At 64.9% G+C, this 53,788-nt stretch carries 59 protein-coding genes and 2 pseudogenes (2 of these 61 running past the window's edge); 33 read left to right on the forward strand and 28 right to left on the reverse strand.

Features of this window, described 5'->3' with window-relative positions; all coding sequences use genetic code 11:
* Nucleotides 1–557, reverse strand: the 5' portion of a protein-coding gene (locus LRS09_RS01980) for a cation diffusion facilitator family transporter (RefSeq protein ID WP_257803929.1). The gene continues 367 nt to the left of window position 1, outside the view; only the first 557 of its 924 coding nucleotides appear in the window; the start codon lies at nt 555–557; the stop codon falls past the left edge of the window.
* A gap of 167 nt (nt 558–724) precedes the next feature.
* On the opposite strand from LRS09_RS01980, the gene LRS09_RS01985 reads away from it, so the two are divergent.
* On the forward strand, nt 725–1,798 hold the full coding sequence (locus tag LRS09_RS01985; RefSeq protein ID WP_257803931.1) for a hypothetical protein: 1,074 nt from the start codon (nt 725–727) through the stop codon (nt 1,796–1,798).
* 29 nt (nt 1,799–1,827) lie between these two features.
* On the opposite strand, the gene LRS09_RS01990 is transcribed toward LRS09_RS01985, so the two are convergent.
* The 3 genes from LRS09_RS01990 to LRS09_RS02000 form a co-directional block, all read right to left on the reverse strand.
* Nucleotides 1,828–4,017, reverse strand: coding sequence for an anthranilate synthase (locus LRS09_RS01990; protein ID WP_257803932.1), 2,190 nt, complete (start codon nt 4,015–4,017; stop codon nt 1,828–1,830).
* A gap of 205 nt (nt 4,018–4,222) precedes the next feature.
* A complete protein-coding gene (locus tag LRS09_RS01995) occupies nt 4,223–4,597 on the reverse strand; it encodes a hypothetical protein (protein WP_257803934.1) in 375 nt (124 codons plus the stop codon).
* Between the two features lie 92 nt (nt 4,598–4,689).
* Complete coding sequence (locus LRS09_RS02000) at nt 4,690–5,406, reverse strand: phosphatase PAP2 family protein (RefSeq protein WP_257803937.1); 717 nt, start codon at nt 5,404–5,406, stop codon at nt 4,690–4,692.
* Nucleotides 5,407–5,590: 184 nt separating this feature from the next.
* Between LRS09_RS02000 and LRS09_RS02005 the strand changes: the two genes are divergently transcribed.
* The gene (locus LRS09_RS02005) at nt 5,591–5,953 is read left to right on the forward strand and encodes a YciI family protein (RefSeq protein ID WP_257803938.1); all 363 of its coding nucleotides are present in this window, start codon (nt 5,591–5,593) and stop codon (nt 5,951–5,953) included.
* Nucleotides 5,926–7,209: an RNA polymerase sigma factor gene (locus LRS09_RS02010; protein ID WP_257803940.1), complete on the forward strand. Its 1,284-nt coding sequence runs from the start codon at nt 5,926–5,928 to the stop codon at nt 7,207–7,209. Before LRS09_RS02005 ends, LRS09_RS02010 begins: the two co-directional genes overlap by 28 nt.
* 30 nt (nt 7,210–7,239) lie before the next feature.
* Here LRS09_RS02010 and LRS09_RS02015 read toward each other — a convergent pair whose 3' ends face one another.
* Entirely contained in the window at nt 7,240–8,112 is an 873-nt protein-coding gene (locus LRS09_RS02015) for a LysR substrate-binding domain-containing protein (RefSeq protein ID WP_257803941.1), read from the reverse strand.
* Nucleotides 8,113–8,209: 97 nt separating this feature from the next.
* On the opposite strand from LRS09_RS02015, the gene LRS09_RS02020 reads away from it, so the two are divergent.
* Nucleotides 8,210–8,446, forward strand: a complete 237-nt coding sequence (locus LRS09_RS02020) for a hypothetical protein (RefSeq protein ID WP_257803943.1) — start codon at nt 8,210–8,212, stop codon at nt 8,444–8,446.
* 10 nt (nt 8,447–8,456) lie between these two features.
* On the opposite strand, the gene LRS09_RS02025 is transcribed toward LRS09_RS02020, so the two are convergent.
* Nucleotides 8,457–8,996: a cytochrome b gene (locus LRS09_RS02025; RefSeq protein ID WP_257803944.1), complete on the reverse strand. Its 540-nt coding sequence runs from the start codon at nt 8,994–8,996 to the stop codon at nt 8,457–8,459.
* A gap of 100 nt (nt 8,997–9,096) precedes the next feature.
* On the opposite strand from LRS09_RS02025, the gene LRS09_RS02030 reads away from it, so the two are divergent.
* The gene (locus LRS09_RS02030) at nt 9,097–9,519 is read left to right on the forward strand and encodes a MarR family winged helix-turn-helix transcriptional regulator (RefSeq protein ID WP_257803946.1); all 423 of its coding nucleotides are present in this window, start codon (nt 9,097–9,099) and stop codon (nt 9,517–9,519) included.
* Between the two features lie 12 nt (nt 9,520–9,531).
* On the opposite strand, the gene LRS09_RS02035 is transcribed toward LRS09_RS02030, so the two are convergent.
* A complete protein-coding gene (locus tag LRS09_RS02035; protein ID WP_257803947.1) occupies nt 9,532–10,395 on the reverse strand; it encodes a LytTR family DNA-binding domain-containing protein in 864 nt (287 codons plus the stop codon).
* Nucleotides 10,396–10,556: 161 nt separating this feature from the next.
* Here LRS09_RS02035 and LRS09_RS02040 point away from each other — a divergent pair, with 161 nt between their 5' ends.
* Nucleotides 10,557–11,777 carry an acyltransferase family protein gene (locus LRS09_RS02040; RefSeq protein WP_257803949.1) on the forward strand — a complete coding sequence of 407 codons (1,221 nt, stop codon included), beginning with the start codon at nt 10,557–10,559 and terminating at the stop codon, nt 11,775–11,777.
* On the opposite strand, the gene LRS09_RS02045 is transcribed toward LRS09_RS02040, so the two are convergent.
* On the reverse strand, nt 11,774–13,453 hold the full coding sequence (locus LRS09_RS02045) for a formate--tetrahydrofolate ligase (RefSeq protein ID WP_257803950.1): 1,680 nt from the start codon (nt 13,451–13,453) through the stop codon (nt 11,774–11,776). The genes LRS09_RS02040 and LRS09_RS02045 overlap by 4 nt on opposite strands.
* Before the next feature lie 225 nt (nt 13,454–13,678).
* Here LRS09_RS02045 and LRS09_RS02050 point away from each other — a divergent pair, with 225 nt between their 5' ends.
* From LRS09_RS02050 to LRS09_RS02060, 3 genes are all read left to right on the forward strand, one after another.
* Nucleotides 13,679–14,032 (forward strand): DUF1428 domain-containing protein, encoded by a 354-nt coding sequence (locus LRS09_RS02050; protein ID WP_257803952.1) that lies wholly within the window; start codon nt 13,679–13,681, stop codon nt 14,030–14,032.
* A gap of 195 nt (nt 14,033–14,227) precedes the next feature.
* The gene (locus LRS09_RS02055) at nt 14,228–15,046 is read left to right on the forward strand and encodes an endonuclease/exonuclease/phosphatase family protein (RefSeq protein WP_257803954.1); all 819 of its coding nucleotides are present in this window, start codon (nt 14,228–14,230) and stop codon (nt 15,044–15,046) included.
* Between the two features lie 39 nt (nt 15,047–15,085).
* Nucleotides 15,086–16,471 (forward strand): phospholipase D family protein, encoded by a 1,386-nt coding sequence (locus LRS09_RS02060; RefSeq protein WP_257803956.1) that lies wholly within the window; start codon nt 15,086–15,088, stop codon nt 16,469–16,471.
* Between the two features lie 24 nt (nt 16,472–16,495).
* Here LRS09_RS02060 and LRS09_RS02065 read toward each other — a convergent pair whose 3' ends face one another.
* The 4 genes from LRS09_RS02065 to LRS09_RS02080 form a co-directional block, all read right to left on the reverse strand.
* Nucleotides 16,496–17,119 (reverse strand): TetR/AcrR family transcriptional regulator, encoded by a 624-nt coding sequence (locus tag LRS09_RS02065; protein WP_257803957.1) that lies wholly within the window; start codon nt 17,117–17,119, stop codon nt 16,496–16,498.
* 133 nt (nt 17,120–17,252) lie between these two features.
* The gene (locus LRS09_RS02070; protein WP_257803958.1) at nt 17,253–17,468 is read right to left on the reverse strand and encodes a hypothetical protein; all 216 of its coding nucleotides are present in this window, start codon (nt 17,466–17,468) and stop codon (nt 17,253–17,255) included.
* A 69-nt stretch (nt 17,469–17,537) separates the two neighbouring features.
* The gene (locus LRS09_RS02075) at nt 17,538–17,762 is read right to left on the reverse strand and encodes a hypothetical protein (RefSeq protein WP_257803959.1); all 225 of its coding nucleotides are present in this window, start codon (nt 17,760–17,762) and stop codon (nt 17,538–17,540) included.
* 67 nt (nt 17,763–17,829) lie between these two features.
* Entirely contained in the window at nt 17,830–18,051 is a 222-nt protein-coding gene (locus LRS09_RS02080) for a hypothetical protein (protein WP_257803962.1), read from the reverse strand.
* Nucleotides 18,052–18,375: 324 nt separating this feature from the next.
* Here LRS09_RS02080 and LRS09_RS02085 point away from each other — a divergent pair, with 324 nt between their 5' ends.
* A complete protein-coding gene (locus LRS09_RS02085) occupies nt 18,376–18,669 on the forward strand; it encodes a hypothetical protein (RefSeq protein WP_257803963.1) in 294 nt (97 codons plus the stop codon).
* 44 nt (nt 18,670–18,713) lie between these two features.
* Here the strand turns inward: LRS09_RS02085 and LRS09_RS02090 are convergent, their stop codons facing one another.
* Nucleotides 18,714–19,193 carry a VOC family protein gene (locus LRS09_RS02090; protein WP_257803964.1) on the reverse strand — a complete coding sequence of 160 codons (480 nt, stop codon included), beginning with the start codon at nt 19,191–19,193 and terminating at the stop codon, nt 18,714–18,716.
* A 250-nt stretch (nt 19,194–19,443) separates the two neighbouring features.
* On the opposite strand from LRS09_RS02090, the gene LRS09_RS02095 reads away from it, so the two are divergent.
* Entirely contained in the window at nt 19,444–20,271 is an 828-nt protein-coding gene (locus tag LRS09_RS02095; protein ID WP_257803967.1) for a right-handed parallel beta-helix repeat-containing protein, read from the forward strand.
* Between the two features lie 64 nt (nt 20,272–20,335).
* Here the strand turns inward: LRS09_RS02095 and choV are convergent, their stop codons facing one another.
* From choV to LRS09_RS02110, 3 genes are all read right to left on the reverse strand, one after another.
* Complete coding sequence (gene choV / locus LRS09_RS02100) at nt 20,336–21,517, reverse strand: choline ABC transporter ATP-binding protein (RefSeq protein ID WP_257803968.1); 1,182 nt, start codon at nt 21,515–21,517, stop codon at nt 20,336–20,338.
* The gene (choW, locus tag LRS09_RS02105) at nt 21,514–22,368 is read right to left on the reverse strand and encodes a choline ABC transporter permease subunit (RefSeq protein WP_257803969.1); all 855 of its coding nucleotides are present in this window, start codon (nt 22,366–22,368) and stop codon (nt 21,514–21,516) included. Before choW ends, choV begins: the two co-directional genes overlap by 4 nt.
* A 202-nt stretch (nt 22,369–22,570) precedes the next feature.
* Nucleotides 22,571–23,506 carry a choline ABC transporter substrate-binding protein gene (locus LRS09_RS02110; protein WP_257803970.1) on the reverse strand — a complete coding sequence of 312 codons (936 nt, stop codon included), beginning with the start codon at nt 23,504–23,506 and terminating at the stop codon, nt 22,571–22,573.
* Between the two features lie 212 nt (nt 23,507–23,718).
* Here LRS09_RS02110 and LRS09_RS02115 point away from each other — a divergent pair, with 212 nt between their 5' ends.
* The 12 genes and pseudogenes from LRS09_RS02115 to clpS all read left to right on the forward strand — a co-directional run bounded on the left by LRS09_RS02115 (nt 23,719) and on the right by clpS (nt 34,383).
* Nucleotides 23,719–24,330: a thymidine kinase gene (locus LRS09_RS02115; RefSeq protein WP_257803972.1), complete on the forward strand. Its 612-nt coding sequence runs from the start codon at nt 23,719–23,721 to the stop codon at nt 24,328–24,330.
* Nucleotides 24,331–24,645: 315 nt separating this feature from the next.
* Nucleotides 24,646–24,936, forward strand: coding sequence for a BA14K family protein (locus LRS09_RS02120; protein ID WP_374684802.1), 291 nt, complete (start codon nt 24,646–24,648; stop codon nt 24,934–24,936).
* 146 nt (nt 24,937–25,082) lie between these two features.
* On the forward strand, nt 25,083–26,171 hold the full coding sequence (locus LRS09_RS02125; RefSeq protein WP_257803973.1) for a hypothetical protein: 1,089 nt from the start codon (nt 25,083–25,085) through the stop codon (nt 26,169–26,171).
* A 79-nt stretch (nt 26,172–26,250) separates the two neighbouring features.
* Nucleotides 26,251–26,649: pseudogene (locus LRS09_RS02130) on the forward strand (endonuclease domain-containing protein); the annotation flags it as partial.
* Between the two features lie 140 nt (nt 26,650–26,789).
* The gene (locus LRS09_RS02135; protein ID WP_257803974.1) at nt 26,790–27,938 is read left to right on the forward strand and encodes a hypothetical protein; all 1,149 of its coding nucleotides are present in this window, start codon (nt 26,790–26,792) and stop codon (nt 27,936–27,938) included.
* Nucleotides 27,931–28,362 (forward strand): hypothetical protein, encoded by a 432-nt coding sequence (locus LRS09_RS02140; protein WP_257803975.1) that lies wholly within the window; start codon nt 27,931–27,933, stop codon nt 28,360–28,362. Before LRS09_RS02135 ends, LRS09_RS02140 begins: the two co-directional genes overlap by 8 nt.
* 14 nt (nt 28,363–28,376) lie before the next feature.
* A complete protein-coding gene (locus tag LRS09_RS02145) occupies nt 28,377–30,284 on the forward strand; it encodes an AAA family ATPase (RefSeq protein ID WP_257803976.1) in 1,908 nt (635 codons plus the stop codon).
* Between the two features lie 344 nt (nt 30,285–30,628).
* Complete coding sequence (locus tag LRS09_RS02150) at nt 30,629–30,880, forward strand: type II toxin-antitoxin system Phd/YefM family antitoxin (protein WP_257803978.1); 252 nt, start codon at nt 30,629–30,631, stop codon at nt 30,878–30,880.
* A gap of 5 nt (nt 30,881–30,885) precedes the next feature.
* Nucleotides 30,886–31,302 carry a type II toxin-antitoxin system VapC family toxin gene (locus LRS09_RS02155; RefSeq protein WP_257810103.1) on the forward strand — a complete coding sequence of 139 codons (417 nt, stop codon included), beginning with the start codon at nt 30,886–30,888 and terminating at the stop codon, nt 31,300–31,302.
* Between the two features lie 9 nt (nt 31,303–31,311).
* Nucleotides 31,312–32,598, forward strand: coding sequence for a DUF6638 family protein (locus LRS09_RS02160; RefSeq protein ID WP_257803979.1), 1,287 nt, complete (start codon nt 31,312–31,314; stop codon nt 32,596–32,598).
* Nucleotides 32,599–32,629: 31 nt separating this feature from the next.
* Nucleotides 32,630–33,856 carry a DUF2333 family protein gene (locus tag LRS09_RS02165; RefSeq protein ID WP_257803980.1) on the forward strand — a complete coding sequence of 409 codons (1,227 nt, stop codon included), beginning with the start codon at nt 32,630–32,632 and terminating at the stop codon, nt 33,854–33,856.
* A gap of 218 nt (nt 33,857–34,074) precedes the next feature.
* Complete coding sequence (clpS, locus tag LRS09_RS02170; protein ID WP_257803981.1) at nt 34,075–34,383, forward strand: ATP-dependent Clp protease adapter ClpS; 309 nt, start codon at nt 34,075–34,077, stop codon at nt 34,381–34,383.
* A 12-nt stretch (nt 34,384–34,395) separates the two neighbouring features.
* On the opposite strand, the gene LRS09_RS02175 is transcribed toward clpS, so the two are convergent.
* Together LRS09_RS02175 and LRS09_RS02180 are read right to left on the reverse strand one after the other, a co-directional pair.
* On the reverse strand, nt 34,396–34,914 hold the full coding sequence (locus LRS09_RS02175; protein ID WP_257803982.1) for a GNAT family N-acetyltransferase: 519 nt from the start codon (nt 34,912–34,914) through the stop codon (nt 34,396–34,398).
* Nucleotides 34,907–35,209 carry a DUF1778 domain-containing protein gene (locus tag LRS09_RS02180; protein WP_257803983.1) on the reverse strand — a complete coding sequence of 101 codons (303 nt, stop codon included), beginning with the start codon at nt 35,207–35,209 and terminating at the stop codon, nt 34,907–34,909. Before LRS09_RS02180 ends, LRS09_RS02175 begins: the two co-directional genes overlap by 8 nt.
* Nucleotides 35,210–35,342: 133 nt before the next feature.
* Here LRS09_RS02180 and LRS09_RS02185 point away from each other — a divergent pair, with 133 nt between their 5' ends.
* Nucleotides 35,343–36,677, forward strand: a complete 1,335-nt coding sequence (locus LRS09_RS02185; protein ID WP_257803984.1) for a dienelactone hydrolase family protein — start codon at nt 35,343–35,345, stop codon at nt 36,675–36,677.
* Nucleotides 36,678–36,690: 13 nt separating this feature from the next.
* On the opposite strand, the gene LRS09_RS02190 is transcribed toward LRS09_RS02185, so the two are convergent.
* Nucleotides 36,691–37,062 (reverse strand): nuclear transport factor 2 family protein, encoded by a 372-nt coding sequence (locus LRS09_RS02190; RefSeq protein WP_257803985.1) that lies wholly within the window; start codon nt 37,060–37,062, stop codon nt 36,691–36,693.
* Nucleotides 37,063–37,276: 214 nt separating this feature from the next.
* On the opposite strand from LRS09_RS02190, the gene LRS09_RS02195 reads away from it, so the two are divergent.
* A protein-coding gene (locus LRS09_RS02195) for an IS5 family transposase (protein WP_257803987.1) occupies nt 37,277–38,031 on the forward strand; the annotation gives its coding sequence in 2 pieces (ribosomal slippage) (nt 37,277–37,610 and nt 37,610–38,031; 756 coding nt in all).
* Between the two features lie 149 nt (nt 38,032–38,180).
* Nucleotides 38,181–40,226, forward strand: coding sequence for an elongation factor G (locus LRS09_RS02200; protein WP_257803989.1), 2,046 nt, complete (start codon nt 38,181–38,183; stop codon nt 40,224–40,226).
* Between the two features lie 278 nt (nt 40,227–40,504).
* On the opposite strand, the gene LRS09_RS02205 is transcribed toward LRS09_RS02200, so the two are convergent.
* The gene (locus LRS09_RS02205; protein ID WP_257803990.1) at nt 40,505–41,401 is read right to left on the reverse strand and encodes a LysR family transcriptional regulator; all 897 of its coding nucleotides are present in this window, start codon (nt 41,399–41,401) and stop codon (nt 40,505–40,507) included.
* 33 nt (nt 41,402–41,434) lie between these two features.
* Nucleotides 41,435–42,409, reverse strand: coding sequence for a thioredoxin-disulfide reductase (gene trxB / locus LRS09_RS02210; RefSeq protein WP_257803991.1), 975 nt, complete (start codon nt 42,407–42,409; stop codon nt 41,435–41,437).
* 223 nt (nt 42,410–42,632) lie between these two features.
* On the opposite strand from trxB, the gene LRS09_RS02215 reads away from it, so the two are divergent.
* Together LRS09_RS02215 and LRS09_RS02220 are read left to right on the forward strand one after the other, a co-directional pair.
* Nucleotides 42,633–43,106, forward strand: a complete 474-nt coding sequence (locus tag LRS09_RS02215) for an Lrp/AsnC family transcriptional regulator (protein WP_085466118.1) — start codon at nt 42,633–42,635, stop codon at nt 43,104–43,106.
* A gap of 98 nt (nt 43,107–43,204) precedes the next feature.
* Nucleotides 43,205–43,990: a glycosyltransferase family 2 protein gene (locus LRS09_RS02220; RefSeq protein WP_257803992.1), complete on the forward strand. Its 786-nt coding sequence runs from the start codon at nt 43,205–43,207 to the stop codon at nt 43,988–43,990.
* 182 nt (nt 43,991–44,172) lie between these two features.
* On the opposite strand, the gene LRS09_RS02225 is transcribed toward LRS09_RS02220, so the two are convergent.
* The 3 genes and pseudogenes from LRS09_RS02225 to rfaE1 all read right to left on the reverse strand — a co-directional run bounded on the left by LRS09_RS02225 (nt 44,173) and on the right by rfaE1 (nt 46,849).
* The gene (locus LRS09_RS02225) at nt 44,173–44,799 is read right to left on the reverse strand and encodes an HAD family hydrolase (RefSeq protein WP_257803993.1); all 627 of its coding nucleotides are present in this window, start codon (nt 44,797–44,799) and stop codon (nt 44,173–44,175) included.
* Nucleotides 44,792–45,364: an SIS domain-containing protein gene (locus LRS09_RS02230; protein WP_257803994.1), complete on the reverse strand. Its 573-nt coding sequence runs from the start codon at nt 45,362–45,364 to the stop codon at nt 44,792–44,794. Before LRS09_RS02230 ends, LRS09_RS02225 begins: the two co-directional genes overlap by 8 nt.
* Nucleotides 45,364–46,849: pseudogene (gene rfaE1, locus LRS09_RS02235) on the reverse strand (D-glycero-beta-D-manno-heptose-7-phosphate kinase). Before rfaE1 ends, LRS09_RS02230 begins: the two are co-directional and overlap by 1 nt.
* 353 nt (nt 46,850–47,202) lie before the next feature.
* Here rfaE1 and rfaD point away from each other — a divergent pair.
* Genes rfaD through waaC form a run of 3 tightly spaced genes read left to right on the forward strand, consistent with a single transcriptional unit; the run spans nt 47,203 to nt 50,103 of the window.
* Nucleotides 47,203–48,153: an ADP-glyceromanno-heptose 6-epimerase gene (gene rfaD / locus LRS09_RS02240; protein ID WP_257803995.1), complete on the forward strand. Its 951-nt coding sequence runs from the start codon at nt 47,203–47,205 to the stop codon at nt 48,151–48,153.
* The gene (gene waaF / locus LRS09_RS02245; protein WP_257803996.1) at nt 48,126–49,115 is read left to right on the forward strand and encodes a lipopolysaccharide heptosyltransferase II; all 990 of its coding nucleotides are present in this window, start codon (nt 48,126–48,128) and stop codon (nt 49,113–49,115) included. The genes rfaD and waaF overlap by 28 nt, the downstream gene beginning before the upstream one ends.
* A 10-nt stretch (nt 49,116–49,125) precedes the next feature.
* Nucleotides 49,126–50,103, forward strand: a complete 978-nt coding sequence (gene waaC / locus LRS09_RS02250; protein ID WP_257803998.1) for a lipopolysaccharide heptosyltransferase I — start codon at nt 49,126–49,128, stop codon at nt 50,101–50,103.
* 3 nt (nt 50,104–50,106) lie between these two features.
* Here waaC and greA read toward each other — a convergent pair whose 3' ends face one another.
* Nucleotides 50,107–50,580, reverse strand: a complete 474-nt coding sequence (gene greA, locus LRS09_RS02255) for a transcription elongation factor GreA (protein ID WP_085466126.1) — start codon at nt 50,578–50,580, stop codon at nt 50,107–50,109.
* Nucleotides 50,581–50,753: 173 nt separating this feature from the next.
* Nucleotides 50,754–51,287: a PH domain-containing protein gene (locus tag LRS09_RS02260; protein WP_257803999.1), complete on the reverse strand. Its 534-nt coding sequence runs from the start codon at nt 51,285–51,287 to the stop codon at nt 50,754–50,756.
* A 142-nt stretch (nt 51,288–51,429) separates the two neighbouring features.
* Between LRS09_RS02260 and LRS09_RS02265 the strand changes: the two genes are divergently transcribed.
* Complete coding sequence (locus LRS09_RS02265; RefSeq protein ID WP_308240267.1) at nt 51,430–52,242, forward strand: PQQ-dependent sugar dehydrogenase; 813 nt, start codon at nt 51,430–51,432, stop codon at nt 52,240–52,242.
* Entirely contained in the window at nt 52,124–52,567 is a 444-nt protein-coding gene (locus LRS09_RS29945) for a PQQ-dependent sugar dehydrogenase (protein ID WP_308240268.1), read from the forward strand. Before LRS09_RS02265 ends, LRS09_RS29945 begins: the two co-directional genes overlap by 119 nt.
* A gap of 178 nt (nt 52,568–52,745) precedes the next feature.
* Here the strand turns inward: LRS09_RS29945 and LRS09_RS02270 are convergent, their stop codons facing one another.
* Both LRS09_RS02270 and LRS09_RS02275 read right to left on the reverse strand, forming a co-directional pair.
* The gene (locus LRS09_RS02270) at nt 52,746–53,282 is read right to left on the reverse strand and encodes a tetratricopeptide repeat protein (protein WP_257804001.1); all 537 of its coding nucleotides are present in this window, start codon (nt 53,280–53,282) and stop codon (nt 52,746–52,748) included.
* A 132-nt stretch (nt 53,283–53,414) separates the two neighbouring features.
* Nucleotides 53,415–53,788 carry the 3' portion of a PaaI family thioesterase gene (locus LRS09_RS02275; protein ID WP_257804002.1) on the reverse strand. It continues 109 nt past the right edge of the window, so 374 of the gene's 483 nt are visible here — the last part of the coding sequence; its start codon lies beyond the right edge, outside the window; the stop codon is at nt 53,415–53,417.

Genomic DNA, 53,788 nt, shown 5'->3' on the forward strand with positions numbered 1-53,788 from the left:
AGCAGCGGATCGAGGAACACCCAGCCGGTGGCGATCGCGCCGAGCAGGCCTGCGAGCACGCCGATCGAGGTGACGACGTCGGTCATCACGTGCTTGCCGTCCGCGACCAGCGCCGGCGAGCGCTCCTGCCGGCCCGCACGGATCAGCAGCCACGCCCAGACTGCGTTCACCGCCGCCGCGGCCGCATTGATGCCGAGGCCCATGCCCGGCTCCTCGAGCGCGACAGGCGTCTGCCAGGCCCGGAACACCTCCGCCAGGATCAGCAGCGAGGCGACGACGATCAGCACGCCCTCCAGCACGGCGGAGAAGTATTCCGCCTTGTGGTGGCCGAACTGATGGTCCTGGTCGGCCGGTTTGTGGCTGACATTGATCGCCCAGAAGGCCGCGCCCGCCGCGATGACGTTGACGATCGATTCCAGCGCGTCCGAATAAAGCGCGACCGACCCGGTCAGCCACCAGGCCGCGAACTTCATGCCCATCACGGCGAAGGCAACGATGATCGACCAGAAGGCGAGACGGGCAACGCGCTCTTTTGCAGTTCTCGGTTGATGATCCAACTTTTTCGTCTTATGGTTGTATACTGTGATGAGGCTTGGATTCGGATCGTTTCACGCGGGGGGATATCATGAGGCACGTTCTAGCCATACTGGTTTTGCTCACATTTTGGTCGACGGCTTCACTGGCCCAATCTCCGCTGAACAATTCCGCGACGGTCGACAACAGATTGACCGACGCTTTGACAGATGTCGTGATTAGGAATTCTGAAGCGAGCAGCTTGCGAGAAAAAAACCGACTCGTTCGGGTGCGAAAGGATGCCCAGGAACGATTGAAACGACTTTCGGATTTCGAGAACGATGTCACATCTTATGACATGGCTTATGCGCGTCGAGTAGCAGGTGTCATCGGGGGGATTGCGGAACTAATCAAAGAGAATCCTCCGACAGAGAAAGAAAAGTACCAGGAAATACTAACAAAATATTCGATACGTAGTAATGACGATTTTTTGAGCATAAAAACGGGATATGTTAGCGAAGCGAATATTGTAGAACTCTCCGAAAAATATCCAGACGAATTCAGTATTAACGACGCTCTCGTCAATGAAATTAAAGAGCAAGGAAAAGACGATGGATTGAGTCTTCCTACGCTGACATATGCATGTCGAATCGAAACCGGAAGGGTGTTAGTGCAGCTAGGCGGAAACTCTGCAACAATCGATCCCTCTCAATTCCCCCGCATGCTGATGTATTGCGAAAGCTCCATAAAGAAATTTAGCAGAGAACTTGATAAATTTTCCAGGACCAGCGAAATTATTGTAAGCTACATCTCAAAAATAAAAGAATACATTAACACAGGTATAAGTGCAATTAACACAAGGATAGAGGATCTTGAAGAAGATATTTTGTCAATTTCAAAATTAAAGCGTGAAGACCCTGAATATCTTGAAAGAGATATAAGCAATCAAATGCTAATCGCGATAGCGATTACAATTAGTATATTCGCTGGCATTATGGCGTCTGTTATGTGGGCAATCATTAAATTGGCCACTGCAGAAAACAAAAATCAAGATGAAACGACCAGATTCACTTATCCCATCTTCCTTGAGCTTGTAACAGTATTTGTCCTGACTGTAACGATTCTTATACTCGGTCTGACGAACAAGCTCGAGAACGAAGCCTTGGCCGCCTTGATAGGCGGGATATCTGGGTATGTGCTTGGGCGGATCAAGCAGTCGAGCGAAAAGCAGGCGGTAGCGGCGACACCACCGCCTTCACCGGCTCCGCCTCAGCCGGTGGTCTGACGGGTTGCCCAAATTCCTTTCGGGTATCGTCACGCCGCCTTCACCTTCGCCCGGCGCGGCAGGTGCGCGACGACGTTCTCGATCATCCGCATGCCGGCATTCTGGCCGAGCGTCATGATCGATTCCGGATGGAACTGCACCGCCGCGATCGGCTCGTTGCGGTGTTCGAAGGCCATGATGACGCCGTCCTCCGTCTCCGCCGTCACCAGGAACTCGTCGGGCAGCCGCACCGGATCTGCAAAGATCGAGTGGTAGCGGCCAACGGTGACTTCTTTCGGAAGGCCCGAGAAGACGATGCCCTGCTTGTTGATGCGGATGCGCGACGGCTTGCCGTGCATCGGCACGTGAAGCTGGCGCAGCTCGCCGCCATAGGCCTCGGCCAGTGCTTGCAGGCCGAGGCACACGCCGAAGATCGGCAGCCCCCGCGCCCGCGAGCGCTTGATCGTCGCCTTGCAGTCGAAGTCGGCCGGCGTGCCGGGCCCCGGCGACAGGACGACGAGATCCGGGCTGAAGCGGTCGAACACCTCGTCCGGCACCGGCGTGCGCACGGTGGTCACGTTGGCGCCGGTCTGGCGGAAGTAGTTAGCGAGCGTATGAACGAACGAGTCCTCGTGGTCGACGAGCAGGATGTTGACCCCCTCGCCCACCCGCGCCGGCATGCGCTGCGTGACCGCGGCGTTGCCGGCCTTGGCCTCGCGGATCGCCGCCAGCATCGCCGACGCCTTCAGCTCGGTCTCGGCCTCTTCCTCGGCCGGGTCGGAATCGTAGAGCAGCGTCGCGCCCGCGCGCACCTCGGCGATGCCGTCCTGGATGCGAATAGTTCGCAGCGTCAGACCCGTGTTCAGGTCGCCGTTGAAATGCACCATGCCGATCGCGCCGCCATACCAGGCGCGCTGGCTCTTCTCGTTCTGCTCGATGAAGCGCATCGCCCACAGCTTCGGCGCGCCGGTGACCGTCACGGCCCAGGCGTGCGACAGGAAGGCGTCGAACGCATCCATGCCCTCGCGCAGCCGGCCTTCGATGTGGTCGACGGTGTGGATCAGCCGCGAATACATCTCGATCTGGCGGCGGCCGATCACCTTGACGGAGCCTGGCTCGCAGACGCGGCTCTTGTCGTTGCGGTCGACGTCCGAGCACATGGTGAGCTCGGACTCGTCCTTCTTCGAATTCAACAGCTTGAGGATCTGTTCTGAATCGGAAATTGCATCATCGCCGCGCCGGATCGTGCCGGAGATAGGGCAGGTCTCGACCCGGCGGCCGTTCACGCGCACGAACATCTCCGGCGAGGCGCCGATCAGATATTCGTTGTCGCCGAGATTGATGAAGAAGGAATAGGGCGACGGGTTGATCGCCTTCAGCCGGCGGCAGATCTCCGACGGCGTCGTCTCGCAGCGCTCGTAGAACATCTGGCCGGGCACGACCTCGAACAGGTCGCCGCGCTTGAAGGAGAACTTCGCCTTCTCCACCAGCCTGGCATATTCGCCGGGCTCGTGGTCGCCGCGCGGGGGGATGCGGTCGGAAGTCTTGAACGGCTTCTCCTCGCCGCCGCGTGGCAAGCCCTCGGTCGAATGTCCGGCAACGGCGAAGTCGTAGTGGTCGTGCCAGGCCTGGGCGGTGTAATGGTCGACGACGAGGATCTCGTCCGGCAGGAACAGGACCAGGTCGCGCTGGCCGCGCGAGCGGTCGAGCTTCAGTTCGACGGGATCGAACTGGAAGGCAAGGTCATAGCCGAAAGCGCCGTAGAGGCCGAGATTGGAGTCTTCGCCGGTCTTGTAGAGCGCCACGATGGCGCGCAGCACGGTGAAGACGGACGGGACGCGGCTGCGTTCCTCCTCCGAGAACACCCGGCCGGGCTCGGCGATCTTCAACGCGATCAGCGCATCCGTCGCCTCCACCACCGCCACGTCGGCAAGCGCGCCGATCACCTTGCGGATCGCCGGCAGCATCGCCTCGCCGCGCCTGTTAAGCGCCTCGATCCGCAGGTTGCGGCCGATCGCGGTGATCGACACCGGCGGATCGATGATCGCCGTGTCCCAGCGCGTATAGCGGCCGGGATATTCGTAGTTGGAGGAGAAGACCGCGCCGCGGCGGGAGCTCAGCGCGTCGATATAGGTGTCGATCGCGCCCTCGTAGGGCGTGGGGCTGCGTCGTCGCGTGACCTCAACGCCGCCTTCCGTTGTGAAGCGCTCCGCGCCGTCGACCAAATGTTCCGTGCTCATCCTGCTCTCCGTTCCCCTTTGAGGCGGCCGGGGCGGAAAATGAAAAATGGCCGCCCGGATATTCCGTTGCGGCCACCTGTGATTAGTACACGCGTGACGGGGCCGCTAGAGAGCGGGCCACCACCAGTTCGCGTTGATCGACTTCAAGATCATGGTGGAACGCATAGCCGCGAACGCGGCCATGCGCAACTGGAGAATTGCGGCCCTATGCCAGCGCCGCGCGCGTCCGCAGCACCATGAACAGGAACGTCAGCATCGACAGAAGTGCAGCGAACGCGCCAAGGACGGCGAAGAGCTCGGTCTGGCCCTGAATCGCCAGGATGATGCCGGGAAACATCAGCCACACCGAGAGCGTCGCCAGTCCGAAATGGACCTTGGCCAGCGGGCTTTCCGCCGCCGCCGGAACGAGGTGATAATAGACGCCGAACAGGGCCATGGTCGCCCAGCCGACGAGGTTGAGATGGCCGTGCGCCGGCGCGAGCGTATGGTCGTGCGACGCCGCCATCCAGATGCCGAACAGCATGCCGAGCGTCACGTAGACGACGGCGGATCCGAAGAACCAGAACGCAATTCCCCGCATGTTTCTCTCCATTGGACATTCCCCTTGGGAAGATTACGCGTCTGCCGCCGGATTCGCCATCGGCGCGGCAGACTGTCCGCCGGATTTTTCGCTCAGCCTTCGCCCTCGCGGCCGCGCAGGGCCCGCAGCGCCGCCACGGCCAGCCAGCTGAGGCTGGCCCAGGCAATGCCGAACGCCCAGCCCGCCGCCACGTCGCTCGGCCAGTGCACCCCGAGATAGATGCGGCTGATACCGATCGAGACGGTGAGGAGCAGGGCGACCACGAGGACGTAGACCCGGATCGCGGTCGAATCGACCAGCCGCACGATCAGCGAGGCAAGCGTGAGGTAGACCACCGCGCTCATCGCCGCATGGCCGCTCGGGAAGCTCGCCGTGTGCACGGTTACCAGCTGCTCGACCACGTCGGGACGCGGCCGGTCGTAAAGCACCTTGAGAAGCTGGCTGACCGCCGTGCCCGACACAACCGCGAGCACAGTGAACAGCGCCGGCCCGAACATGCGGGCGACGATGAGATAGCCGACCACGAGCGCGACGATGATGGTCAAGAGCGGATAGCCGCCGAGTGCGGTGAGCTCCGCCATGAATTCGCGGAACCAGGGCGGTCCCAGCGGCGTCGCGAGGTCGTCCGGCTGGCGGAAGGCCATGAGCAGCCCCCGGTCGAGCGCATCGAACTCGGCCTCCGACACCTCGTCGGCGATCTGCAGGAAGGCGTAGGCGCCGACGCCCGCGATCGCGGCGAGGACAAAGGGGGCGGAGGTGATGGGCAGGTCGCGAAGGCCGCGGACGAGGTCGGTGATACGGTTCTTCATGTCTGCCTTTGTCCCGTCAGGATGCGTTTGACATACGCGCCAAAGGCGACGGTGGGCAATGCGGCCGCGCCGTCCGCCGGGGCAAAAAGGCGGCGGCGAAAAAATCTGCTGTAAACTGTCGAATGCGGGAAGCTCCGCGCGACATTCGTCCGGCACGCAAAAGTGGCCGGAAAGGAACATCACCATGCAGCACATGCTTCTCATTCACGTTGACGAAACGAAGATGCCCAAGGTCCCGACCAACGAGACCTATCAGATGGCGGCCGCCTACAATGCCTATACCGAGGCGCTGAAGAAGGCGGGCGTCCTTCTGGCGGGCGAACGGCTGAAGCCCTCCGGGACCGCCGCCGCCGTGCGCGTTCGCGACGATAGGACGGAGGTCCTCGACGGGCCCTTCGCCGACACGAAGGAACAACTCGGCGGCTACTACCTGATCGAGGCGCCGGACATGGATTCGGCGGTGCAGTGGGCCGCCCGCTGCCCCGGCTCCTCCACCGGCACGGTCGAGGTGCGCGAGGTATGGCCAGCCATGGCCCCGGCCAATTGAACGCCGACGGCCCGGCTTCGGCGGCGCGGGCGGCGGCCGAACGCGCCGCCCGCGACAGCTACGGCAGGCTGGTCGCCTATCTCGCGGCGCACACGCGCGACATCGCCGGCGCGGAGGACGCGCTGGCGGATGCGTTCGCCAGTGCGCTCGCCCAGTGGCCGACGAGCGGCGTCCCGCAGAAGCCCGAGGCCTGGCTGCTTGCCGTCGCCCGCCGCAGGCAGGTCGACGCGAGCCGGAGACGGCGCACGGCCGATGCCGCGAGGGAGCATGTCGCCATGATCGAGGACGAGCGCAGCGGCATCGCGGCGGACGAAGGCTTTCCCGACGAGCGGCTGAAGCTGATGTTCGCCTGCGCGGCCCCGGAGATCGAGCCGGCGATGCGCGCGCCGCTGATCCTGCAGACCCTGCTCGGCTTCGACGCCGCCACCATCGGCGCCGCGTTCCTGGTTTCTCCAGCCACGATGGGCCAGCGCCTGGTCCGCGCCAAGTCGCGCATCCGGCAGAAGGCCGTGCCGTTGCGGATTCCGGAGCGATCGGACATGCCCGGACGCCTCGACGCAGTCCTGGCCGCGATCTACGCCGCCTTCGCGGAAGGATGGAGCGACGCGGCGGGCGCGGATGCGCGCCGCACCAATCTCGCCGGCGAGGCGATCTGGCTCGGGCGCGTCCTCTCGGCTCTGTTGCCGTCGGAGCCTGAGGTGCTGGGCCTTCTGGCTCTGATGCTGTTCGCGGAAGGCCGCAGCGCCGCGCGGCGCACGGCCGCCGGGGCTTACGTGCCGCTCGCCGAACAGGACGTCGCCGCGTGGAACGACGAGCTGATCGACGAGGCCGAGGCGCTGCTTCTGCGCGCCAGCCGTTTCGGCGCCTTCGGCCGCTATCAGATCGAGGCTGCGGTCCAGTCGGCGCATTGCGCCCGCAGGCGGACGCGGCATGTAGACTGGCCGGCGATCCGGCTTCTCTACGAGGCGCTGGCCGGGATCTGTCCCTCCCCGGTGGTGGCCGTCAACCTCGCCGTCGCCATTGCCGAGACCGACGGGCCCGGCGCCGGCCTGAGACATCTGGACGCCGTGGCGGACGATGCACGGCTGACGGACTACCAGCCCTACTGGGCCGCGCGCGCCGACCTCCTCGCCCGCTGCGGAGACGTGCACGAGGCCAGGCTCGCCTATGAGCGCGCCACCGGCCTGCAGAGCGATCCGGCTGCAAGGGCGTTTCTGATTGCCCGTCGCGAGCGGCTCGGCGCCAGCCTCAACTGACGCGGGCGCCAGAAGGGTGTATCCGGCCCCTCAGCGCAGCGGCTCGCCCGGCTGGAATGCCTTGCGGATCATCTCCGCCATGCCGAGGATGGCCGCACTCGAACGGCGCGGGTTGCGCTTGAGGATGACCCGCGAGGCGTCGATCGGCGGAAAGCCGTCCGCGGCCGTCAGCTCGCGGCAGTCGGACGGGATCACGCTGCGCGACAGCGAGGCAATCGCGAGCCCCGCAGAGGCCACGCTGACGAGGCCCGCCAGCGTGTCGCTGGTATAGGCGACGCGGTAACGGATGCCGTAGCGCTGCAGCGAGGCGATGGCGAAACGCGAGCACCAGTTCGATTCATCGTTGAACAGAGCCACCGGGACGGGATCCCGGTCTTCCAGACGATAGCCGACCGACGCCGCCCAGACCGTGGGGTCCACGCACAGGACGTCATGTTCCAGCTGCCGGTCGGGCACATAGGCGACCACCAGATCAAGCTGATCCTGGTCAAGCGCGGCAAGCTGTTTGACCGAGGTGGCCGATCGAACCGTGACCTCGACGGCCGGATGCCGCTCGGCGAAGGCTGCGAGCGCGCGCGGCAGGATCGTCTGGCCCCATTCCTCCGGCACGCCGATCCGCACCGGCCCGTCCAGCGGCGTGGTGCGGATGGCGACAGCCGTCTCGTCAAGCAGCCCGACGACGCGCCGCGCATAGGGCAGCAGCTGGTCGCCGCGTGGCGTCAGCGCCACGCCGCGCGGCCCGCGCGCGAACAGGGCTTCCCCCACGCCCTCCTCCAGCCGCCTCACCTGCATGCTGACCGCCGATTGCGTGCGGCCGACGCGCTCGGCGGCGCGGGTGACGTTCCCGGTCTCGGCAACCGCGAGGAAGGTGCGCAGAAGGTCGCTTTCGAGCGGAACGGTCATCGGTCGCCATCAGCAAAAACGATTTCTGGCATTGTCACTATTCGTTTGTCGAATGTCAAACGGAGCGAGATCGTAGGCCAAATCCAAGGACACGCACATGGCCGAGATCTGCCCCGCCCGCGAAGGAACCCTGCTGATGCGCCTCCTCGCTGCCTGGCGCCGCCGGCGCGACGATGCCGTCCGACGCCGCACCGTCGAGCACCTTGTCGCCCGGGGCGACGCGCGCCTGCTGGAGGACACCGGCATGGAGCGCACGGAGGCGGAGGCGCTGATCGAACGGCGGCGGCTGCACCGCGTGGCGGAACTGACCGGCCTGCGCGGCCGCGGTTCTTGAACGCAGCGCCTCAGGCGCGGCCGAGCCCCATGCGGCCGAGAAGCCGGTCCCTGAGCGCGAACTGGTGGTAGAAGGCGGCGGCGACGTGCAGCGCCACCAGGCCGATGAGCAGCCAGGCGAAAAGGCCGTGCGGCCCGCGCGGCGCGAAATTCTCGAAGTCGGGCAGCGCCCCCTCTCCCGCGCCGAAGAGCACACTCCCGGCGCCAGACAGCACGATCGTTCCGATGCCGCTGCCGCCGAGAAGCAGGATGATCAGGTAGAAGGCATAGTGCACGCCATGCGCCGCAAGCGCCTGCCAGCGCGGCGTCGCTGCCGTGTCGGCCGGCCGCGTGTCGGCGAGCACCCACCACAGGATACGCAGCACCGTCAGCGCCAGCACGGCCACTCCCGTCACCACGTGGAAACGCAGGATGTTCACCGCTCCCGCCTCGCCTGATGCGCTCTCGGCCGCGAGGCCCGAGCCGACCATTGCGAGGATCGCGACGGCCGTGACCCAGTGCATCGTCCGGGCGACGGAACCATAGCGGATTGCATCGCTCTTCAACGCCATGACATCCTCCTTGATCGATGGGTGCAATGGGATTTATATAGCATACGATGTAAATGGATAGCAAGCTATGTTTTATGATCGATTCCGCTCGACGGGTTACATGACCAACTGGGCAGCGCGCCTTCTGGCGCGGACGATCGATACGCGGCTGAAGCCAATCGGAATGTCGTCGGGCTACATGCCGGTGATGTTCGCCCTGGCGCATGGCGCGGCGCTGTCGCAGCGCGCGCTGACCGAATTCGCAGAGATCGAGCAGCCGACCATGGCGGCCACGCTGTCGCGCATGGAGCGCGACGGGCTGATCCGGCGCCGCCCCGACCCCGAGGACCGCCGCGCCTGGCTCTATTCGCTGAGCCCGGAAGGCCTGGAGAAGAGCATCAAGGTGCGCGAGGCGGGCCGCGAGATCAACGAGGCGGCGCTCGCCGGCCTGTCGGAGGCCGAGCGCGAGGCGCTGCTGGCGGGCCTGGCCAAGGTAGTTGCAAATCTCGAAACGTTTCTCGGAAGCGCGAAGGCCACGCGATAGCCGGAGCATCGTCTACGTGCCGAGATTCTCCCGGAAGCGACGTGAGCCGCGCAATTCGGTCCCGTCACGCAGGATGATGCGCAGGTCGCCATCTCCCGCCGGTGCCGTCTCGGCGACGAAGCGGCGTCCGACCAGGAGCGAACGGTGGACGCGCGCCATGTCAGCGCCCGCTTCGCCAAGCTGCTCTTCCAGCGCCCCGAGGCTGGAACGCGCCAGATGGGTGCGGCCGGCCGCGCGAACCTCGACATAATTGCCCGCCGCCCGCGCCCATTCCACGGCGGCGGCGTCGAGCATGATGGTTCGTCCGCCCGATTTGAGCGTTACGCGGCCCGTCGTCCGCGCTTCCGCCCGCGCAGTGGCCGCATCGCGCCGCAATTCCTCGACCGCGCGCAGGATAGTCAGGATCATCAGCGCGAGCGCGTATGTCAGCGCATCCTTGCGGTACTCGTAGACGAGGTCCGTCAGCGGCTCGTCGAAGAAATCGATCGGCCGCTCGAACAGGACGGCGAAGACGGCCTTGCGCAGCAGGATCATGCCGGCGACGTGCAGGCCAGAATAGACCAGGCTGCCGGCGACATGCGCCGGAACAAGAATGCGCCAGTTGCCGGGCTCGACGGGGAAACGTCGCTCCCACAGGGCAAGGAGCGGCATCAGCGCGAGAATCACGGCGATGCTGGTATATTCCAGCAGCCAGGGCTCGACCGGAGTGACCGGCAGGCCGAACCGCGCCGCGTCGGTGACGAAGGAGGAGGCGTTCACCGCCGCCACCGCCAGCATGAACGCCACCGCGATCGCCAGGAACCGGTGCAACACGCGGCGGTCGATCTCCCGCTCCGACACTGTCTCGGGGATGGGCTGGCCTGATCCGTGGCTCATCGGCGCCGATTCTCGTCCCGCATCAGCCGCCGCTCGTCCCGGGCAGGACCCACACCGCCACCGCCCGTCCCGCCGGTCTGCCGTCCATCCCCGGGCGATTCCGGTATCGCCGCGCCTCGCCTAGCCTCCGTGCCGCATCGCCGTCTCACCGGAGTTCTCCCATGCCTTCAACCGCCGTGCCCGGCCGCCTTCACGATCTCGACTGGCTCCGCATCCTCGCCTTCGGCCTGCTCATCCTCTACCACGTCGGCATGTTCTACGTGACCTGGGGTTGGCATGTTAAGAGCACCCACGCCTCGCCGATGATCGAGCCGGCCATGGCGCTGCTCAATCCGTGGCGGCTGACCTTGCTGTTCCTCATCTCGGGCATCGCGGTTCGCTTTGCGTTGGACAAGACCTCGACACTGCCTTTCCTGCGCGACCGCACGCTGCGCCTGTTTCTACCGCTCGCTTTCGGAATGGCCGTGGTGGTGATGCCGCAGGCCTATGTGGAGCTTCTCTCCAAAGGGGAAATCCCGCCCGGTATCCTCAGCTTCTGGTCGACCTACCTTGGCCTGCCGCCGGGCCCCTATTCGATCATCACGCCGACCTGGAACCATCTCTGGTATGTCGCCTACGTGCTGGTCTACACGATCGTCGCCGCGCTCGCCGGCCCGGCGCTGAACCGCCTGTCGGCCGTCGCTGCGCGATGGTCTGGCGCCGCCGAGGCGGATCACACCGGCCTGCTGCTCATCGGCGCGATGGCCCTGCCCTTCCTCCTCTACAGCGCAGCTCTCGACCCGATCTTTCCGACCACCCATGCGCTCGTCGACGACTGGGCCGCTCATGCCCACTACCTGACCGCCTTCCTGCTCGGCTATCTGATAGCGAGGGATCCTCTCTTCTGGAGAGCAATCGCCCAGCACTGGCGCAAATCAGCTCTCCTGAGCGTGTTGCTGGGCGGAGCAATTGTCGCGGCACGACTGAACCTGGACGTCTGCCGTGCAGACCCCGCGCTCTTCCTGGCGATCCGGCTTGTTCGCATGCTCTACGCCTGGACGGTCATCGTCGCTCTGCTTGGCGCCGCGCAGCGCTGGCTCAACCGCCCCGGCCCCACGCTGGCCTATCTTACCCAAGCCGTCTTTCCGTACTACATTCTCCACCAGACCCTGATCATCCTGATCGGCTTCGCCCTGCTCGACGCGGGCCTGTCCGCATCGGTCGAAGCGGCGCTCCTTGTCATCGGAACCCTCGCCGGTTGCATCGTCGGTTACGAGGCGGTCCGCAGGATGGGGCCGGCGCGGATATTGTTCGGGCTGAGATGGCCGGACGTATCTCGCATCAAACCCGCAGACGTCTTGCCTGCATCTGCAGAGAGGCCACGCACGCGGGAGATCGCTTAGAACAGCCCCTCGATATACCCCATCTCGTTGAGGTAGATCTTCTCCGACGACGGGGTCTTGGGCAGGCCGGGCATGGTCATGATCTCGCCGCAGATCGCCACGACGAAGCCGGCGCCGGCCGACAGCCGGACCTCGCGCACCGGCACGACATGGCCGGTCGGCGCGCCGCGCAGGTTGGGGTCGGTCGAGAACGAATATTGCGTCTTGGCCATGCAGACCGGCAGGTGGCCGTAGCCTTGCTGTTCCCACTGGTGCAGCTGGTCGCGCACCGACTTGTCGGCAATCGCCTCCGAGCCGCGGTAGATCCGCTTCACCACCGTGTCGATCTTGTCGAACAGCTTCATCTCGTCGGGATAGAGCGGCGAGAACTGCGACGCGCCGCTCTCGGCCAGTTGCACCACCTTGTGCGCCAGATCCTCGATGCCGGCAGAGCCGTGCGCCCAGTGCTTGCACAGGATCGCCTCGGACCCCTGGCTCGCGACATAGTCCTTCATCGCCTGGATCTCGGCGTCGGTGTCCGAGACGAAATGGTTCATGGCGACCACAACCGGCACGCCGAACTGCTTCACGTTCTCGATGTGGCGGCCAAGGTTGGCGCAGCCCTTCTTCACGGCCTCGACATTCTCCTTGCCGAGGTCTTCCTTCTTGACGCCGCCGTTCATCTTCATCGCCCGCACCGTGGCCACGATGACGGCTGCGGCCGGCTTCAGCCCCGCCTTGCGGCACTTGATGTCGAAGAACTTCTCCGCGCCCAGATCCGCGCCGAAGCCGGCCTCGGTGACGACATAGTCGGCGAGCTTCAGCGCCGTCGTCGTGGCAACCACGGAATTGCAGCCATGCGCGATGTTGGCAAAGGGACCGCCATGCACGAAGGCCGGATTGTTCTCCAGCGTCTGCACCAGGTTCGGCTGCATGGCGTCCTTGAGCAGAACGGTCATCGCGCCGTCGGCCTTCAGGTCGCGGGCATAGACCGGACTCTTGTCGCGGCGGTAGGCGACGATGATGTCGCCGATGCGCTTCTGCAGGTCTTTCAGGTCGGTGGCGAGGCACAGGATCGCCATCACTTCCGAGGCGACGGTGATGTCGAAGCCCGCCTCGCGCGGATAGCCGTTGGCGACGCCGCCCAGCGAGCAGATGATCTCGCGCAGCGCCCGGTCGTTCATGTCCATGACGCGGCGCCAGGCGACGCGGCGGGTGTCGATGCCGAGCTCGTTGCCCCAGTAGATGTGGTTGTCGATCAGCGCCGAAAGCAGGTTGTGCGCGGTGGTGATGGCGTGGAAGTCGCCGGTGAAGTGGAGGTTCATGTCCTCCATCGGCACGACCTGCGCGTAGCCGCCGCCGGCCGCGCCGCCCTTGACGCCGAAATTCGGGCCGAGCGAGGCCTCGCGGATGCACGTGATCGCCTTCTTGCCGATGCGGTTCAGCCCGTCGCCCAGGCCGACCGTCGTCGTGGTCTTGCCCTCGCCCGCCGGCGTGGGGTTGATCGCGGTGACGAGGATCAGCTTGCCGTCCTTGCCGCCCTTCTTCGAGGCGATGAACTCGGCCGAGATCTTCGCCTTGTCGTGGCCGTAGGGCAGCAGGTGCTCCTCCGGGATGCCGAGCTTGGCGCCGATCTTCATGATCGGCAGCTTCTTCGCGGCGCGCGCGATCTCGATGTCGCTCTTGTATTCGGCCATGGCGGTCTCCCCCATCTGCAGGCGACGGCTCCTCCCGTCGGTGCGGCGCATCAAGCCCGAGCGAGGATGTTTCCGCCGTCCCAAAACAGCCGCCGAATACGCGAAAAACGACAGGCTTGGAAAGCGCCCGCCCGCTATGTCAGCACGCGGCAGGAGACTTCGGCGACGGGTCCTGACGTTTCGCGACCCGACGCGTTATCCTGTCTGCAGATGTAGGAGGACAAGATGAGCTATGTCGACGGTTTCGTTCTCGCCATCCCCAAGGACAGGCTGGATGACTATCGCAAAATGGCCGAACTCGGCTGCACCGTGTGGATGGAGCACGGCGCGCTGTCCTATCTGGAATCGGTCGCGGACGATGTGCCTTACGGCGAACTCACCTCGTTTCCCCGCGCCGTGATGGCGAAGGAGGACGAGACGGTGGTCTTCGCCTGGATCACCTATCGCGACCGCGCCCATCGCGACGAGGTCAACAAGAAGGTGATGGAAGACCCGCGCATGAACTTCGACCCGGCCGATGCTCCCTTCGACATGAAGCGGATGATCTTCGGCGGCTTCTCCGCCATGGTCGAGCGGTGATGGCAAAGCGGGATCTGCATGGGCATGGACCACCCGTCTAGTCGGAAAGACTAAGACTCCGGGCCTGGCTGAGCGGCCCGGTTTCCTTCCAATGGCCGCGAATCACGGGTACAAGGAACGGGAAGGAACCGGCGGCTGTCGTGTACGTTGTGGCGGTGCCTGCAAAGTCCGCGAGTTCATCCTATCTAGGCCTTGATGATCAACGACCGCCATACCCTCCCCCGGACCCTCGCCGCGGCGCTGCGCAACCAGCTGCCCCATTTCGTCAAGGTGGGCGAGGACGATCCCTGCACGACCATCGCCTCCTACAATGTCCACAAATGCGTCGGCACCGACGGCCGGTTCGATCCCTCTCGCACCGCGGCCGTGGTGGCGGAGCTTGACGCCGACATCGTGGCGCTCCAGGAGGCCGACGAGCGGCTCGGCGAGCGCGTCGGCCTGCTCGACCTCGAGGCGCTGGCGAAATCGACCGATCTCGTGCCGCTGCACATGCCGCAAGGCACGCGCAGCCACGGCTGGCACGGTAACCTGCTGCTCGCCCGCGCCGGCGTGGTTCAGGAAGTCAAGACGATCCATCTTCCGGGGCTGGAGCCGCGCGGCGCGCTGATCGCCGACCTCGAGATCAAGGGCGTCCACTTGCGCATCATCGCGGCGCATTTCGGCCTGTTCCGCCACTCGCGCAAGCGCCAGGCCAACGCCGTGCTCGAGGCCGCGCAAGGCGTCATTCGCCCGACCGTCATCCTGGGCGACCTCAACGAGTGGCGCGTCAACACGCGCTCCTCGCTTCTGTCGCTTCTGCCGCATTTCGGGCCGCTCAATGCCGTGCTGCCGAGCTTTCCGTCGCGCTTCCCGCTGCTCGCGCTCGATCGCATCCTCGCCCGGCCGCAGACGATGATCTCCTCGATCGAGGTGCACCGCTCGCCGCTAGCGCGCGTCGCCTCCGACCATTTGCCGATCAAGGCGCGCCTCAAGCTCGCCGGCGCCGCGGCGGAGGGTGTTCGCGATGCGGCCTGACGTCCGTCTCACGGCTGGAGGGTCCTGAAGGGCGCGGCGATGGACACCGCCATCACCAGGACGGATGAGGACAGGGCCACCGCGGGCAAGAGCGGCCTGCTCCTGGTCTCGGAAAACGACGACGCGCTGGCCGTGCGCATCCTCGCCGCCCGCAGCGCCACCGCCACACTCGACCTGATGTACTACATCCTGCGCGACGACCGGTCGGGCGGGCTGCTGCTCAAGGAGATCGTCGCCGCCGCCGACCGCGGCGTGCAGGTGCGGCTCCTGATCGACGACATCAATCCGCAGTCGAGCGACGAGACCTATCTGGCGCTCAACAGTCACGCCAACATCGAACTGCGCCTGTTCAACCCCGCCGGCCTGCGCAACGGCTCGATCTTCCGCTGGCTGGAGCTGGTATCCCGCGCCTTCGCCCTGACGCGGCGCATGCATGCCAAAGCCTTCATCGCCGACAGGCGCATTGCGATCGTCGGTGGCCGCAACGTCGGCGACGAATATTTCGAGCGGACCGATTCCGCCTTCCGCGACCTCGACATGCTGATGCTAGGGAGCGCCGTGGAAGACACGGTGGCGATCTTCGAGCGCTATTGGACCTGCCCCGCCTCGCGGCCGCTGCATCTGGTGCACCCGACGGTACGCCGCCGCTCGGCAAGCAGGCTGCGCGTGGCCGAACTCGACGCCGCCAAGGTGATCGGCGATGCCCGTTCGATCGACGATTTCGTCGCCGCCCATGGCGGCATGCGCTGGTCGGACGGCGCGCGCGTGCTCGCCGACCCGCCGGAAAAGGTGCACGGCCGCCACTTCCGCTCCTGGCTGATGCGCACGCTGATGGTCGAGATACGCTCCGCGGAGCGCCGGCTGGAGATCGTCTCGCCCTATTTCATTCCCGGGCGCAGGGGTGCAGCGATCCTGGAGGAAATGGTCGGCAAGGGCGTAAGCGTCACCGTGCTCACCAATTCGCTTGCGGCGACCGACGTCGCGGCCGTGCACGGCGCCTACGCAAACTATCGCAAGCGGCTGCTCAGGGCAGGCGTAGCTCTCTACGAGTTCCAGCCCGCCGGGCGGCCGAAGAGAATCTCGGTCTTCGGCTCCAAGGGCGCCAGCCTGCACACAAAGGCCTTCGCTGTCGACGAGCGGCTGGGCTTCATCGGCTCGTTCAACTTCGACCCGCGCTCGGTTTCGCTCAATGCGGAAATGGGCGTGCTGTTCGAGGATCCGGGGCTGGTCGCGACCCTGCTCGACCATTTCGAGGCCGAGCGCGATCCGGACGTCAGCTACCGGCTCACGCTGGAGGGCAGCCGCATCCGCTGGAATCGCTCGGAGGGCGAGAACAGGCTGCGCTACGGCGAGCCCAAGGCAAGCGTCGGCCGGCGGCTGCTCGCTTTCGTCGTGCGCTGGCTGCCGATCGAATCGCAGTTGTAACGACTGGAAAGCCGGCCGGGACGCTCAGCTCGTCGCGAGCAGCCCGTCGATCAGCCGACGCACCGCCGCCTTCGCCTGATCGGCCGTGCGACCCTGGTCCTGGCGCAGGCGATACCAGACGTCGAAGCTGAGCGCTGCCAGGTAGGCGTCGAAGAGGGCCGCGTCGCGCTTCACCTCGGGAGGCAAGATCGTGCACAGCCGCTCGATGTCGGCATCGACGGCGCAGCGGTGCTTGGCCTTGAGGTAGTCGGACTGCAAAAGCCGCGCATTCGCCTGCACCTTGAAGGGCATCACCCATTCGAAGGCCTCGGCGCGGCGGTCGATAAGTTCGAGGATCTTGCCCCGCCAGTCGCTGGCGATGAACGGTCTGCTCATGATCGGCTGGATCTGCGCGTCGATATGGTCGCCGACCTCCTGGTAGAGGCTGTCCATATCCTCGAAATGGCGGAACACGGTGCGAAGCCCGACCTTGGCTTCTTCCGAGACTCGCTCGGCGCTCGGCATGATCTCGCGGTTGCGGATGAGGGTGATCAGCGCGTCGACGATGCACTTGCGGCTGCGCTCGGCACGAAGGCGGCGTCCGTCAGGCAAAGACACATCGTCCCGCAGCCGCTCGGCCGTCATGGTGTCGAATGTGGTCTCAGACATCTGCCTTTCTCCTTTCGCCGTTGCGAGCTTACATCATCTCCACAACTGTCGTCTTCCCTCTCCTGTTCCCCGCCCGGATTTTCCTGGACGGAGAGGACGGCCGGTCTGTCCCGGCCGCCCCTCAAACTCCGACTTAGCGGCCGGAGTAGTTTTCGTTCTGGTTGATCTGGAACCCGTCGGTGCCGGTCACGGTGGCGCTGGCCTGGCCGGAGACGACATGCGACGCGGCCTGCGAGCCTTCGATGGTCTGGCCGTAGGGGTTCACGCCGTAGAAGGCGGGGACTTCCTGAGCACCGGCAACGCCGGCGAGACCGAGGAGAGCGACGGAAGCGAGGAGGAACTTGTTCATTGTCTTTGCCTTTCGTTGAGGTTGGGCGCGGAGGCGGCGCATCGCCCGCCTCCCGTGCCGTGTCCCGGCTTACTTGCCGGAGTAGTTCTGGTTGCGGTTGATCTGGAAGCCGTCATGGCCGGGGACGGTCGAGTTCGACTGCTCGCGGACGATGGTGGCCGAATGAGCCTTCTGCTGCGGGGCTTCGACGGTCTGGCCGTAGGGGTTCACGCCGTAGAAGGCCGGGACTTCCTGAGCGCCGGCAACACCGGCCAGGCCGAGAAGAGCGACGGAAGCGAGGATGATCTTGTTCATTGTCTTTGCCTTTCGTTGAGAGGGCGCGGAGGCGGCGGATCGGCCGCCTCCCGTGCCGGATGCCGGATTACTTGCCGGCGTAGTTCTGGTTCAAGTTGATCTGGAAGCCGTCAGTGCCGGTGAGCGAAGCGCCCGACTGGCCGGAGACGATGGTCGCCGAATGGACGGTGCCCTGCGCATCGGCAGTCACGCCATAGGGGTTCTGGCCGTAGAAGGCCGGGACTTCCTGGGCGCCGGCAACGCCGGCCAGGCCGAGGAGAGCGACGGAAGCGAGAACGATCTTGTTCATTGTCTTTGCCTTTCTTGTGGGGGCTCGGCGGCGGCAGTTCGCGTCGTCGTCGTTGGCCTGACGAGGAAATAGGCACCTACAATGCCAATAACAAGTGGCATTGTTGATGTCATTTTATCACGACTTTGTGAGCCGGCTTGTGATGAGGAAAGACGGGCAGGTTCGCCTCTCCGCAGCGCCGTTGGCGTGGCAGCAGTTGCGGGAAGGAATCGCGGTTGTTGCAAAGGAGGCGGAAAGAGCTTTCCCGCAGGCATGGCGCGGTTACGCGCGGCGGCGATATCAGGGCCGTCCCGGCAGCCGGATTCCCCGGCAAGGGAGGGCCGCATGACCACGACCAGCGCACTGCGCGCCTTCACACTCGCCGCCTGCGCGGCGGGGCTCTTATTCTGGATCTACACGTTCCGGCACATCGCGCGCCTGCCGGCGGGCGACGGCTCGGGCTTCCAATGGCTCGCCGAAGTGCCCCTGACCGGCATCACGCTGGCCTGCATGCTGCCGGCGCTGCTGATGTCGATCTCCAACCGCGCGCTACCCGTCGCCGCGTCTCTCGCCGGCGCGGGGATTGTGCTGTACGCGCTGTTGTGGATGCAGCTGCTGCGCGAATTCCAGCCGGGGTGACGGGCACGCCCCATTGGGGCAGGTGCCGCCCTGCCCCTCGCCTCTCAGCCGCGCCGCGCGGCATCGATCGCGGCGACGTCGATCTTCTTCATCTCCATCATCGCCTCGAAGGCGCGCCTTGCTTCCTCGCCGCCGGCGGCCATCGCCTCGGTCAGCGTCCGCGGCGTGATCTGCCAGGAGACGCCCCAGCGGTCCTTGCACCAGCCGCAGACGCTTTCCTGTCCGCCATTGCCGACGATGGCGTTCCAGTAGTGGTCGGTCTCAGCCTGGTCGTCGGTGGCGATCTGGAACGAAAAGGCCTCGCTCTGCTTGAATGCCGTCCCGCCGTTGAGCCCGATGCAGGGAATGCCGGCGACGACGAAGTCGACCGTCAGCACGTCGCCCTTCTTGCCCGACGGAAAATCCGCCGGCGCGCGGTGCACCGCGTCGACCCGGCTGTCGGGAAAGATCTCGGCATAGAACCGGGCCGCGGCCTCGGCCTCCTTCTCATACCAGATGCAGATCGTGTTCTTGGGAATGGGCATGGTGTCTCCTCCTCGGGACTGGCCGGCCGTCTCGGCTCAGGGCGACGGCCGACAGAGAAAAGAAGGGTAGTCTTCGAGAGGCCGCAGACAAGACGGCAGCGGCGGTCTGCTGACGGCTACGGACAGGCGGGGCCTTGCCCGCAATGCGGTCTGCAACGGCGCAATCTGAGGCCAGTTCGGCGACCGTGGACATTCTCGTCCCGATGGGGTTTGATTTCCCTAACGTCATCACGAGACACAGGAGAATTGCATGAGACGTCTGGTTCCCTTGGCCGGTGCCGCGATTTCGCTGTTGCTGGCCGCGTCATCAGCATCCGCGGAAGTGGTCGATTGCACGCCGATCGAGACGGTGCCCGTCGTCATCACGGCGCAAGGCATCTATTGCCTCAAACACGATCTCGCCACGTCGATGACGAGCGGCACCGCGATACTCGTCAACACGAACAACGTCACGATAGAGATGAACGGCTTCAAGCTCGGCGGCCTTGGCGGTGGAACGAACACCACGGCTTATGGAATCGCCAGCTACAGCCGGCAGAACGTCACCGTGCGCAACGGCACCGTCCGCGGGTTCTACAACAACGTCTACATGTCGGGGGGGCTCGGACAGATCGTCGAGGATCTCCGGCTCGACGGCGCCAGAGGCAACGGCCTCTTTCTCGCCGGGTCCAACCTCATCGCCCGCAACAACTTCATCACCAATACCGGAGAGGGCGCAGGCTCAAGCGCGTCCGGTATCTATGTCGACACCGGATACCAAGTTTCGATTACCGGCAACATCATCGGCAGTGTTTCGGAAACGTCGACCTCCAACGGCATTCGTGTCGAATTTGCCGAGCAGTCGGTCATCGACAGCAACGAGATCCATGGCGTTATCGGCGGAGGCACCAGAAACGGCATCTACATAGGAAGCGGTGACCGCAACGTTCTCAGAAACAACATCGTGACCACTTCGTCCGGAAGCACTGGCATTGGCGCATATAGTTCAAGCGACGCCTGCGTCAGGAATGCCGTAACAACAACCTTCGTAACGCCGTATACCGGGTGCGAGACAAGTAGAGAGAACGATTCCTATTAGAGACAGGGCATGCGCGGCATCGCGATTTGCCGGAGCGGGCGACGAGTTTTATCCGCGGGGCGGCCTACCTCCTCAACACCGCGCTCAACACGTCCCTGATCCCGATCGCTCCGACAAACCGGCTCTGATCATCAAACAGCGCCACCGGCGAGGTCTGGCTGCGGTGCATGGCCAGCATCACCGTCTTCAGGCTCGTGCCCGGCCGCGCCCAGAAGACGTGCGGGGCGTCATCGGGTAAGGTTTCGACGTCGTCGCAGGAGACCCAGACCGCCGGCTTGCCGTCGCGCTCGGCCGCCGCCACCAGCCCGTCGGCATCGATCTTGAAGCGCGTCGTGCGGCGGCGGTCGAGCCACAGCCAGCCCTCGCCCGCGCTCTCCAGGTCGCGCCGGTCGCGCATCACGTTCCAGGCGGTCAGCACCGAGAGCGGATTCACATTGGCGATGAAGTCGCGCACATAGGCGTTGGCGGGCTTGAGCACGATGTCTTCCGGCGGGCCGGACTGGACGATTCGGCCGCCCTCCATGATCGTGATCCGGTTGCCGATCTTCAGCGCCTCTTCCAGGTCGTGCGAGACGAAGACGATCGTCTTCTTCAAGGTCTTCTGCAGCTGCAGCAGCTCGTCCTGAAGCTTGGTCCTGATCAGCGGGTCGAGCGCGGAGAACGGCTCGTCCATCAGCAGGATCGGCGCCTCGGTGGCGAAGGCCCGCGCAAGGCCGACGCGCTGCTGCATGCCGCCGGACAGCTCATGGGCGTATTTGTTGGCCCACTGGTCGAGATTGACGAGCTTGAGCTGGCGCGCGACGCGCTCCTTGCGCTCGGCCTCCGGCACGCCTGCGAGCTCCAGCCCGAAGCCGACATTCTCCGCCACGGTGCGCCAGGGCAAGAGCGCGAACTGCTGGAACACCATCGCCACGTTCTTCTGCCGCATGTGGCGCAGCGTCGCCTCGTCGCAGGAGACGATGTCGACCATGCGCTCGCCGTCCTTGACCAGAACCTGGCCGCGCGTGACGACATTGAGCCGGTTGACGGCGCGCAGGAGCGTCGACTTGCCCGATCCCGACAGGCCCATCAGGACGGAGATCTCGCCCTCCTCGACGGTGAGGTTGGCGCCCGCGGCCCCCAGCACCTGGCCGGTCTTCTCCAGGATGTCGGCGCGATCCGCGCCGGCGTCGAGCATGGCGAGCGCGGCCTTCTGGTTCTCGCCGAAGACGATGTCGACGTTGCGGAAATCGACGGCGACGCTCATTTGACGCCTCCCATCTTCACGCGGGAGATGCGGTCGAGGATGATGGCGAGCACGACGATGGCGAGCCCCGCTTCAAGTCCGAGCGGGATGTTGACCGAGTTGAGCGCCCGGACCACCGGCTTGCCGAGACCGTTGGCGCCGATCAGCGCCGCGATGACCACCATCGACAGGCACAGCATGATGCATTGGGTCAGCCCCGCCATGATGGTGGGCAGCGCCGCCGGCAGCTCGACCTTGTAGAGCAGCTGGCGCTTGGTCGCGCCGAAGGCCTGCCCCGCCTCCAGCATCGGCTTCGGCACCGAGGTGATGCCGAGATAGGTGAGCCGGATCGGCGCGGGCGCGGCGAAGATGACGGTGACGATCAGGCCGGGCGCCACGCCGAGGCCGAACAGGATCAGCACCGGGATCAGATAGACGAAGGTCGGCATCGTCTGCATCAGGTCGAGGATCGGGTTCAGCCACGCCCAGGCGCGCGGATTGTGCGCGGCCCAGATGCCGACCGGCACGCCGATCGCCATCGAGGCGGCCGCGGCGCCGACCACCAGCACGATGGTCTCGACCGTCTCCTTCCAGAGCCCCTGGTTGACGATGAACAAGAGCCCGAGCGCCACGAACAGCGCGATCTTCCACGACCGCTGCAGATACCAGGCAAGCGCCACGATCGCGGCGACGACGAGGATCGGCGGGAACCACAGGACGATGTCGATCAGCCCGTCGAGCACCCAGGTGGCGACATTGGCGATCGAGGAGAAGAACCACTCGAAGTTCTGCGTCAGGAAGTCGAAGAACTGCTTGCCCCAGCGCCCCACGGGGATCTTCATACTGCGGATGAGTTCGCTGAGCGGATCCATACCTGGTCTTCCCCCTTGCCGGGAGGTGAAATACCCCCCTCTGCCCTGCCGGGCATCTCCCCCTCAAGGGGGGAGATCTGCAGTTCGAACGCTTGCCCCACTCACCCGCGATCTCGACGGCCGCCGCCCTTGCCGGAAGCCGATCTCCCCTCTTGAGGGGGAGATGCCCGGCAGGGCAGAGGGGGGGTCGCAGCGCCCGCCGTTACAGCGCGCCCTTGACCGCTTCCAGCCCATCCTTGCCGTCGAGCGTGGTTACGCCCGCGAGCCAGGGGGTGATCGTGTCGGGGTTGGCCTTCAGCCATTCCGTCGCGGCGACGGTGGCGTCCTTGCCGTCGTTGAGGATCGCGCCCATGATCTCGTTCTCCATCTTCAGCGAGAAGATCATGTTCTTGAGCAGCGTGCCGACGTTCGGACATTCGGTGGCGTAGCCGGCCCGCACATTGGTGGCGACGATGGCGCCGCCGTAGTTCGGGCCGAACACGTCGTCACCGCCCGAGAGGTAGGCCATCTCGATATTAGCGTTCATCGGATGCGGCTCCCAGCCCAGGAAGACGACGTCCTGCTTGGAGGAGGCGGCCTTCTGCACCGCCGACAGCATGCCGGCTTCGGAGCTCTCGACCAGCTCGAAATCCTTCAGGCCGAACTTGTCGGCCGAGATCATGTCGAGGATCAGCCGGTTGCCGTCATTGCCGGCCTCGATGCCGTAGATCTTGCCGTCCAGCTTGTCCTTGAACTTGGCGATGTCTTCGAACGACTTCAGGCCGGCGTCGAACGTGTATTTCGGCACGGCGAGCGTGTATTTCGCGCCTTCGAGGTTCGTCACCAGCGTCTCGACGGTCTTTGCCTCCAGATAAGGCTTGATGTCGGCTTCCATGGTCGGCATCCAGTTGCCGAGGAAGACGTCGATGTCCTTGTTGGCGAGCGAGGTGTAGGTGACCGGCACCGAGAGCAGCTGCGTCGAAGGCTCGTAGCCGAGCGCGGTGAGCACGACGGAGGCGGTAGCGGTCGTGGCGGTGATGTCGGTCCAGCCGACATCGGCGAAGCGCACCGCCTTGCAGCTTTCGGGGTCGGCGGCGAGCGCCTGGCCGGCGACGAGGCCAGCGCCCAGCGCCAGAAGCACTGATTTGGACTTCAGCATGAACAGTCTCCCATTTTGTCCCGATCGAGGGGAATATCTTTCATTGTGCCCCGAACGAAACACCATTCTTCCGTTCTTTCAAGCCGCGCGCCTGTCCTTTAGCCGTCAGAACGCTGCCTGCCTGCGACGCGCACGGCTGAGGCCGGCAATTTTCGGTGGAACCGCGGCAGGCCCCCTCCCCGTTTCGCGCCGCAGCAATTAAAGGCAGCTGAATGGCCAAGCTCTACTTCCATTATGCAACGATGAACGCGGGCAAGTCGACGATGCTGCTGCAGGCGTCGCACAACTACCGCGAGAGCGGCATGCACACGCTTCTGCTGGTCGCCGGCCACTACCGCAAGCAGGACCAGGGCTACATCTCCTCGCGCATCGGGCTCGAATCCGACGCGGACGTGTTCCGCGACGGCGACGACCTGTTCGAGCTGATCGCCGAGCATCACCGCCACCGGCCGATCCACTGCGTCTTCGTCGACGAGGCGCAGTTCCTGGAGGACGCGCAGGTCTGGCAACTCGCCCGCATCGTCGACCGGCTGGACATCCCGGTGATGTGCTACGGGCTGAGGACCGACTTCCAGGGCAAGCTGTTCTCCGGCTCGGAAGCGCTGCTGGCCATCGCCGACGAGCTGCGCGAAGTGCGCACGATCTGTCCCTGCGGGCGCAAGGCGACGATGGTGGTGCGCCTCGGCCCCGACGGCAAGGTGGCCAAGCAGGGCGACCAGGTGGCGATCGGCAAGGACGTCTACCGCTCGCTCTGCCGCCGCCATTGGGAGGAGGAGATGGGCCGCGTCGACCCGGAGGACTTTATCGGCTTTACCGGCGGGTGACGCGGGAATGCCAACCTTTACCGATATTTAATGCAACGATCTGAGGCGAGCCTCGTTGGTCCGGCATAGGGACAACGTCACGAGGCAAGTCAATGAAGATCTTCAGCAAAACAATCTGCGCGGCCATCGCGCTCACCTTCGCGGCGGGCTCGGCCCTGCCGGTGGCCGCCGCTCCGCTCGTCGCGCCAAACACGCAGACGGAGGCGACCGGCGGCAATCTGCTCAATGTCCAAATGAGTGACCGGCAGCGTCAGTGGCGGTTCGACAGGCGCCAGGACCGTCGCGAGGACCGGTTCGAGCGCAGGCAGGATCGTCGTGAGGCACGTTTCGAGCAGCGCAACGGCCGGGTACTACTACAACGGCCATCGCGGCTACCGCGACAAGCGGCCCGGCTACCGGTACCACAATGGCTGGTGGTTCCCCGCCGGTGCCTTCATTGCCGGCGCGATCATCGGCAATGCGATCAACGGCTCGACGTCGGCGCGACCGGCCAGTTCGGCGCATGTCGACTGGTGTTACAACCGCTATCGCTCCTACCGCGCTTCGGACAACACGTTCCAGCCTTATAACGGCCCGCGCCAGCAGTGCTATTCGCCCTATAGCTGATCCCGATCGGCCCCGCCCGAAGCCCGCCCGCATTGGGCGGGCTTCCTTTGCCTGCCGCAACATTCCTCCGGCCCGGCGACTTTCAATCGAAACACTGCACCCATATATTCGCCCGCGTGACCGAACGTCGGCCCCGGAGGGAATTCATGGCGACACTGCAGAACTTCGATTCCGAGATCGAGAAGACCAAGCGCACCGTCGAGGACATGCGCTCCAAGATCGAGCAGTCCGGAATCCTGCTGGAAAAGTTCGCCAAGACGGATGCCAAGATCGGCCAGGCCGACTTCGATATCGAGAACGCCCGCATCGAGGACGTGCTCAAGCAGCAGAAGACGATGGAGGCGAACATCGCCGACCTCATCATCGGCCTCGAGGACGCCACCAACGTGTTCGGCACCGAATTCGAGACGATGAAGAGCTTTACCGGCTGGGAGAACTTCATCGGCGTCTTCTCGCAGCAACGCAAGCAGCGCATGCGCACCGAGCGCGTGCGCAACATGTCGCTGGCCGGCAACCTGCAGGAACTGCTCGCCAAGTCCGACACGATCGTCGGCATCCTGCGCGAGCAGAAAAACGTCCTCGAGCAGCGCTACAAGACCTCGGAGGCAAGCCTCAGCCAGGTGATCGAGCGTCGCAAGGTGACGATGGAGAACCTCACCGCGACGCAGAAGCGGATCGAGGAGCTGAACCCGCTGCTGCTCGACATCGAGAACAAGATCGCCGCCTCCACCAGCCAGCAGGAGCGCACGCAGCTCGAAGGCGACCGCTCGAAGCTCGCGACCGAATACAACGAGAAGCAGGCGAAGGAGCAGGAACTGCTTGCCGAGAGCCAGACACTGGAACGCTACACGTCGATGTTCCAGACCTTCGTCGATTCGCTCAACAACCAGATCGCCGCCCAGTCGACGCTGATCAACAAGCTGACCATCGACACCGAGCAGCGCATCGTCCTCTACAAGGCGCTGGAGGATTCGCTGAAGACCGCGGCCCAGCAGGACGTCGCGCACAAGATCAACACGCTGGGCAGCCAGGTGGACAACACGGCCGAGGAGACCATGGCCGGCATCGGTGCTGCCGCCCAGAAGCACATTGGCGACCTGCTCGAAATGCACGAGAAGAACATGGTCACCACCGCCGACATCCAGCGCCGCAAGAAGCTCGCCGACGATGCCTTTGCCCGCCGCTTCGATGAGGTGATGCGCAAGCACAATTCGGCGGATTACGTGAAGGCTTGAGGGCGGAACCTGGGCCATATCTCAGATGACGCTGTTCCTCGCTGCCTCTACACGGAATCGGTTGAGGTGGGTGCCGGACATGCGCGGACCTCAGGAGTTTCGGACTACACGCGCGCGGACGCTGCGCAAGGCGGACAACGACGCCGAAAAGGCGCTCTGGTCAGAATTGAAGGGACGTCGGCTTGGTGGCTTTAAATTCACCCGGCAGTTTCCAATCGGACCGTATTTCGCCGATTTCGCCTGCCGCGAGAGCCGACTGGTCGTTGAGTTGGATGGTAGTCAGCACCTCGATAGTGCCTATGACCGCAGACGAGATCGTTTCATGGCAGAGGCAGGTTGGTCAGTGCTGCGGTTTTGGAATATTGACGCATTGAAGGATCGCGACGCGGTGTTGGACACGCTGATTGCGGCGCTGGAGCGGCGCATGGAGCCTGTGGAGGCGCCGGACCTGCGCTTTGTTCCGGCGGCAAACTATAGAGGTAGTTTCGTAACCGCTGGCGTCGCCCCTCACCCTTACCCTCTCCCCGTGAAGAACGGGGAGAGGGAGGCATCAACGTCGGCGCCCCCCTCTCCCCGTTCTTCACGGGGAGAGGGTAAGGGTGAGGGGCAGTAGATTAGATGGCCATAAGCCAAGACAACCCCGCCGCCCGCTACTTCGACGCCATCAACGCCGCGCTTGCTGGGCTGGACATCTTCCTGCGCGACGATTCCTCGCCGCTCTACCGGCACGACGTGATCGCGCAGGTGGTGGCGGAATATATCGTGCGGCTGGAGCACTCGTTCGGAGCCTGGCGCAACCGGCTGGGCTTCATGGAGAGCTTCCGCATCTCCCGCGCCGAGAGCGGCTTTCCGGTGTTCCAGAACGTGCTGGAACTGGAGAACGACCGCCGCACCGCCGAGCAGCGCCTGACCGCGATCCCCTCCCCCGAGGCGCTGCGCGCCGAGATGGCCGACTTCATCCTGCGCCATAAGGCGATGCCCACCGAGCTGCAGCGCATGATGGCCGAGCGGCTCTACCTGCAGGAGGTCTCGACCGGACAGGTCTTCGCGCCCTTCGTGCTGCCCAAGACGGTGAAAGTCTCGGCCAATCCCAAGACCATGCGGCCCTACTACTTCGTCCACTGGGGCGCCTTCGACGGGCTGGCCAACCTGCCGCTGGTCTACATGGCCGCGGTCGAGGATTCCTCCGACAAGATGGTCGACACGCTGGTGACCCGAGACGGCCGCCTCAACGAGAAGGTCGAGATCCCGCTGCCGGTCGAGGGCCTGCTCAATCCCGAACTCGCGCACAGGTTCGACGACTTCGCCGCCAAGAACTCCGCCTACACGCTGACGCCCGCCACCATCGCCGGCAATCTCGACAAGGATTTCGAGACACTACACCCCAAGCAGCTGCGCCGCTTCGTGCTGGGGCCGTTCTACTCGGCCGGCATCACCGAAAACAATTCGACGGTTCAGCAGGTTCTGGAAAAGGTACGCAAGGCCGAGAACGCCTGGCTGCTGACCTGGACCGTGCAGGAGGTCTACTCCAAGAACGAGCGTCCCGGCCGCCGCGGCCTCTTCTCCAGCGAGAAGGCGACTCAGGAGTTCTACATCAACACCGACGACCTCGAAGCCGCCCGCATGGGCGTGTCGAGCTACGAGAAGCACGCGCTCGTCCCGCACGAGGCCTACCAGGCCCTCTACGCCGCCGGCGAGGCGCAGAAGATCTTCGGCGGCTACAAGGTGCACATCCTGTCCGGCGGACGGGTGATTTCAGATGTCTGATTCACCGGCGAACTCAGACCACATCGCAAATTTCATCAAGCAACACGCACCTGCAAGTGCGATTGCGGTCAACATGATTGTTTGGATCATCTTCCCAATTATCTACTTCGTCAGACAAGTCCCGATTCACAAGACCATCGACATCGCAATACCCACGTCAGGATTAATAGTTGCTTTTTTGATATTTGTAACAGGATCGAAAAACGTAATATTTACTGCAACAGCAGCAGTTTTTTCCAATATAGTTATTCTTTTCATTTTTATTTTTACAACAGGATATCGCCCGGGGATTGGCCTTAATGGCCCAGGTGAAGGATTCGAGCCAAAAGCCGTTGCTATCCTTACTGCAGGTTATCTTTTGATGATCGCCTTCGCCTTGCTAATCTTCATGGTGGTCAACAAGTTCGACCGCAAGGATAATTAAGAGGTGGAGACGACATGGACACCGGCCTGACGACCATCGACGAGAAGGACATCGACAAGCATCGCGCCACCGCGCAATCGATGGTGACGCGGGTGATCGTGCTGGAAGCCTCCACAGGCCTCGCCAACACCGGACTCGCCGGCACCGGCCGCCGCTTCGTCTCGACGGTCTCGACCGGCTCGGTCCAGCGCACCAAGGAGGTCGAGCTCGCCAAGCGCATCGCCGCCGTGCGCCCGGACGACCAGATGCTGTCGATCCTGCAGCACACGCTGCTGTTCCGGGCGCGACGCGGCCTCGCCGTAGCGCTCGCGGTCGCCGATGTCTTCGCGCGCGGCAACGATCTCGAGGCCCTGCAGGCCAAGAATGCGCGTGCGCCGCTGGAGGGCGAGGAGGCTTCGAACTTCAAGAAGCTCGTCAACGCCTCGGCCTACGTCGCCGCCTTCGCCTTTGCCTCCTATCTCGCGCAGACGATCGAGGCCGACGGCGAGCCGCCGAACGACATCGCCGAGCCCGACTTCCTGTTCGACACCGCGCAGGATGCGCTGAAGTCGCTGGTGGCAGGGCTCGACACGGCGCTTGCCGGGTCGAAGGACGACCACGACATGATGGCGCGCGCGAAAGCCTTCGCCCGCATCGCGATCGAGGGCCTGCTGACGCGAAAAGGCCGCTTCGACGGGCTCGGCGCCTTCGAGGACGCGCATATCCGCATCGAGGCGGACGACTTCACCCTCAACGGCTTCGACGTCGCGCCCGGGCAGAAGGCCAAGCCCCTGGTGATGACCTTCAAGAAGCCGGAGGAGGTCGTCGGCAACCACATCGCCAAATACCAGGCAGTGAAGCTCGCCAAGATGCTGGTCGCCTACGATTTCGACCGGCAGATGAACCCCTTCGTCGAACTGGGCGGCTTCCTGTTCACCTTCATCGGCGACGGCGCGCCCGGCACCGGCAAGACGACGCTGATCCAGATGATCGCCGGCCTCGTCAACGGCCACTGCCAGGTGGCGGGCTATCCGTTCCACTACCAGAACTTCGGCGTCGACCAGATCTCGTCCTATCAGGGCAAGTCCGGCCAGAACTGCCGCGCCTTCGTGGAAAACGTGCTGAACCCGAAGGCGATCGGCTTCGGCACCATCGACGACATCGACCAGGTGGCGGCCAAGCGCTCCGACGACCGGGCGTCTGCCGGCCAGCACGAGATCACCGGTGTGCTGATGGACGCCTTCTCCGGCGCGATGACCGTGGTGCGCGGCAACGCCTCCTTCGGCATGTTCTCCAACTATCCGGAGAATGTCGACGATGCGCTGCGCCAGCGCGCCGGCGCCCGCTGGCTGGTCGACGGCCCGCAGAGCCGCGACGACTATATCGACATCTTCGTGCTCCTGGCCGGCAAGAACCACAAGATCCCCCTCGGCGAGCACCAGCTCTACGCCGCGCAGGAGATCCAGCGCGCCGTCGACAATGCCTATGAGAGCCATTCGAAACCGCACGAGGACGGGCTGATGCGCGTCTACGAGCGGTTCATGAAGGAGAACGGCCAGCCGAAGACCATGGCCGACATCGGCACCTACCTGCACCTGATCAAGGAAGCCGAGCCGCGCTTCACCGGCCGCGCCATCAAGAACGTCACCGACGCGATCAAGATGCGCGCCATGGACATCGAACTGCCTGACGACTGGTTCGAGAAGCCCGAAACCTTCATGCACAAGCCCTACGACGACAAGAAGGCGATGATCGAGGAACTGCGCGGCCCCTTCGACATGGAAATGGTGATGCAGGAGGTGAACCGCTACGCCGACTCGGAATTCCGCTACTCCGACAAGTCGGACGACGCCGCGGTGTCGAAGCTGGTGCGCGACGCCAAGCTGCGCGAGCGGGCGGTGAAGGAGATCGAGGAGATGAAGGCGAAGGGGTTGTGGGGGTAGGACGGTGGAAACGGCTTCGGAGATCTACCTGGCATGCGTGCGTCCGCACATATGGATAGTATTTCTTGCGGGGCTTGCCGTAGTTGCCTTTCGCAGTGGTGATCGCTGGAAAGCATATGATCAGGCCCAGCGAATTCCGCGTCACAAGAATGGATTGCCCAGCCTCGAATACATCCGGGAAGCAGGTTATGCTTCGCTTCGGCTAATTGTTCCTTTCTGGATATGGATGTTTGTGTTTGGCATTCCCATGATAATTATTGATGTTATATTTGGGCCACCCGCCAATTGAAATCCTTGGCTCGAGACTGTAAATTGTGGCGTGGCTGGCTAGAAATGGTGACGACATGCCCGAAGCAGGTATTCTGGAAGCACGCAACTCATTCAGCGCTTTGATCGAACGGGTTGAGAAGGGCGAGGAGATCACCATCACCCGTCATGGCAAGGCCGTCGCGAAGATCGTCCCGACGGATCCGCCTCGCGATGTCGAGAAGGCACGAGCCGCCGTCGCGGCAATCCGCGAAATGCGCAAAAAGGTCAAACCCGATCCCGACGGTCTCACGATACGCGATTATATCGAAATGGGTCGACGCTATTGAGTGTCGTGGTCGACAGTTCGGTGGCACTGAATTGGGTCATGCCCGACGAGGATCGAGCCTTGACCGAAGATCTTATGGACATCGTCGCCACGACAGGTGCGGTGGTCCCGGCGCTCTTCCGCATCGAGGTGGGAAACTCGCTGCTGATGGGTGCCAGGAGAAAGCGCATCGAAGACGGCTACATCCACGAGGCTCTCGACCTGATCGGTCAACTGCCTTTGCGCGTCGACAAATCTGGTGCCGATTACATCTGGGACACGACGATCGATCTCGCCGCCGCCTACGGACTGACGCTGTATGACGCGACGTACCTCGAGTCGGCCATCCGCCTGGAGCTCCCGCTCGCGACACTGGACGCAGGCTTGGCACGGGCGGCGAAGCTGGCTGGCGTTCCGTCGCCTTGGCCCCAGCAGCATGTTTGATCGAAGCTGATGGACCTCCTCCGCGACAACGACCTCATCTACGGCCGCCTGCTCACCGTCGACGAGCCGCATCTGATCGAGCGCTACAACAAGGCGTTGAAGGCGTTCGGGCTGAAGCCGACGAAGCTGCAGTCGTTCGAGATCGACCGCACCGGCTTCTCGCCGCAGATCGCCGGGGAACTGGATGATCCGCAATATCTCGACCCGAACGAGGTCAACCGCCGCTTCATCATCCTCACACCGGCGCAGGCCGAGCTGCCGGTGGTGCACACCGCCTTCTCCAACACCTCGCAGCTGATGTTCGAGTTCTATTCCAGCAACCGCCGGGTGATCGACGCGCTGACGATCAAGGATGTGATCTACGGCGAGATCGAAGATTCCGTCTCGAAGGTCGAGGACATCGAGGACCTTTTGTCGATCAACCAGGTCGAGTTCCGCGTGCTCTCGGCGGAAGACGTGCTCGGCAAGGCGGGCGAGCTCGCTGCCCTGGTCGACCGGCTGACACTGGAGCCCGACGCCTGGCGCGACACGGCCATGCTGGAGCGGATGGTTGACCTCGCCAAGGTCACCGGCGACATCCGCGAGAACAGGCTGGTGCCCGACCGGGTGATCTTCCGCCACGAGGCGTTCTGGACCAGCCATTTCGGCGGCATCTACGTCTTCATCGACAAGGAGATGACCACCGTCATCTCCGATCCCGCCGCACCCGGCTTCCGCCGCTCCCGGCCCTGGCAGGTGAGCTATCTCGGCATCCGCGATGCCGAGCGCGTGTTCCGCTTCCTCGCCTCGACCGGACGGCTGGACCTGCCGCGCGCCTCGTGGATCGAGACCTCGAACTATCTGGAGCACCGCGCCGAGATGGCGGTGCGGGCGCTGATCCACAGGCAGCAGCCGAACCTCGACTTCGACAAGGTCGACAAGATCTGGCTGCAGACCTGGATCCACTCCAATGCCGACCTGATCAACAAGGACGGCGTCTTTCCCTTCCTCAACGCGGCCAAGCGCGAGCTCGCCCAGACGGGCAAGCTGCGGCTGGAGGAGATGGACCCGGAGCGGCGCTTCCTGGTGGTGCGGGCCAAGCCCGACCATCCCGACGCCTGGCTCACCAACCGGCTGATCTCGGATTTCGTGCCGGACGATTTCGTCTCCCGCTACGTCTTCAACAAGCAGAGCTTCTACAAGGAATACGAAGCCTGGCCGGCGCGCTGGCGCGCGCATGTTGTCGAGACGCTTAAAACCACATATCTCAAGGACAAGGCGGCGTTCCGCGAGCGGCTCTACGGGCTGAAGGACTGAACGCGAGACATATTCGCAGGCTGAGGGACCCATGCTCGATCCGATCGTCGCTTTCGTCACCATGGTGTTCCAGTGGATCGGCCGCGCCATCGGCCTTTTGATCGGCGTGCTGATGTGGCCGTTCCTGTGGTTCGGCCGCTGGTACCTGCAGAAAGGCTGGATCTTGAAGGCTGGGCTCGGCGGGGCGATCCTGCTGCTCGCCGCCCTCTACGTCTATTTCATCTATTCCACCCAGCGCTGGACGGATTTCGACCCCGACTACGTCGCGAAATACAATTTCGAGCAGCGCCGGCGTTCTGCCGGCGAGCAGGCGGCCATGCCGCCGCAGCCCTCGCCCGCGATGGCAACGGTCGAGGCGCCGGTGACCTATCCGACCGCCACCGCGAACACAGGCCCGTCGGTGGCGGATGCGCCAGCTGCTGCCGCTGTCGCCCCGGCCAGCGGCCGAAGCTGCGGCCGCTCGGCCATCGCCGAGGTTGCCGCCGACCTTACGGATTTCAACGTCAACCGGAATCCGTGGATCTCGTCGATGATCCTCTACAAGCTCGGCCTGTTCGGGCTTTCCTGGGACAAGACACCCTTCCTCGACAACAAGGCCTCGTTCCAGCGCGGCATCCACGAAGCGATCCGGCGCACCGCGACGGAGCTGGCCGACAATCTCGGCCGCGTGCGCGGCACCTCGCAGATCGATGCCAACCTGCAGAGCGCGCGCGGCAACGCGCAGTTCGACGAATACACCTGGTATGTCGGCCTGAACCCGCCCGGCCCCAAGACCCCGACGCCCGCCTACTATCGCGAGATCGTGCGGGACCTGCGCGCCTTCGACGACCGGCTCGCGCGCTGCGAGGCCGTATTCGACGCCCGCGCCGACAACCTGATCCAGTATCTCGACCGCATCGCCAGCGCGCTGGGCGACACGTCCGCGATCCTGCGCGAGCGCTCGGAGAACTACAATCGCGGCTTCTTCGACACCCGCGCCGACGACCGCTTCTGGTTCGCCTACGGTCAGCTCTACGCCTATTACGGGCTGATGACCGCGTCGCATGCCGATTTCGAGGACGTGATCCGCGAGCGCAACCTCGACAATCTGTGGAACGCGATGGAGGCGCAGTTCCGCTCCGCGCTGAAGATCCGCCCGTGGATCATCGTCAACAGTTCGGAAGACGGGCTGTTCGCCACGCATCTGGCGACGATGGGCTTCTACGTGCTGCGTGTGCGCTCCAACCTGATCGAGGTGCAGGCCGTGCTCCAGCGCTGAGAGACTGTTTCGAAATTCGCTCTGGCGAGTCAGCTGGTGGTGGTTTCGAGAACCGGAGCGGAGCGGACATTTAGGTCCGTGAGCACCGGAAGCGCAGAAAACGCCATCAGATGGCCGTCAGAGTAGAATTTCCAAACAGTCTCTCTGGCGCGGCCGGTCTGGACATCCTGCACGATCGGGTTATGTGAGCGACAACGCCATTCGCGAAGGAGGGCGCCATGCCTCCGGAAACGGTCACGAAGCCGAGGGTCAAGGTCAAGCCGAAGACCGAGCGGCCGAAGCTGCACAAGGTCATACTCGTCAACGACGACTTCACGCCGCGCGAATTCGTGGTGATGGTGCTGCGCGGCGAGTTCAAGCTCACCGACGACCAGGCCTACCGTGTGATGATCACGGCGCACCAGAAGGGCGTCTGCGTCGTCTCGGTCTATCCGAAGGACGTCGCCGAGACGAAGGCCGCCCGCGCCACCGACGCCGGCAAGGCCGCCGGCTTCCCGCTGATGTTCACGACCGAGCCGGAGACGTGAGCGAGCGCCCAACTAGGGACCGTCCGCTCCAAATACCTTCCTGATCGTCGCCATCGGCAGGAACAGTCTCATTGGCGTCTCCTGGAACAGAATGAACCCGTCACGCCGATAGAAGTCGCGGGCGTGTTCGTCCTTCGCGTCGACCACGACGGCGAAAGATGCGATTTCGCTTCTCATCGATCGACGCAGGGCGTCCATCAACAAATAGCGTCCTGCACCCTTGCCCCTGTGGCGGTAGTCAATGGCAAGCCGACCAAGCAGGGTTGCCGGCACGACCGGATAGCGCGGCAATTTTCGAATGGCATCCATGGGGAGATCGCCGACGGGCACGGAACTCGCCGAGAGCGTGTAGAAGCCGACTATCGTGCCATCGGCTCCAACAAGGACGAAAGGTGCCGCAACGTCCTTGCGAGAATCTTGACCGGCCTGTGTATGGAAGTATCGATCGAGTGCTTCGACGCCGCATTTGAAGGAAAGACGATCATGCCGCGCGTCGAGAGTTTCGACACGTGCAGTTCGGGGATCAAACACCTGTCGCCTGGCGGTATCGGCGGACTGACTCGCGAAGGTGATCGTTCGGCTCCGGCGGATTAAGCAGGGCTTCCACGAACGCCTCGGCATCCCGGATGGACAACTTGATCCGCTGATGATCCTCGATCGCCTTCTGCGCGGCGTCCTGCACGCTCGACAGCACAAAATCCGTGATGCTGCGGCCTTGGATAGCGGCCGCGCGCTCGATAAGGTCCTTCTGATCCTTCGTCACGCGCGCTTCGAGCCGTTCGCTGCGAATCCGCTCTTTGACCTTCTTTGCTGCCGCTTGTGCCATAGGTCACCTTCCTCTCATATATTGTACGGCCAATTGCCGCAAAATGCAATCATTCGCCTGTCGTCTGGCCTTCACGCGCGCACGCGATAGAGTGTCTGGACAGGACAGGGATGGTGTTCCAAGGAGACGATAGATGAACAAGCTCCTCGCCGCGGCGTTCGCCGTTGGCTTTTCCGCTCAATTCGCGCTGGTCGGAGTGACGATGGCCCAGGACAACCGGATCGACCAGGTGCGGCCCGACGCGCCGGAACTCGCGCCTTATGGCGAGCTGGAGATCGGCGTGCGCACGATCGACCTCGTCAACAAAGACCAAGTCGATATCGCGAAGGTGGAGCCCGGCAAGGAGCTTCCCCGCTACGACCGTCCGCTCAAGGTCGAGGTCTGGTATCCGGCCGCGCTGTCGCCGTCGGCGCGGCCGCGCATTTACGAAGGTGTGTTCCTGCGCGACGGCGAGACCCAGGTGACGCTCTACGGCAGGGCGCTGCGCGACGCGGAGCCGATCAAGGGCGAAGAGCCCTACCCGCTCGTCATAATCTCGCACGGCTATCCCGGAAACCGATTCCTGCTCAGCCACTTGGCCGAGAACCTTGCCTCGAAGGGTTATGTCGTCGCGGCGATCGACCATACGGACTCGACCTACAACGACCAGGGCAAGTTCGGCTCGACGCTGGTCAACCGGCCGCTCGACCAGAAGTTCGTCCTCAACGAGATCGAGCGGCTCGGCGGCGAGGAGGGCAGCTTCCTCAACGGACTGGTCGACGCGGACAAGGCCGCCATCATCGGCTATTCGATGGGTGGCTACGGCGCGGTCATCTCGGCCGGCGCCGGTGTCACGGAAGCCGCTGTCGGCTACGAATGGGGCGCGCCGGAAAAGACGCTCGCCGTCAACCAGGCCGGCTCGGAAAGCCATAACGGCCTGCCCGACGAACGGGTGAAGGCCGTCATCGCTTTCGCGCCGTGGGGCATGGAGCGCGGCTTCTGGGACGAGGACGCGCTCGCGAAGATCCAGAAGCCGATCTTCTACGTCGCCGGCAGCGCCGACGACGTCTCAGGCTACGAGAAGGGCATCAAGAAGATCTACGAGGGCACGATCAACGCCGACGCCTGGCTCCTCACCTTCGAGAACGCCAACCACAATGCCGGCGCGCCGATCCCCGCGCCGGTCGAGTCGTGGAAGAAGTCCGAGAAGCTCGGCTGGGCGCCGTTCGACCACTATGCCGACCCGGTCTGGGACACGGTCCGGATGAACAACATCTCCCAGCATTTCGTCACCGCCTTCCTCGGCAAATATCTGAAGGAAGACGAGGAGATGGAGGCGTATCTCGACGTGATCCCGAACGCCGCCGACGGCGTCTGGGCGGCCAACGAGGACGGCACGTTCAAGCCCGAGCACACCTACTGGAAGGGCTTTGCCAACCGCACCGCCAAGGGTCTCACGCTCAGCCACCGCATGGCGGGGAGCAATTGAGGAACGTCGATCCCTACTCCACGATCTTCCAATAGGAGTCCTTGTGGATCACCTTGCCGTCGCGAAACGTGTAGAAGTCGCAGCCTCGAACGTTCTTCTTCGACCCGTCGCGGGCGGTGCCTGTAAGGGTCCACTTCGAGATGCCGGTGCTTGCACCTGAATCCACGAAATGCTTGGCATCGCCGTAATGAACGTCAGGCAAGCCTTCGAAGCGCCCGGCCAAGGCGTTCCGCACATTGGCCTTCCCCGCAAAACGAGCCCCCCAGGGCTCGTTTCCCCGCGGCATCTCCAGGACGCAATCGTCGGCGAACAGGGCCATGATGCGGTCGAGATCATGCGCATTGAAGGCGTCGCATAATTCCGTCAATGCCGCTCGAATGTCCATCGCCAGTCTCCTTCGTATCGTCGGTGTTGCCGACCAGATAGGGTCACCGACAGTCGGGTGGGTCAAGCGCATCACATTCATTCAGCAATTGAGGCGGGGAATGACCAGATGTCGGATTGTTGGTTCGATCCGACGACAAACCCTGTCCGCCTAGGCTCAGGACCTATTAATTCCGATTGAATTGTGATTGACGGTCTCCGAGAAGGAGGCCGTGATGGGTGATCTGTTTCTGCTGAGCGAGCGCCAGATGGCGCGGATATCGCCATTCTTCCCGCTGTCGCACGGGGTTCCGCGGGTCGATGACCGGCGGGTGGTGAGCGGCATCGTTTACGTGATCCGCAACGGTCTCCAGTGGAAGGACGCACCGGCTGGCTACGGCCCGCCCAAGACGCTCTACAACCGCTTCATCCGCTGGAGCCGCCTCGGCGTCTTCGACCGCATCTTCGCCGGACTTGCCGGCGAGGGTCCGAAACCCGAGCGCATCATGATCGATGCGACGCATCTGAAGGCTCATCGCACGGCGGCGAGCCTGCTTAAAAAGGGGATGTTCCCCGTCGTATCGGGCGCACCAAGGGCGGACTGAACTCCAAGCTCCACACCGTCTGCGACGGTGACGGCCGGCCGATCATCCTGCTCCTGTCGGAAGGCCAGATGAGCGACCACAAGGGTGCCCGCCTGGTGCTCGACGCCTTGCCGCCCGCCTCTCATCTCATCGCTGATCGCGGCTACGACAGCACCTGGTTCCGCGAGGAACTGGAAGCCAGAGGCATCGAGCCATGCATTCCATCCAGCCGTAGCCGCAAAGTCCCATACGCCTACGACACCGCCCTCTATCGCCACCGCCACAAGGTCGAGAACCTGTTCGCCAAACTCAAGGACTGGCGACGCGTCGCCACCCGCTACGACCGATGCGCCCACACCTTCTTCTCGGCCATCTGCATCGCAGCCACCGTCATCTTCTGGCTCTGATCAATGAGTCCTGACCCTAGGCCCTTGCCCTCCCCGTCCATTGGTGGTTCCATACCCGCATGGCCCCAACCGGCCGCACGGCCGGACAGGCCATGCGACGGCCGGACGGCCGGCCGCCGCTCATGTGCAACGCATGAGAGGAGGAAAGCATGGGCAAGCGCGCCGGAGAGAGGCGCAAGGGACCGAAATGCATCGCCATCATCGGTCCCTTCGCAAGCGGTAAGACCACCCTTTTTGAGGCCATCCTCGCCCGCACGGGCGCCATTCCCAAGCAGGGCAGCATAGCTGCCGGGACCACCGTCGGCGACAACACGCCGGAAGCCCGCGCCCACCAGATGAGCACCGAGACGACCTTCGCCACGGTCAATTTCATGGGCGAGACGATCACCTTTGCCGATTGTCCCGGCTCGATCGAGTTCTCCTACGAGGCGGTTCCGATTCTCGCGGCCTGCGACGCGGCGATCGTCGTCGCCGAGGCCGACGACAAGAAGATCCCCGCACTGCAGCTCATCCTGCGCCAGCTCGACGATCTCGGTCTGCCGCGCATGCTCTTCCTCAACAAGGTCGACAAGATCAGCGCCGGGGTGCGCGACGTGCTCAAGCTTCTCCAGCCGGCGAGCTCGCGGCCGCTGCTCTTGCGCCAGATCCCGCTGCGCAAGGACGGCATCGTCGTCGGCTCGATCGATCTGGCGCTGGAACGCGCCTATGTCTGGCGCGAACATGCCGAGAGCGAGGTCACCGCGATCCCCGACGACGAGAAGGCGCGCGAGGTGGAAGCCCGCTTCGCCATGCTGGAGCGGCTGGCAGACCACGACGACACGCTGATGGAGCAGTTGCTCGAGGAGATCGAGCCGCCGCGCGACGAGGTGTTCGACGACCTGTCGGCCGATCTGCGCGAAGGGGCGGTGACGCCGGTGCTGATCGGCTCGGCCGAGCATGGCAACGGCATCCTTCGGCTCCTGAAGGCCATCCGCCACGATGCGCCGGACGCCTCCGACACGCGCAAGCGGCTCGGCGTGTCCGGCTCCAGCCACGTGCGGATCATGAAGACGTTTCATACGCCGCACGGCGGCAAGCTGTCCGTCGCGCGCATCTTGAGCGGGACCGTTGCCGACGGCGCCGAACTCGCCGCAGACGGCGGCCGTATCGGCAAGGTCTCGGGCATCTACCGCCTGACCGGTCGCGACCAGGCCAAGCTCAGCGTCGCGGCGGTGGGCGATACCGTGGCATTCGGCAAGCTCGACGACGTGCGCACCGGCGACGCGCTGGCAATCGGCAAGGTCCCGCCGCCAAAGGCGGACCTGCCCGCGCCGCCGGACCCGGTCTACGCGCTGGCGCTCAGGCCGCGCGAGAGGAAGGACGACGTCAAGCTGTCGGCCACCTTGCAGCGCATGGCGGAGGAAGACCCGTCGCTCTTCGTGTCGCAGAACCAGGACACCGGCGAGACGGTGCTTGCCGGCCAGGGCGAAATGCATCTGCGCGTCGCCACCGAGAAGCTGGAGGGCCGCCACCAGATCCCGCTCCAGTCGCGCGCGCCGCAGGTGCCCTACCGCGAGACGATCCGCAAGGCCACGCAGCAGCGCGGTCGGCACAAGAAGCAGTCGGGCGGCCACGGCCAGTTCGGCGACGTGCAGATCGAGATCAAGCCGCTGCCGCGCGGTGCCGGCTTCGAGTTCACCGACACGATCACCGGCGGTGTGGTGCCGAAGACCTACATCCCCTCGGTCGAGGCCGGCGTGCGCGATTTCCTCAGGACCGGGCCGTTCGGCTTCCCGGTCGTCGACATCGCCGTCAACCTGTCGGACGGTTCGTACCATTCGGTCGATTCCTCCGACATGGCGTTCCAGATGGCGGCGAAGCTGGCGATGAAGGAAGGCATCGCCGCCTGCTCGCCCGTGCTGCTGGAGCCGGTGATGAAGGTGGAGATCGCCACGCCCTCCGACGCCACCGCGCGCATCACCGCGCTGATCCCGCAGCGGCGCGGCCAGATCCTCGGCTATGACGCACGCGAGGGCTGGCCGGGCTGGGACGTGGTCGAGGCGACCATGCCGCAGGCCGAGATCGGAAACCTGATCGTCGAGCTGCGCTCCGCCTCGTCGGGCGTCGCCTCGTTCCGCGCGATCTTCGATCACATGGCGGAGCTGACCGGACGCCTCGCCGACGAGGTCACGAGCGCGCAGGGCAAGGCGGCGTGACGCCGCAAACGGCCTGTTGGGAGCTGGAAAGAAAAAAGGCCGGATCAGAAGATCCGGCCGAGTCAATTGGAGTTGCCGTTTCCGGCGAGCCTCCAGAGGGGAACACTCATGAGCGCTAATGGGAGGAGAACGCGCTCAGGAGATGATCGTGATATGTGCGCGTCGTGCCAAAATAACAAGCAATCGCAGCGCAGACCTGCCATGCAAATACGCATGGATAACCGATTTTGCTCGCTTTTTCGGCGTTCTGGACCAAGCCCTTGCGTAAGCTTGCCTAATCAATAGGCCCAGCTGCGCGCCTTTGCGACCAGGAAATCGCGGAAGACCTGGAGCTTCACCTGGTTCTTCATCGCGTCGGGATAGCAGAAATAGGTGTCGAAGGACGGCACTTCCGTGTCGGTCAGCACCTGCACCAGGCCCGAATCCTTGTCGATCACGTAGTCGGGCAGCATGGCGATGCCGGCGCCCCGCTGCACCGCGCGCTTGATGGAGAGAATGTCGTTGATCTGGAGCAGATTGACGCGCTTCGAGCCGTCCGGCCGGCCCGCCGTCTCCAGCCAGTTCACGTCGCTGATATGGACGGGGATGGACTCGCCGAAGGAGACGACACGATGGTTGTCGAGGTCGGCAAGCGAACTCGGCTTGCCGTGCTTCTCGATATAGGCGGGCGCGGCGTAGATGTGGAAATGCACGGTGAAGACGCGGCGCTGGATCAGGTCCGGCTGCTGCGGCTGCCGCATGCGGATGGCACAGTCGGCCTGCCGCATCGTGAGGTCGAGCTCTTCGTTCGACAGGATGAGCTGCAGCTGTATCTCGGGATAGAGCTCGAGGAACTCCGGCACGCGCTCCGTCAGCCAGCCGGCGCCGAGGCCGACCGTGGCAGTGACCCTGAGCGGGCCGGACGGACGGTCCTTGGCCTCGGTGAGGCGCGACCTGACATTCTCCAGCTTCATCAGCACGTCGTGCGCCGTGCGGTAGAGCATCTCGCCCTGCTCGGTCATCACGAGGCCGCGCGCGTGGCGATGGAACAGCGGCACGCCGACGTCATGCTCCAGCGCGCTGACCTGGCGTGAGATCGCGGACTGCGACAGCCTCAGCTTCTCCGCGGCGTGCGTGAACGATCCGGCCTCGGCGGCGGCGTGAAAGACACGCAGCTTGTCCCAGTCGAGCGGCATGTCATTCCCCCGTGCACGAGCGGACACCAGTTCTTACTCGGCCGCGTCGCGGACCGATTCCATTTCCGCGAGATATTTCTCCGCCTCGAGCGCGGCCATGCAGCCCATGCCGGCCGCGGTGACCGCCTGGCGGTAGATGTCGTCGGTGACATCGCCGGCGGCGAACACGCCGGGCACGTCGGTGCGGGTCGAATCGGGCGCGGTCCACAGATAGCCGTTCGGCTTCTGCTTCAGCTTGCCTTCGAAGAGGCTCACCGCCGGCGCATGACCGATGGCGACGAACACGCCGTCGACCGGCAACTCGCTCACCGTCCCGGTGCGGGTGTTCCGCAGGCGGATGCCGGTGACGGACGGCGGCAGCGGCTTCTTGCCCTCGACGCCGACGATCTCGTCGACGACGTGGTCCCACATCACCTTGACGTTCTCCTTGCGGAACAGCCGCTCCTGCAGGATGCGCTCTGAGCGGAACTCGTTGCGGCGGTGGATGACGGTGACGGACCTGGCGAGGTTGGAAAGATACAGCGCCTCCTCGACGGCCGAATTGCCGCCGCCGATCACCACCACGTCCTTGCCGCGGTAGAAGAAGCCGTCGCAGGTGGCGCAGGCCGACACGCCGAAGCCCTTGTAGGTCTCCTCGCTGTCGATCCCCAGCCATTTCGCCTGCGCGCCCGTGGCGACGACCAGCGCGTCGCAGGTGTATTCGTCGCCGGAATCGCCCTTGAGCACGAAAGGCCGGCGCGTGATGTCGACGTCGACGATGATGTCGTTGATCATGTCCGTGCCGACATGCTCCGCCTGCTTGCGCATCTCTTCCATCAGCCATGGGCCCTGGATCGGATCGGCGAAGCCCGGATAGTTCTCCACGTCGGTGGTGATCATCAGCTGGCCGCCCTGCTGCATGCCGGCGATCAGCATCGGCTTCAGCATCGCGCGCGCCGCATAGATCGCGGCCGTATAGCCGGCCGGTCCCGAGCCGATGATGGCGACCGGTGCGTGGCGAGTGGACATGACAAAACCCTCGATCGAGCCGTGCGGGCCGCACTGGCGCCGCGCCGCACGCGAAAACATGACGGCATGGCAGATGTAAGGAGTCTGCACCTGTCTGTGAAGTATGCGCGCCGGTTGCACACAGATCGCGATGGGTCAGCCGCGAATGGTCTTTCCGTCAGGCGCCAGTTCGCGTAACTTTGTTGCGCACCAGAGCAAGATTCCATCCGCGAAGGAGAGCCCCATGGCGCCGAAAGCCGACCTCGACGCCATCGACTGGAAGATCCTGAAGGAACTGCAGGACGACGGCCGCATGACCAATGTCGAGCTCTCTAAGCGGGTCGGCATCTCCGCGCCGCCCTGCCTCAGGCGCGTCAAGCGGTTGGAGGACAGCGGCATCATCCGCGGCTATCGCGCGCTGATCAATGCGCCCGCGCTCGGCCAGCAGGTCGTCGCCTTCTGCCTGATCGGGCTGCACCACCAGTCCGACGCGGAACTCAAGCAGTTTTCCGAGCGCACGCGCGGCTGGCCGATCGTGCGCCAGGCGTGGATGGTCTCCGGCGAATCCGACTTCATGCTGCATTGCGTGGCGCCCGACCTCGCCACCTTCCAGAGCTTCGTCATCGAGGAGCTGACCTCGACGCCGAACGTCGATACCGTCCGCACCGCGCTGACCATCCGGCAGGTGAAGGACGAGGGGCTGGTGGACATTCCGTGAGGGCGGCGCTCTCTTCCGGCTCCAGGTTTGACCCCGGCCCGCTCCGCCGCTAGAGCCACCGGATCGGCTGTTTCGCCGGACCACGGACCGGTCGCCAGATGACTGACATTGCCCTCTCCGCCTACATCATCTGCAAAGACGAGCGCGATTTCCTCGGCGACTGCCTGGAAAGCCTGCGCGGCTTCCGCGAGATCGTCATCGTCGATTCGGGCTCTACGGACGGCACGCTGGATCTGATCCGCGAGCATCAGGCGCGCGGCGTCCCGATCACGCTCTTCGAGCGCGGCTGGCCCGGCTTCGCCGCTCAGAAGCAGTTCGCCCTGGAGCAGTGCACCCATTCCTGGTGCTTCAACCTCGACGCCGACGAGCGGCTGACGCCGGAGCTGCGCGACTGGCTGGCAAAATTCCGGCCGGGCGAGCAGGCCGGCATCGCCTTCAAGCGCGTCGACTACCTGCCCGGCCACGGCTATCCGTCGCCCTCCGTGCATGCGCAGTTCCATCCCCGGCTCGTGCGCAAGGAGCGAGCCCGCTACGACCTCGATCTCAGGGTGCATGAAGGGCTGATCTTCGACGGCCCGGTCGAGAAGGTGTCGGGGCCGCGGATGCTGCACTACCGCACGCTCTCGATCGCCGAGGCGATGCGCAAGGCGATCGACTATGCCGAGCTCAAGGCCCGCGACATGCGCGACCGCGGCCGCAAGGCAAGCTTCGCCACCATGACGATCCGCCCGCTCGGCCGCTTCCTCAAATACTATCTGCTGCAGCGGTACATCCTGTGCGGCCTGCCCGGCCTGATCTACTCGGTCGAGGCCGCGATCTACGTCTTCCTCACCGAAGCCAAGCTCTACCGCAAGTCGCTGGGTCCCGACGCACCGCCGGAGTGAGCGGCAACGGAAACTCACGGACGTTATGAAGTTACCCCCACCCCTAACCCCTCCCCACAAGGGGGAGGGAGACTGGGTCGTGTCCGCAACGACTGTAGCGCGAACTTGTTGCCGCCGCCTGCGATGCCGTGACCAGGTCCCCCTCCCCCTTGTGGGGAGGGGTTAGGGGTGGGGGTAGCTCCCTATGAGATGGGCTTGCCCTTAGGAGATGCCTGCCCGGCAGCGTCCGCTATAGCGGCCATCAGGTCCTCGGACGATTTCCCGTCGAACAGGAAGACGTGCGGCAATCCCGCCCGCCTTCCCGCCTCCATGTCTGTCTCCCGGTCGCCGACCATGATCGACCGCGCAAGATCGAGGTCGGCGATCTCGGCCGCACGCAGGATCATGCCGGGATTGGGCTTGCGCATCGGATGGTCGGCGACGGCGAGGTTCCCCTTACCGTCCTCGTGATAGGCGCAGGCGAGCACGAGGTCGATGCGGCAGCCTTCCGCCGCCAGCAGCTCGACCACGCGGCGGTTCACCGCCTCGAACGCGTCCCAGCCGAACAGGCCGCGCGCGACGCCGGACTGGTTGGTGACGATGACGCTCGCGAGACCGGCATCGTTCGCCGCTCGGATGGCTGGGAAAATGCCGGGAAGCAGCACGATCTCGGCCGGATCGCTCGGATAGCCGGTGTCGACATTGATCGTGCCGTCGCGGTCGAGGAACAGCGCCGGACGGCCGCGGAAGGGTTCGAGGTCGGACAGCGGCTGCACCCACAGGCCGGGCTCGGCGAGATGCCGCGTCCAGTCCGCGCCCGGCTCAGCCATCGGCGAGCCGCGCCTCCACCTGTTCGCACAGGAAGTGGTAGAGGCAGAGGTGGCCCTGCTGGATGATCGGCGTCGCGGTCGAGGGCACGTTGAGCAGGATGTCGCACAGCGGCGCGAGCTTGCCGCCGGTGTCGCCGGTCATGCCGATCACCGTCATGCCGAGCTTGCGCGCCTCTTCTGCCGCGAGCAGGATCGAGGGCGAGTTGCCGCTGGTCGAGATGGCGAGCAGCACCGCGCCCGGCCCGCCATGCGCCTCGACCTGGCGCGAAAACACTGTGTCGTAGCCGAAATCGTTGCCCCATGCGGTCAGCACGGCCGCATTCGCCGGCAGTGCTATCACGTTGTACGCCTTGCGGTTTTTCAGGAAGCGACCCACCAGTTCGCCGGCGATGTGCAACGCATCCGCTGCCGAGCCGCCATTGCCGCAGATCAGCAGCGGCTTGCCGGCCGAAAGGGCCGCGACCACCGCCTCGACCGAGCTGTCCATCGCCGCCGACAGGTCGCGCTCGACCATCGCGCTCAGCGCGTCGGCCGAGCGGACGAGATAATCGTTCAGGCCGGCCATCAGTTCACTTGTCCCTGCAGTTTGCGGATCGTCGCCGTCGTCGAGCGGCCGGCAACGAGGTCGACCAGGAGCACCTTGCCGCCATTGGCCTGAACGATGTCGGCGCCGACCACCTTGTCGATCGTGTAATCCGCGCCCTTGACCAGCACGTCTGGCTTCAAAAGCTCGATCAGCCTCAGCGGCGTGTCCTCGCCGAACACGACCACGGCATCGACCGAGGCGAGCGCCGCGAGCACGCAGGCGCGGTCGTGCTCGGTGTTGACCGGCCGCCCCTCCCCCTTCAGCCGCCGCACCGAAGCGTCGCTGTTGAGGCCGAGCACCAGCCGGTCGCACTGGCTGCGCGCCGCGTGCAAAAGGCTGACATGGCCCGCATGCAATATGTCGAAGCAGCCATTGGTGAAGCCTACCGTCAGCCCCTCGCGCTTCCACGCCGCGACCAGCCGCTCGGCGCCTGCGAGGTCCAGCACGGCATCGACGTGGTGCGCCGGGCCGCTGGCGCGCGACAGCGCACCGATCAGTTCCTCGACCGTCAGGCAGGCCGTGCCGCGCTTGGCGACGACCACGCCCGCCGCCGCATTGGCGAGTTGCGCCGCGATGCTGCGATGCGCGCCCGCACCCAGCGCCAGCGCGAAGGTCGCGATCACCGTGTCGCCGGCACCCGACACGTCGAACACCTCGCGCGCCTGGGTGGCGATGTGGCGCGCATCCGCGGCATCGACGACGCTCATGCCCTTCTCGCTGCGCGTGGCGAGGATGAAGTCGAAGCCGTGCGCGGCGATCAGTTCGCGCGTCGCGAGCTCGATTTCGTCGTCCGACATCACCGCGCGCCCGACCGCCTCGCCGAGCTCCTTGCGGTTGGGCGTGACGGCGGTCGCCCCGGCATAATGGCTGAAATCGCGGCTCTTCGGGTCGACCAGCACCGGCTTGCCGGCGGCTTTCGCAATCGCGATCAGCTCGGCCGCGACGCCATTGGTGAGCACGCCCTTGCCGTAGTCGGACAGCACCGCGATGTCGGCATCGGCGAGCGCCGCCGCGAATCGGGCGACGAGTTCGGCGCGCGTCGGCGCATCGAGCGGGGCCACCTCCTCCTCGTCGAAGCGCAGCACCTGCTGGTTCATGGCGATGAAGCGGCTCTTGCACGAGGTCATGCGTGCCCGCGACACCACGACGCCGCCGGCATCGATGCCGAGGTCGGAGAGCATGGACAGCACGGTGCGGCCGGCGGGATCGTCGCCCACGGCCGTGATCGCGCTTGCCTTGCCGCCCAGCGACACGATGTTGGCAACGACGTTGCCCGCCCCGCCGAGCGCCTGCGTCGCCGCGCGCCCATGCAGCGGGGATCGGCGCCTCGGGCGAGATGCGCTCGACGACGCCGCTGACGAAGCGATCGAGGATGAAGTCGCCGACCACCAGCACCCGGACGCCGGCAAGGCGACCGAGCACGCGATGAACGGTTTCGATCGAAGGAAGAGAGGTGTCGCTCATTCTGGTCCGGTGTGAGGCGCGGCCAGCCGGGCCGACGCCCGCAGGGCGATATACCCTGGACTGCTGCAGCGCAACCATGGCGATTTGTCGACAGGCGTGGCCGGCTCGACTATATGCGCAGCAACACCACGACCTTCCGAGACATGAACATCGATGGCCAACGGCTTCGCCGCCCCCCTCACCCGGCCTCCGCTTCGCTCGGCCACCCTCTCCCCAAGGGGAGAGGAAATGGCGATGCGCCGCGCGACCTCTTCTCCCCTCGGGGAGAAGGTGGCCGCGAAGCGGCCGGATGAGGGGGGCGGCCGGCCCGGCGTTGGCCGCAGGATTCGGTTACTTCAGAGGCGATTGACCCCATGATCATCGTGACAGGCGGGGCCGGCATGATCGGCTCCAACATCGTGGCCGCGCTCAACGCGGAGGGGCGGGACGACATTCTCGTCGTCGACGACCTGACCGACGGCCGCAAGATCGCCAACCTCGCCGACCTTTCGATCGCCGATTATCTCGACAAAGACGATTTCCTTACTCGGCTGGAAGCGGGCGAATTCGGCACCGTCGACGCCGTCTTCCACCAGGGAGCGTGCTCGACCACGACCGAGTGGAACGGCAAGTTCATGATGGAGGTGAACTACGCCTATTCGAAGCGGCTGCTGCATGCCTGCCTCGGCGCGAAGATTCCCTTCCTCTACGCCTCGTCCGCCTCCGTCTACGGCGGCGGCTCTGTGTTCCGCGAGGAGCTCGACTTCGAGCGGCCGCTCAACGTCTATGCCTGGTCGAAGAAGCTGTTCGACGACTATGTCCGCCGCAACGTGCTGGGGCGCGAGACCTCGCAGGTCGCCGGCCTGCGCTATTTCAACGTCTACGGCCCGCGCGAGGACCACAAGGGCACCATGGCCTCCGTCGCCTTCCACCTGTTCAATCAGGTCTCGCGCGGCGAGAACCCGAAGCTGTTCGGCGCCTATGATGGCTTCGGCCCGGGCGAGCAGAGCCGAGACTTCATCCATGTCGGCGACGTCGCCGACGTCAATCTCTGGCTCTGGAAGACCGGCGCCAGCGGCATCTTCAACTGCGGCACCGGCCGCGCCCAGCCGTTCCGAACCATCGCCGAGACTGTGATCGACCAGTTGCAGCAGGGCGAGATCGAGTTCATCGAGTTCCCCGATCATTTGAAGGGCCGCTACCAGAGTTTCACCGAGGCTGATATGAGCCGCCTCAGGGCCGCCGGCTACAACGGCTCCTTCCGCACCGTCGAACAGGGCGTCAAAGACTACATCGCATGGCTGAAAGCCCGTCCATCCTCGTGATCGGCCCCCGCTGGGTGGGCGACATGGTGATGGCGCAGTGCCTGTTCTCTGCGCTGCGCGAGCTTCATCCGGACGCCGCGATCGACGTGATCGCGCCTGCCTGGGCCGCCCCTCTGGTCGAGCGCATGCCGGAGATCCGCGCCCGCATCGACGCTCCCTTCTCGCGCAAAAGGCTGGAGCTCGGCGCCCGCTTCCGCCTCGGCCGCGCGCTCAAGGACCGCTACGGCGAAGCCTATGTGATGCAGGGAAGCTGGAAGTCGGCGCTGGTGCCCTTCTTCGCCGGCATCCCGAAGCGCGTCGGCCACCGCCGCGAGATGCGCTACGGCCTGATTAACCGCATCATTCCGCTCCCCGCCGAGCTCAAGCGCAAAACCGCGCGCGCCTTCCACACGCTCGCCGGCGGCGGCCAGTTCCGTGCACCGAAGCTGACCGTCGATATGGAAAACCAGCGCGTTCTGCTCGAACGCCACGGCCTTGCCAAGGGCGGCTTCGTGGCGCTGATGCCCGGCGCCGAGTTCGGCCCTGCCAAGCGCTGGCCGAGCGCCGCCTATGCCGGCCTCGCCCGCGCGCTCATGCAGCGCGGGCTGAAGGTGGTGCTGTTCGGCTCGAAGAACGACCAGCCCGTGACCTCCGAGATCGCGGGCCTCGCCCCCGGCGCGATCGACCTCGCCGGCCAGACGACGCTCACCGACGTCATCGACCTGATCGCCGCCGCGAAAGTCTCGGTCTCGAACGACAGCGGCCTGATGCATGTGGCCGCCGCCGTCGGCACGCCGATCGTCGGCGTCTACGGCTCGACCTCGCCGGAAAACACCCCGCCGCTGGCGGAACAGCGCGAACTGGTCTGGCTCGGCCTCGACTGCTCGCCCTGCCATCAGAAGGAATGCCCGCTCGGACACCTGAACTGCCTCAACACGCTGGAGGTGGGCCGCGTGCTCGCCTCGGTCGAGCGGTTGCTATGAAGATGCTGCCGTGAGGGTGCTCATCGTCAAGACGTCGTCGATGGGCGACGTGATCCACACCTTCCCGGCGGTGGAGGATGCGCTCGCCGCGCGGCCCGACATCGAGTTCGGCTGGTGCGTCGAGGAGGCCTTCGCCGGCATCGTCGCGCTCCATCCGAAAATCCGCCCCATCCACCGGGTTGCTCTCCGCCGCTGGCGCAAGAACCTCTTCTCTCTCGCCACCTGGAGAGAGATGCGCGCCTTCCGACGGGAACTGAGAGCCGCGCGCTACGACCTCGTCCTGGACGCCCAAGGCCTGCTTAAATCCGCATTCGCCGCACGTCAGGCGCGATCGCCCGTCTGGGGCCTCGACCGCGCGAGCGCCCGCGAACCGGTCGCCTCCCTTTTCTACGCCAGGGGCTTCGCCGTCCCCAACGGCCTGCACGCCATCGAGCGCACCCGTCGCCTGTTCGGCCAGGCGCTCGGCTATGCGCCGGACCTGACGAAGCTCGGCTCTGGCATCGTGCCGCCCGCATCCGGCTACATCGCGCCGCCCGGCACCCGAACCGCCTTCCTGCTCCACGGCGCCAGCCGCGACGACAAGAAGTGGAGCATCGTCGAATGGCAGGCCGTCGCAACCGCCTGCCTTGCCCGCGGCCTTACCCCGCTCGTCACCTGGTCGAACGACGCCGAACGGCAGGTTGCCTATTCGATCGCGGCCGTCCCGGGCGTCACCATCATCCCGAAATCGCCACTTCCCGAAATTGCCGGCGCGCTCGGCCGCTCGGCGCTCGCCATCGGCGTCGACACTGGCCTCACCCACCTCGCCGCCGCCTTCGGCGTGCCGACGGTTGCGGTCTTCCTGTCGACTGAGCCCGGCCTCACCGGCCCGCGCGGCGCCTATGCGTCGTCGCTGGCAGCCGAACCGGGCAAGCCGGTCCGGGCACAGGATGCAATGGACGAAGCGGAAAAGCTGATGGCCGCGCGCGGGCGCGGCCTCGCCGGCTGAGGATCAGCCGAAACGCAGGTCGACGATCTCGTAGCCGCGCGCGCCGCCGGGTGCGTTGACCTCGATCGTGTCGCCGACTTCCTTGCCGATCAGCGCGCGCGCGATCGGCGAGGAGATCGAGATGCGGCCCGACTTCACATCGGCTTCCATGTCGCCGACGATCTGGTAGGTCTTCTTCTCCTCGGTGTCCTCGTCGACCACGTCGACCGTGGCGCCGAACTTCACCTTGTCGCCCGACAGCTTCGACACGTCGATCACGTCGGCGCGCGCGATCAGGTCCTCGAGCTCGCTGATGCGACCCTCGTTGAGGCTCTGCGATTCTTTCGCGGCGTGGTATTCGGCATTCTCGGACAGGTCGCCATGCGAGCGCGCCTCGGCGATCGCCTCGATGATGCGCGGACGCTCCTCCTGCTGACGCCACCGCAGCTCTTCCTTGATGGCTGCGAAGCCGGAGCCGGTCATCGGGACCTTGATCATTTCCTGCCCTTCCTTCCACTCCCCGTGCGGCGACACCCAACGGCGCCCCGTCCCGCGCGGGCAAAAAGAAAACGGTCCGCGAGCCTTCGCTAACGGGACCGCCGAACCTGTCTGCCGATCAATATAGCTGCTTCGCGGCGATTTTCACGAAAAAAATGCTGACGTAGCGGTGGCTACCCTGCCAGAATCCGCGGAATTTCAGCGGATTCGACCGGTATTTCGACCGGAGGCAACGGTTTGCGCTGCTCCAGCCGGTCGAGGATGGCGGCGCGTGCCGCATCCGCGTCGGCAAGGTCGGCGACGGCAAACGGCGTCCCACCCGCCAGATCGACCACCAGCGTCGAGCTTCCCGCCAGCTTCCCGCCCAGCCGGCGCCGCACCCTTATCCCCCGGATCACCGAATAGGGGACGACATATTGCCCGGTGCGCGGAAAACCCGGGTGCAGCAGAAGCGTGTGCGGCATGACGTCGATCCGCGCCGTCGCGCGCCGCAGCACCGCATAGGCGATCAGAAAAGGCAGGGACAGGCATAGCGCCAGGATGCAGAGCCGGGCCAGCGCGCCGTCGCCCCGCCCGGCGACCAGCAGAGCCATAAGCGGCAGCCCGTAGAGCGCCGTCACGACGAGGATCGGCAAGACGAGACTGCGGACGGACGCGGTGAACGAGCCGCTGCCGGTATGCTCGGCATTGTCGTTGGCGCCCCTCATGATCCCCCCGAATCACGATCACCCGCTTGTGACCGCAACTATAGGCGCTTTTTCGCATTGCCGAAGGGGAAGTGCTTGCGCAAACGCCGCAAGGCCCCATGTCAGACCCTCGATCGACGGAAAAACGACAGGAGATGAACCGATGCGGCAGGCTTCCACGCTCTCCATCGCCCTTACTGCGTCCACGATGCTCGCGGCATGGCCGGCGCTCGCCCAGGACTATGCGACCGAAAAGGTCGGCGTCGTCGCCGCGGTGGTGGCCGAGGGCCTCGATCATCCCTGGGGGCTGGATTTCCTGCCCGACGACACGGTGATCGTCACAGAGCGTTCGGGCGCCATGCGGCTGGTCGGCGCCGACGGCGTGATATCGGACCCGATCGAGGGCGTGCCGGAGGTGTCGGCCAGCGGCCAGGGCGGGCTGCTCGATGTGGCCGCCGCGCGCGACTTTGCGCAGTCGAACCGGATCTTCTTTACCTTCTCGGAGCCCGGAAGCGGCGGCGCCGGCACGGCGATCGCCAGCGCGACCCTCGTCCGCGACGGCGCGCAAGCCCGGCTGGACGACGTGAAGGTGCTGTTCTCGATGGAGAAGAAGACCGGCCGCGGCCAGCATTTCGGCTCGCGCATCGTGCTGCATCCGGACGGCACCGTCTTCTTCACCACCGGCGACCGCGGCCAGGGCCCGCGCGCGCAGGACATGTCGGACGCGGCGGGCGCGGTGCTGCGCATCAATGCCGACGGTTCGGTGCCGGCCGACAACCCCTATGCCGACGGCAGGAACGGCGCCCTGCCGCAGATCTGGTCCAAGGGCCATCGCAACCCGCAGGGCTTCACGATTGATGGCGACGGCCGGCTCTGGACCGTCGAGCACGGCGCGAAGGGGGGGCGACGAGGTCAACACGCCGGAAGCCGGGAAGAATTACGGCTGGCCGGAGATCAGCTACGGCGTGAACTATGACGGTTCGCCGTTCCCGGCCTCGGAAGGCTCCGGCTTCGAGCAGCCGGTCCACTACTGGGACCCCTCGATCGCGCCGTCGGGCCTCGTCGTCTATGACGGCGCGATGTTCCCCGAATGGCAGGGCGACCTGATCGCCGGCTCGCTGAAGTTCGGCCTCGTCTCGCGCCTCGACCGCGACGCCAGCGGCGCCATCGCCGGGGAGGAGCGCCTGTTCGAAGGCGAATTCGGCCGCATCCGCGACATCAACCAAGCCCCCGACGGCTCGCTCTGGCTGCTGACGGACGAGGCGAACGGCAAGATCGTGCGGATCGGACGGGGCGAGTAGCCTGCGGCGGAGGGCTGCCCCACTAAGGCCACCCTCACTAATGCGTCATCCCGGAAGCCGGCAGGCTGTCCGGGATCCATTCCTCTCTCCGGTTACACGCAACAAGACGCCAACTTGCGTAGGCCAATCGATCCCGGCCGACCTCCGGTCGCCGGGATGACGGTCAGTGTGTTGCCCCTCACCCGCCGACCGCGGCGATCTGCTTCTCCAGCGCCGCATATTCGGCGCAGCCCTTGCCGCAGCGCTTCTCGATCTCGGAGAGCTGGTTCTTCGCCGCGGCGATGTCACCGAGCGTCAGATAGGCCTCGCCGAGATATTCGCGTGCCAGGGTGAAGTCCGGATTGATGGTCAGCGCCTCCTGGTAGTAGCCGAGGCCGACATCAATGCGGCCGGACTTCCGGTGCGAGAAGCCGAGCATGTTCAGCACACGCGGGTCGTTCTTGTCGGACACCAGCCCGAGCATCTGGATCGCCTCGCCATATTTGCCGGCATAGGCGAGCGCGCGGCCGGTCTCGAACAGGCTGTCGTCGTCCACGGCCCCCTGCTTGGCGGGCACGCATTTCTTCTCGGTCTTGTCGTAGACCTCGCCCGACTTGCAGGTCGGCGTCTGGTCGGAACCGCCGCTGCCGCTGTCGCCACCGGCTGCGAAGGCCGGCAGGGCGAACGGCAGGGAGAAAGCGAGAACGGCTGCTGAAAGCGTCAGGCGGATGGACATGGCTTCTCCTCCGGAACAGGACATTGCATCCGAAACCATCAACGATCGAGGTGTTGGGTTTCTTCCCGGCCAGAATAGCGCAACGCCGATTTTCCGCCACCGGCCGCCGCGATCAACTTCCGTTGCCGCCTCTCACAGGTCGAGGATCATGCAAGTCTCGCTGCCATGCGCGATCAGGCGGCCCTTCTGGTCGAACAACTTGCCCTCGCTGGTGGCGAGCCGCGCGCCCTGATGGGTGGTGGTCGCCTCGCAGCGCACCTCGCCGGAGTCCGCCAGCAGCGGCCGGACATAGTTCACGGTCATCGACGTCGTCGTGTAGAGCTGACCGGGCTTCAGCGCCGAATGCACCGCACAGCCCATCGCGCTGTCGAGGATGGTGGCGATCCAGCCGCCATGCACGGTGCCCATCGGATTGAGGAAGGCGCGGTCAGGCGTGCCGGTGAAGACGATCCGCCCCGGCGCGACCTCCGCGAGGTCGATCCTGGTCGTCGGCGCGAACGGCGGCA

This window comes from Mesorhizobium sp. J428, from assembly GCF_024699925.1.
In the GTDB taxonomy this organism is placed as follows: Bacteria; Pseudomonadota; Alphaproteobacteria; order Rhizobiales; family Rhizobiaceae; genus Mesorhizobium_A.

What these genes read in the sequence shown, in the direction of transcription:
- LRS09_RS02265 (WP_308240267.1), top strand. Translation starts at nt 51,430, where the DNA reads ATGCGGCAGGCTTCCACGCTCTCCATCGCCCTTACTGCGTCCACGATG.
- LRS09_RS02190 (WP_257803985.1), bottom strand. Translation starts at nt 37,062, where the DNA reads ATGGACATTCGAGCGGCATTGACGGAATTATGCGACGCCTTCAATGCG.
- LRS09_RS02125 (WP_257803973.1), top strand. Translation starts at nt 25,083, where the DNA reads ATGGCGACACTGCAGAACTTCGATTCCGAGATCGAGAAGACCAAGCGC.
- LRS09_RS02025 (WP_257803944.1), bottom strand. Translation starts at nt 8,996, where the DNA reads ATGGCGTTGAAGAGCGATGCAATCCGCTATGGTTCCGTCGCCCGGACG.
- LRS09_RS02075 (WP_257803959.1), bottom strand. Translation starts at nt 17,762, where the DNA reads ATGAACAAGATCATCCTCGCTTCCGTCGCTCTTCTCGGCCTGGCCGGT.
- LRS09_RS02140 (WP_257803975.1), top strand. Translation starts at nt 27,931, where the DNA reads ATGTCTGATTCACCGGCGAACTCAGACCACATCGCAAATTTCATCAAG.
- LRS09_RS02055 (WP_257803954.1), top strand. Translation starts at nt 14,228, where the DNA reads ATGATCAACGACCGCCATACCCTCCCCCGGACCCTCGCCGCGGCGCTG.
- LRS09_RS02110 (WP_257803970.1), bottom strand. Translation starts at nt 23,506, where the DNA reads ATGCTGAAGTCCAAATCAGTGCTTCTGGCGCTGGGCGCTGGCCTCGTC.
- LRS09_RS02060 (WP_257803956.1), top strand. Translation starts at nt 15,086, where the DNA reads ATGGACACCGCCATCACCAGGACGGATGAGGACAGGGCCACCGCGGGC.
- LRS09_RS02160 (WP_257803979.1), top strand. Translation starts at nt 31,312, where the DNA reads ATGGACCTCCTCCGCGACAACGACCTCATCTACGGCCGCCTGCTCACC.
- LRS09_RS02180 (WP_257803983.1), bottom strand. Translation starts at nt 35,209, where the DNA reads ATGGCACAAGCGGCAGCAAAGAAGGTCAAAGAGCGGATTCGCAGCGAA.
- LRS09_RS29945 (WP_308240268.1), top strand. Translation starts at nt 52,124, where the DNA reads ATGGCGACGGCCGGCTCTGGACCGTCGAGCACGGCGCGAAGGGGGGGC.
- LRS09_RS02150 (WP_257803978.1), top strand. Translation starts at nt 30,629, where the DNA reads ATGCCCGAAGCAGGTATTCTGGAAGCACGCAACTCATTCAGCGCTTTG.
- LRS09_RS02000 (WP_257803937.1), bottom strand. Translation starts at nt 5,406, where the DNA reads ATGAAGAACCGTATCACCGACCTCGTCCGCGGCCTTCGCGACCTGCCC.
- LRS09_RS02065 (WP_257803957.1), bottom strand. Translation starts at nt 17,119, where the DNA reads ATGTCTGAGACCACATTCGACACCATGACGGCCGAGCGGCTGCGGGAC.
- clpS (WP_257803981.1), top strand. Translation starts at nt 34,075, where the DNA reads ATGCCTCCGGAAACGGTCACGAAGCCGAGGGTCAAGGTCAAGCCGAAG.
- LRS09_RS02035 (WP_257803947.1), bottom strand. Translation starts at nt 10,395, where the DNA reads ATGAGCCACGGATCAGGCCAGCCCATCCCCGAGACAGTGTCGGAGCGG.
- LRS09_RS02115 (WP_257803972.1), top strand. Translation starts at nt 23,719, where the DNA reads ATGGCCAAGCTCTACTTCCATTATGCAACGATGAACGCGGGCAAGTCG.
- LRS09_RS02135 (WP_257803974.1), top strand. Translation starts at nt 26,790, where the DNA reads ATGGCCATAAGCCAAGACAACCCCGCCGCCCGCTACTTCGACGCCATC.
- LRS09_RS02015 (WP_257803941.1), bottom strand. Translation starts at nt 8,112, where the DNA reads ATGACCGTTCCGCTCGAAAGCGACCTTCTGCGCACCTTCCTCGCGGTT.
- choW (WP_257803969.1), bottom strand. Translation starts at nt 22,368, where the DNA reads ATGGATCCGCTCAGCGAACTCATCCGCAGTATGAAGATCCCCGTGGGG.
- LRS09_RS02005 (WP_257803938.1), top strand. Translation starts at nt 5,591, where the DNA reads ATGCAGCACATGCTTCTCATTCACGTTGACGAAACGAAGATGCCCAAG.
- waaF (WP_257803996.1), top strand. Translation starts at nt 48,126, where the DNA reads ATGGCTGAAAGCCCGTCCATCCTCGTGATCGGCCCCCGCTGGGTGGGC.
- choV (WP_257803968.1), bottom strand. Translation starts at nt 21,517, where the DNA reads ATGAGCGTCGCCGTCGATTTCCGCAACGTCGACATCGTCTTCGGCGAG.
- LRS09_RS02225 (WP_257803993.1), bottom strand. Translation starts at nt 44,799, where the DNA reads ATGGCTGAGCCGGGCGCGGACTGGACGCGGCATCTCGCCGAGCCCGGC.
- LRS09_RS02215 (WP_085466118.1), top strand. Translation starts at nt 42,633, where the DNA reads ATGGCGCCGAAAGCCGACCTCGACGCCATCGACTGGAAGATCCTGAAG.
- LRS09_RS02020 (WP_257803943.1), top strand. Translation starts at nt 8,210, where the DNA reads ATGGCCGAGATCTGCCCCGCCCGCGAAGGAACCCTGCTGATGCGCCTC.
- LRS09_RS02050 (WP_257803952.1), top strand. Translation starts at nt 13,679, where the DNA reads ATGAGCTATGTCGACGGTTTCGTTCTCGCCATCCCCAAGGACAGGCTG.
- LRS09_RS02165 (WP_257803980.1), top strand. Translation starts at nt 32,630, where the DNA reads ATGCTCGATCCGATCGTCGCTTTCGTCACCATGGTGTTCCAGTGGATC.
- LRS09_RS02040 (WP_257803949.1), top strand. Translation starts at nt 10,557, where the DNA reads ATGCCTTCAACCGCCGTGCCCGGCCGCCTTCACGATCTCGACTGGCTC.
- LRS09_RS02070 (WP_257803958.1), bottom strand. Translation starts at nt 17,468, where the DNA reads ATGAACAAGTTCCTCCTCGCTTCCGTCGCTCTCCTCGGTCTCGCCGGC.
- LRS09_RS02080 (WP_257803962.1), bottom strand. Translation starts at nt 18,051, where the DNA reads ATGAACAAGATCGTTCTCGCTTCCGTCGCTCTCCTCGGCCTGGCCGGC.
- LRS09_RS02230 (WP_257803994.1), bottom strand. Translation starts at nt 45,364, where the DNA reads ATGGCCGGCCTGAACGATTATCTCGTCCGCTCGGCCGACGCGCTGAGC.
- LRS09_RS02045 (WP_257803950.1), bottom strand. Translation starts at nt 13,453, where the DNA reads ATGGCCGAATACAAGAGCGACATCGAGATCGCGCGCGCCGCGAAGAAG.
- LRS09_RS02010 (WP_257803940.1), top strand. Translation starts at nt 5,926, where the DNA reads ATGGCCAGCCATGGCCCCGGCCAATTGAACGCCGACGGCCCGGCTTCG.
- rfaD (WP_257803995.1), top strand. Translation starts at nt 47,203, where the DNA reads ATGATCATCGTGACAGGCGGGGCCGGCATGATCGGCTCCAACATCGTG.
- LRS09_RS02085 (WP_257803963.1), top strand. Translation starts at nt 18,376, where the DNA reads ATGACCACGACCAGCGCACTGCGCGCCTTCACACTCGCCGCCTGCGCG.
- LRS09_RS02260 (WP_257803999.1), bottom strand. Translation starts at nt 51,287, where the DNA reads ATGAGGGGCGCCAACGACAATGCCGAGCATACCGGCAGCGGCTCGTTC.
- LRS09_RS01995 (WP_257803934.1), bottom strand. Translation starts at nt 4,597, where the DNA reads ATGCGGGGAATTGCGTTCTGGTTCTTCGGATCCGCCGTCGTCTACGTG.
- LRS09_RS02030 (WP_257803946.1), top strand. Translation starts at nt 9,097, where the DNA reads ATGACCAACTGGGCAGCGCGCCTTCTGGCGCGGACGATCGATACGCGG.
- LRS09_RS02270 (WP_257804001.1), bottom strand. Translation starts at nt 53,282, where the DNA reads ATGTCCATCCGCCTGACGCTTTCAGCAGCCGTTCTCGCTTTCTCCCTG.
- LRS09_RS01990 (WP_257803932.1), bottom strand. Translation starts at nt 4,017, where the DNA reads ATGAGCACGGAACATTTGGTCGACGGCGCGGAGCGCTTCACAACGGAA.
- LRS09_RS02145 (WP_257803976.1), top strand. Translation starts at nt 28,377, where the DNA reads ATGGACACCGGCCTGACGACCATCGACGAGAAGGACATCGACAAGCAT.
- LRS09_RS02220 (WP_257803992.1), top strand. Translation starts at nt 43,205, where the DNA reads ATGACTGACATTGCCCTCTCCGCCTACATCATCTGCAAAGACGAGCGC.
- greA (WP_085466126.1), bottom strand. Translation starts at nt 50,580, where the DNA reads ATGATCAAGGTCCCGATGACCGGCTCCGGCTTCGCAGCCATCAAGGAA.
- LRS09_RS02205 (WP_257803990.1), bottom strand. Translation starts at nt 41,401, where the DNA reads ATGCCGCTCGACTGGGACAAGCTGCGTGTCTTTCACGCCGCCGCCGAG.
- LRS09_RS02185 (WP_257803984.1), top strand. Translation starts at nt 35,343, where the DNA reads ATGAACAAGCTCCTCGCCGCGGCGTTCGCCGTTGGCTTTTCCGCTCAA.
- LRS09_RS02095 (WP_257803967.1), top strand. Translation starts at nt 19,444, where the DNA reads ATGAGACGTCTGGTTCCCTTGGCCGGTGCCGCGATTTCGCTGTTGCTG.
- LRS09_RS02090 (WP_257803964.1), bottom strand. Translation starts at nt 19,193, where the DNA reads ATGCCCATTCCCAAGAACACGATCTGCATCTGGTATGAGAAGGAGGCC.
- LRS09_RS02200 (WP_257803989.1), top strand. Translation starts at nt 38,181, where the DNA reads ATGGGCAAGCGCGCCGGAGAGAGGCGCAAGGGACCGAAATGCATCGCC.
- trxB (WP_257803991.1), bottom strand. Translation starts at nt 42,409, where the DNA reads ATGTCCACTCGCCACGCACCGGTCGCCATCATCGGCTCGGGACCGGCC.